This is a genomic window from Kitasatospora sp. Root107 (assembly GCF_001424875.1).
GTDB lineage: Bacteria > Actinomycetota > Actinomycetes > Streptomycetales > Streptomycetaceae > Kitasatospora.
Genome location: NZ_LMCT01000056.1, coordinates 140,969 through 190,738 on the forward strand (window position 1 = coordinate 140,969; position 49,770 = coordinate 190,738).

Here is a 49,770-nt window from a genome sequence, read left to right on the forward strand (position 1 = left end):
CCGCCGGGTTCCGCTGTCAGGAGCGGGGCTTGGTCGAGACCGCGACGTAGCTCACCCGCATCGGGTGCCCGGGCTCGGTGGCCGGGGTGACCGACCCGCCGAGGGCCTCCGGCAGCTTGCCGCCCACCGCCACGTTCAGGATCAGGAACAGGCCGTGGTGCACCGCCCGGTCCCAGGTCGCGGCGTCCATCTGAGCGGCCGTCACCTTGTGGTACTCCCGACCGTCCAGGTACCACCGCACCTGCTCCGCACCGGCGGTGAAGTCGACCTCGACCGCGTAGGTGTGGAAGGACTTCCGGCAGTCGGTGCACGGCCGGTCGCCCGAGCCGAGGCCCATCGGCTCCTTGCAGGGGCCGCCGTTCAGGGTGCCGCAGTGCATCGTCCCGAACACCGAGTCCCGGCCGTTGACGTGCTCCATCACGTCCAGTTCACCGATCGCGGGCCAGCCGGTGTACCCGTCCCGCAGCCCGGCCCCGAGGGTCCAGAAGGCGGGCCAGTACCCGGCCGCCGCCGGTCCGGTGACGTCGGGCAGCGCGATCGAGGCCTCGATCCGCATCACCCCGCCGGGCGGCGGCGTCAGGTCGGACCGGCGGGACTCGATCCGGCCCGAGCTCCACCGGCCGTCCGCCAGCGTGGGCACGATCTCCAGCGCGCCCTTGCCGTCCAGCCGGACGTTGGCGGTGGAGTCGGTCATCGTCTCGATCTCGCCCGTGCCCCACTGCGGAGCCGGGCAGCCGGGGTAGCAAGTACCCAGGTCGTACTGCCAGTTAGCGGCCGACGGTCGGCTGCCAGCCGGGCCGTCGAAGTCGTCCCGCAGCACCTGGGTCCAGCCGTCCGCGCCGGGAGTGCTCCGCGCGGGCAGCGCCCCGGATTCGGTCAGCAGCCGCTCCAGCCGGGGCGTGAGCACGATCGCCGCGACGTTGGTCAGGTGCGCGTCGTCGCGGTACAGCAGGATGCGCTCCAGGACGGCCGGGCAACTGCGGTCCGTGCCGGGGCAGATGACCGAGTTCACCTCCACCGACCGCACGCCCGGCAGCCGCCCGGCTGCGATCGCCTGGGCGAGCGGATCGGGCCACTGCGCCTGTTCGCGGCCGAAGGCGCAGGCCGACGGGTCCTCGGTGTGTCCGGAGACGCAGGCTGGGATGTCGGTACCGGGGATCGGGGTGTCCTGGAGATAGACGATCGGGACGCCGAGCGCGCGCAGCGGCGCGAGCGTCTTCTCCCAGGCGGTCAGCAGCAGTTGCTGGTCGGCGGTGTAGCGGTTGAGCGAGGAGACCACGATAAGCCGGGGCTTGGGTCCCTGCTGCAGCCGGGTCAGGGCGGCCGCCCGCCAGCTGTCGCACTCCCGGTAGGTTCGCCCCAACTGCGGGTTGATGACGGTGAGTTCCGGCAGCGGGCAGCCCTGCTTGACCAACTCCTCCAGCGCCCACTGCCGTTCGGCCGCAACGGCCAGCAGCGGGGAGAACCACTGGCCGGCGTGCGAGTCGCCGAGCAGCACGATCCGGTCCGGGCTGGTGGTGACGCCAAACAGGCAGGCCGGGCTGGTGGTGGCGGCCGGGGCCACCTCGCACTCGCCGTCCGGCGGGAAGTCCTTGCGTGCCTGGGCGGCGTCCGGGACCACCGGACCGCCCTTGAGCGGTGCGCCGGTCTGGGCCAGCAGCGACCTGCCGTCGGCCGCGCCGGGCGGCAGGCCGAGCGGGTCGACCGGGCCCGCCGGGCCGAGCAGCCGGAGCGTCCCGGTGCCGACCACCAGGGCCAGCACCACCGGGACGACCACTGCGGCCAGGCCCAACGAGAGCCCCCGCCTGGGCAGTTCGGAGAGGATCCGGCTGCGGCGCAGCGGCTGCTCGATCCAGTGCAGCGCCGCCATCGCGGGCAGCGCGGCGGCCGCCGTCAGGGCCACCTTCACCGGCCAGTCCAGTGCCCCGAACCGGGCCTCGACCAGCACCAGCACCGGCCAGTGCCAGAGGTAGAGGTTGTAGGAGAGCCGGCCCACCGCCCGGGGTGCCCGGGCCGACAGCAGCCGGTCCACCCCGTACCGGGTGTCCGGCACCGGGGTGACGCCGCTCCGGTCGGGCGTGCCCGCCAGGATCACGGCGGCGGTGGCCAGCGTCGGCACCAGCGCGGCGTACCCGGGGTAGGGGGTGGTGGCGTCGTAGCCGAGGGCGCACCAGCCGATCGTCAGGAGCCCCGCCCAGCCGCAGAGCACGCGCAGCGGACGCGGACCTGGCAGCTTGTGCCAGGGCAGCAGCGCGAGCAGCGCGCCGATCCCGAACTGCCAGACCCGGGACGGCGTTCCGAGGTACGCGAGCGAGACCGAGCCGTGCGTCCAGTACAGGGAGAGGCCGAAGGAACCGACCGTCAGCAGCCCGGCCAACACGGTCACGGTCGAGCGCACCGCCCGGCCGCGCCGGGTGGCCCGGGCGGCGAAGAAGACGATCACGGCCAGCAGCGGAGCCCAGCCGAGGTAGAACTGCTCCTCCACCGCGAGCGACCAGAAGTGCAGCAACGGGCTGTGCTCCCGGCCGGCCGCCAGGTAGTCGGTCTGCTGGGCCACGAAGCGCCAGTTGGCGACGGACAGCGCCGAGGCCAGCACGTCGTACTCGAGGTCGGTACGGCGCAGCGGGACGGTCAGCCAGGCTCCGGCCAGCGCGACCGCGCCGAGCACCAGCGCAGCCGAGGGCAGCAGTCGGCGAGCCCGGCGGGAGAAGAACTCCCCCAACCTGATCCGTCCGGTGGTGATCGCCTCGCGCACCAGCAGGCTGGTGATCAGGTAGCCGGAGATGACGAAGAAGACGTCCACGCCGACGAATCCGCCGGCCAGGCCGGGGACGGAGGCGTGGAAGGCGAGCACCGCGAGCACCGCCACGGCGCGCAGGCCCTCGATGTCGGGGCGGAACCCCTTGGGTCCTGGCGCCCGCTTCGGGGCGGCGGAACTGCGGGACGGTGGACCGGGAATGGTGAAGGTCTCCGGACGAAGGTCCGGAACCACGGTCGAGGACATCGGTGTGACGACCTTTCAGCCCAGCCAGGGCAGCATCGGGCTGACCCAGCCGGAGGCGAGCAGAGCGGTGAGCACGAGTACGGCGGTGGCGGCCAGCGCCTCGGGCCAGCGGCGCGGCAGCATGCCGCCGGCGGCCCGCGCCGCCCCCCAACCGACGGTCGGTCTGAGCTCGCCGATCAGGTCGCGGATCAGCGGGATGCCGATCTGGCACTGCACCGCAAGGTAGAGACCGAGGCCCCAGTTGGGAGCAACTCCGTTGCGGGCGACGGCCAGGGCCAGCCCGACCCCGGCCGCGCCGACCGAGGCGCAGAGCCAGACCAGCGACACCACGACCACCTCAGGCCGCGCTGCGGCCGCGCAGGGTGTGCCAGAAGGCGGCGCCCGCGGCCACGCTCATCAGCACGTTGGAGCGGATCACCTCGACCCGCCAGCGGGTCCGGCTGATCCGGGGCAGCAGGACGTGCCAGAGCCAGAGCGGGGCGAGCAGCGGCAGCACGTGCCAGGGCCGGATCTGGTCCGGGTACCAGAACATCATCACCAGCGGCGGCAGTGGCGCCGCGAAGATGTTCACCGCCGTGGCGAGGTAGCCGACGATGCCCTCGTAGAAGCACAGCCGCATCCGCCAGGGCGCGCGGATCCGCTTGAGTTCGGGCGTGCTGAGCAGGTGCAGGTTGCCCATCGCCCAGCGGTACTGCTGGTTGACGAAGGAAGCGAGGTTGTCCGGCGAGGTGCCCTTGGCTACCAGCACCGGGACGTACAGGGTGCGGAACCCCTGGGCGTACAGGGCGAGTCCGGTGAACAGGTCCTCGCTGTGCTCCAGCTTGGCGAAGCCGTCGGCCGCGTCGATCGCAGTCCGCCGGTAGACGGCGTTGCTGCCGCAGCAGATCGCGGCGTCGCTGGCGTCCCGGGAGGGCTGGATCCAGCGGAAGAACCACTCCTGGGCCGAACCGGCGGCGCGCTGGATCCAGCCCATCGTCTCGTCGGTGTCGAAGCACTGCGGGCTCTGCACGATGCCGGTCCTGGGGTCGGCGAAGTACGGCACCAGGTGGCGCAGGAAGTCCGGCCGGGGCGCGAAGTCGGCGTCCAGGATGGCGATGTACTCCGCCGAGCTCAGGGTGAGCGCGTGGTTCAGGTTGCCGGCCTTCTTGAGGTGCCCGCGGTTCGGGCGCACCACGTACTCGTAGCCGTACCGGGCCGCCAGGCCCGCCACCTCGGTGCGGTCACCGTCGTCCAGCACCCAGACCGTCAGCGCGTCCGGCCAGTCGATCGCCGCGACCGCCCGGTAGGCGTTCTCCAGCACGTCCAGCGGCTCCCCGCAGGTCGGCAAGTACAGGTCCACGGTGGGCAGTTCGGCCGGGTGCCAGGCGTTCACCAGCACCTCGTGGGACTGCCTGGTCAGCCGGCGCTGGCGCAGGCTGTTGACCGAGGAGAGCGCGAGCGCGACCAGGTTGAGGCCGAGGACGGCCAGGAAGGCCCAGAGAGCCGGGGTGCGCAGCGAGAAGGTGAGCATGGTCGCCGCGGTGAACACGAAGGCGAGCGAGGTGCAGATCAGCACCCAGCGGCGCTGTGGCCCGAAATACCAGTAGAGCTCCTGATCGGAAGGAGGTTGAGGAAGGTGATGCACAGTCATAAGGCCCCCACAGCCGCGTCTCTGACAGCAGACGGGGGTACAGTAGCGCAATTGGTATAGACCATTGGACCAGCGACCAAGGGGTGGATGACCGGCCGGCCGGAGTACCCACGGCCGGTGATCAGTGCACCCTGCGGACCGGTGCGCGGCGGGAATCAGCAGGTCATCGCCGGATTAACAGTCCGCCAACTTCGGCCCGGGGCCCGGCCGGACGGCGCTCGCGGCGCACTCGTCCGCCACCGCCGTTCGCATGCTGTGCATCTCGCGAAGGCAGACGTTCATCCAGCCGCCCACGGACGACACACCGATGTCACAGTCCGTCACCGACGGAGGTCAGTGCCCGCCACGCGGCCGATTGCAGCCACCCTCGACGTACACACCGTGCGCCTCGACCACGACCGGCGGGCCGACCTTGCCGGTGATGCACGGGCCGACCCCGGGGAGCATGAAGGTGAAGCCCAACGCGCCCGCCGACCCTTCGACGAGGTGCTCCCGCCTCGGATATCCGAGCCCCGCGAGGACGTCGTAGACGTCGTCCGCGCCGAGCGACGCCTTGGCCGCCCGGAGGGTCAGGGCGGCAGTGATCCGCTTGGCGTGGGCCCCGCCCCGGCACTCCGCCTCCGGGGTCATCCGCACGGTGGTCAGATAGGCGTGGTTCTCCGCGTGCTTGGCCTGCTCCGGGTCCGGACTGCTGCTCCCGCCCGGCTTCGTGCTCGGCGTCGTGCTCGGCGTCGTACTCGGACCTGACGCCACGTCGGCGCAGGCCGCCGCCACCTCGGGGAACGCCCGGTCGTGCTCCGCCTTCGCGAGCTTCAGCTGTTCCTCGTACGAGGACACCGGGGACGGCACGGCAGGCCTGCTCGCCGTAGGTCCGTCCGCCGCAGGAACGCTCCCACAGCCGGCCAGCACCAGCATCCCGACCAGCACCGCAGGCACAGCTCGCCTCACCGGAAGCCCCCGTCTCTCGTTCAGGCCATTGTCCCGTCGGCCCACCCACCGGTCATGAGTATCCGTACTCATGACCGGCGGGCAGGCCGTGGGGTCGGTCAGTAGGGCTTGACCAGGACGTGCGCGGCACCGGGGATGCCGACCTTCAACAGCTCGTCCTCCTCGGGCGTGGTCGGCGTGCCGGTCTCCTGCTTGAGCACCGCCCGGGAGATGTTCTGCACCCACATCGCGCGCGGGCGGCGGCGGGCCTCCCAGGCGGCCAGCGCGGCGGGGACGTCGGTCGCCGCATCCAGGGACTGGGCCAGCACCAGGGCGTCCTCGACGGCCATCGCCGCGCCCTGGGCGATGTGCGGGGTGGAGGCGTGCGCGGCGTCGCCGGCCAGCACCACCCGGCCCACGTGCCAGGGCTCCTCGACCGTCACCTGGGAGATCCGCGAGTAGACCACCGCAGCCGGGTCGGTGACCTGGGTGAGCGCCTCGGCGACCGGTCCACCGAAGGCGGCGAGCCGCTCGGCCAGCTGCTGGTGGGCCCGCTCCGGGTCAGGACGGAAGTCCTCGGACTCGGCGAATACCGCACCCAGGTACATCAGTTCCTCGGTGATCGGCGTCAGCAGCGCCTTGGCGGTCCGGTCGCCGGTGCTCATCACCACGCCCTGCACCTCGCTCTGCCGGGGCACGGTGACCCGCCAGTTGGCGAAGCCGGTGTACTCGGGCGCGTAGCGCTCGCCGTACAGCCGCTGCCGCAGCGGGGAGCCGATGCCGTCGAAGCCGACCACCAGGTCCCAGCGCCCGGTGCTGCCGTCGGAGAGGGTGACCTCCACCCCCGCGCCGTCGTCGGCCAGTTCGGTGATGGTGGTGCCGAAGCTGATCTCGGCACCCGCCACGACGGCGGCCGCGCCGAGCACCGCGGCCAGCGCGGGGCGCGGGATGCCGTTGCAGGCCGGCCCGTCGGCCATCCGGGGCTGCGGGATCTTGGCCAGGGTGTTGCCGACCGGGTCGTTGATGGTCAGGGTGTCCCACTCGAAGCCCGCCGCCAGGCAGTCGGCGAGCACGCCGATCTCGCCCATCACGTGCAGGGCGTTGGAGGGCTGGATGATGCCGACGCCGAGGGCGTCCAGCTCGCCGCGCAGCTCGGCGACGCGGACCAGGTGGCCGCGCTGGGCGAGCGCGGTGGCCAGCGTGAGGCCGCCGATGCCGCCGCCGTGGATCAGGACGCGCAGGGGTGTTGCCATGTCAGGTCTCTCCGGGGGAGGTATGGGGCGAGGTCGGGGTGTTGGTCAGCCGACGGGAGCGGGCTCGGGCAGGGCCATCAGGTGGTCGACCAGGGCGAGCAGCGCGTCCCGGCCGAACGCCCGCTCGCGGACGTCGCCGATCAGCAGCGGGATCCCCGGGTCGAGGTCGAGCGCGGCCCTGATCTCCTGCGCGGTCCGGGTGTTGTGGCCGTGGAAGCAGTTGATCGCGACCACGAACGGGATGCCCCGGCTCTCGAAGAAGTCGATCGAGGCGAAGCTGCTCTCCAGCCGGCGGGTGTCGGCGATCACCACGCCGCCGAGCGCCCCGTTGACCAGGTCGTTCCACATGAACCAGAACCGCTCCTGGCCCGGCGTGCCGAACAGGTAGACCACCAGCTCGGGGCTGACCGTGATCCGGCCGAAGTCCAGGGCCACCGTGGTGGTGTCCTTCTGGTCGATGCCCGAGAGGTCGTCCACGCTCTCGCCGGCCCGGGTCAGGTACTCCTCGGTGCGCAGCGGGGCGACCTCGCTGACCGCGCCGACCATGGTGGTCTTGCCCACGCCGAAGCCGCCCGCGATCAGGATCTTCACGGCGGCCTGGGCCACCTGGCTGTCTGTCATCTCACTCACAGGGGGTGTCGCGACCAGCCGCGCGGCGGGGGCCGGCGGCCGGTCGGTGGGGCGGGAGGTGAAAGGGGGTTCTGAACTGCTGGGGATTAAGGGCGGTTTGGTGCCCATAAGTGCCCACGAGTCGCGTTTTCGATCATGGCCTGTTGGGTCGACGGGTCGATTGTCGGTGGCATGTGTGAGGGTGGTGGCACCGGCTGGGAGGGGGAGGGCGTGACGGGGTCGAAGAGGAAGCTGCGGCGGATCGACGTGCCGTTCGTTTCTCTTGGCCCGTCGGGTGTGACGGTCCGCGACCGGCTCAAGGGCCTCGCGTCCGGGGATGAGAAGGTGTTGCGGCTGGTCGGTGCGCATGTGGGGGCGCTGGCGTCGGAGGACCTGAAGGTGCGCTGCGCGGACGGCCTGGACCACAGCAACGGGACGTGGGCCGCGCGTAAGCGTGACCTGACGGTGCGGTCGTCGTCGCGGTGGGCGGGGAGTGTCACCAAGGCCACGCATGACCAGTGGGCGCTGTCGCGTCGCGGCCTGGCCGCGCACCTGGACTCGTTGGATGCGGGTATCCGGATGCTGCGGCACCGCCTGTCGCTGCCGGTCGGGCAGAAGGGCACCAAGCGGTCCCCGGGTGGTTACCGCTCCAGGCACGAGTGGTTCGTCAAGTCCCGTCGGCTCGCGGCGCTGGAGGAACGGCTCGCGGCTGCCCGGGCCGATCGTGAGGCCGGTGTCGTGCATGTGGTGCGCGGCGGACGGAAGTTGCTGAACACCCGGCACAACCTGGTTGCCGCGAACCTGACCGAAGCCGAGTGGCGTCAGCGGTGGGAGGCGGCGCGGTGGTTCCTGTCCGCTGACGGGGAGTCGGGTAAACGCTTTGGGAACGAGACGATCCGGGTCACACCCGATGGTGAGGTGAGCATCAAGCTGCCCGGCCCGCTCGCGCAGTACACCAACGCCAAGAGCGGACGGTACGTCCTCGCGGCGAAGGTGTCGTTCCCGCACCGGGGCACCGAGTGGGCCGACCGGATCGGGAACAACCGGGCGGTCGCCTACCGCATCCACTACGACGTCGCACGCGGCCGCTGGTACCTCGACGCGGCATGGACCAGGCCCGTCGTCCAGACCGTGCCGCTGGCCACCGCCCGCGCCCAGGGCATGGTCGGCGTGGACACCAACGCGGACCACTTCGCCGCCTGGCAGTTGGACGTCCACGGCAACCCCTTCGGCGACCCGCGCCGCTTCCCCTACGACCTGAGCGGGTCGGCGGATCACCGCGATGCTCAGATCCGACACGCCATCACCCGCCTCCTCCACTGGGCCAAGAGGAGAGGTGTCGCGGCGATCGGCCTGGAGAACCTGGACTTCACCGCCGAGAAGACCCGCGAGAAGCACGGCCGCAAGAAGCGCTTCCGCCAGCTGATCTCCGGCATTCCCACCGGCAAACTCCGCGCCCGGCTCGTCTCGATGGCCGCCGAGAGCGGCCTGGCGATCGTCGCGGTCGATCCCGCCTACACCAGCGTGTGGGGTGCGCAGCACTGGCAGAGGCCACTCGCCACGCCGCGACGCACCACCACCCGGCACGACAGCGCCGCTGTCGCTATCGGACGACGCGCCCTCGGACACCCGATCCGGCGACGGACGGCACCGCCCCACCACGACCAGAGCGATCGTCGTGGGCATCGGACCGTCCAGGCCGAACCAGGTGACCGGGGGCGTGAGGGAACCCGCCGCCCCGTCACGGACCGTGCACACGATGCACGCAGCCGGACGGGGACAACGAGAACGCGGGCGACCAGCGCACCCAAAACCGTTCGGGATGCGCGCAGTGCCACGACGTGGGTTCAAGACTCACTCCTGCTCACTGATTAGGAACGGTCAGAGCCGCCGCAGGCCTTCGCGGACGGCGGTCAGCAGGCCGAGGTCCGTACGGCCGCCGACGGCGACCGCGAGCGGCGCCCGCGCGAGCAGCAGGCCCTGGGACACCAGGTCGGCGACCAGGATCTTGGCCAGCGAGACCGGCAGCCGCAGTTCGGCGGCCACCTCGGCCAGGGCCGCGGAACGCCGACATCGCTCCAGCACCACCCGGTGCTCGGGCTGCAGCCCGCGCGCCGACGGCCGGACCGGGGCCCCGAACTCGTCGCTCTGCTCCCGGACCGTGGTCAGCACCGTGATCAGGCTGAAGTCGTCCCGCTCCGGGGCCGTGCGGCCCCGGGTCACGGTGTACGGACGCACCATCGAGTCGGCGGCGTCCTCCTCGGCCTCGTCGGCCACCGGGTCCCGGTACCAGTGCGGCGGCGAGGTCACCCCCGACCACCACCACGGGCCCCGAAGGCGTCGAAGTCGCCGCGGGCCGGGGTGCTGAGCTTCTGGCCGACCTGCTGCACCAGCTTGTGCATGGCCAGCGACATCACCTCGGCGTCGACCTCCTGGGAGGCGGTCACCGCCAGGTGGGTGCCCTGGCCGGCCGTGATGATGAACAGCCACAGCTCGGCCAGTTCGACGATGACCTGGTGCACCGGACCGCCGTCGAAGAGCTGTCCGACGCCACGCGCCAGGCTCTGCTGCCCGGTGGCGACGGCGGCCAGGCGCTCCGCGTCCGCGCGGTCGATGGTCCGCGAGTGACTGACCACCAGGCCGTCGTCGGAGAGCAGCACGGCGTTTCTGGTCCCGGGCACCGAGTCCACGAGGCCGTCGAGCAGCCAGTCGAGATCCTGATGGGTGGCGGTGGTGCGCGTCATGACCGGTCTTCCGTCGTAGGGGTGGGCAGATCCTGCCCGCTGTCGTCGAGCGGCGCCGCCGGGTTCTCCCGGGCGGCCCTGGAGCGCCGCTGGAACGCTCCGATCGCTGCTCCGGCCCGTCGGGGGGCCGGTCGGAGCAGCGGGTTCTCGTCCCAACGGGGCGGCTTCGGGCGGGTGTTCGACTCCGTCGGGGCGAGCCGCAGCTCGTCCACCAGGCTGGCCTGCCGGACCCGGCGCGGCAGCGGCGGCTCCGCCTCCGGCTCGGCGGGCGTCCGGGACTGCTGCTGGTACGGCAGGCCGCTGTAGCCGTGCTCGGCCGACGGGAACGGGTCGGCGGCGGGGAACGGAAGGGCCGCCGGGAACGGGTCCGCCGTCGGGAAGGGGTCCGGCTGCGGGAACGGGCCTGCCTGCGGGAACGGGTCGCCGTACAGCTCGGGCCGGTACGGCCCGTCCTGCCGCGGTTCCGGCCCGCCGTACGGCAGTTCGGCCACCGGACGGTACGACTCCTGGCCGCTCTGCACCGCGCGGGGCAGTTCGGGAGCGGTCGCCCTGGCCAGCGCCTCACCCCGCGAGCGGGTCGGCAGCACCTCGGCGGAGGTGACGTCCGGCACCGCGTGCACGCCGGGCGGGCCGACCAGCAGGGTGTCCGGCAGCAGCAGGATCGCCCGGGTGCCGCCGAAGGCGGACTGCCGGAACTCGACCCGCAGCCCGTGCTGGGCGGCCAGCCGGGCGATCACGTGGAAGCCGAGCCGGATGTCCTCGGTCCTGGCCAGCACGTCCAGCCGCGGCGGACGGCTCATCAGGTCGTTGGCGGCGGCCAGCTGCTCCTCGTCCATGCCGAGGCCGCGGTCCTCCACCTCGATCGCCAGGCCCCGGCCGACCGTGCCGGCCCGGACCTCCACCGGGGTCGGCGGCGGCGAGAAGCTCAGTGCGTTCTCTACCAGCTCGGCGACCACGTGCGCGACCGGGCCGACCGCCCGCTCGGACAGCCAAGGGCTGCCGTCCAGGTCGAGCACCACCCGGGTGTAGTCCTGCACCTCGCCCTGGGCGGCGCGCAGCACGTCCAGCAGCGGTACCGGCTTCCGCCAGCGCCGGTGCGGGGTACCGCCGGCCAGGATGACCAGGTTCTCCTCGTAACGGCGCAGCCGGGCGGTCAGGTGGTCGAGGTCGAACAGACCCTCCAGCACCTCTGGGTCCTCGTGCCGTCGCTCCAGCTCGTCCAGCTTGCGCAGCTGCTGACCGATCAGCAGCTGGGTCCGGCGGGCGATCCGCTGCAGCAGCTTCTCGAAGCCGCGGTGCTGGTCGGCCTGCCGGACGGCCGCCGCGATCGCGCTGGCGCGGGCCAGGTTGAGCGCCTGGCCGAGCCGGGCGAGCTCGTCCCCGGTGCCCTGCGGCTCCTGCTCGATGGCGGCCGCCTCGGCCGCCAGGTCGATCTGCTCGCCCTGGGCCAGCCGCTCCACCACCTCGGGCAGGCTGCGCTCCAACTGCTCGGCCTGCTCCTGGAGTTCGGTGATCCGGCGACGCATCGAGCGGGTCAGCCGCCAGGTGGTGACGATCACCGCGATGACCGCGAACAGGCCGATCACGCTGGTCAGCACCACGGTCAGCAGCAGATGGGTGATCGAGCCGAGGCCGACCTCGACCACACCGCTGGTCCTGCTCTCCATCAGGGCGACCAGCTTGGGTGTCAGCTGGTCCATCGCCTGACGCCACTTCTGCTGGTTCGGCGCCAGCGGCACGGTGCCGGCGCCGTCGGCTGCGGTGGGCTTCAGCAGGGACTGCTCGACCTCGGTCTTGGCCTGCCAGGCCGGGCTGCTGACGATCTCCTGCCACATCGCCGCCTCGGCCGGCTTCAGGTAGGGAACCACCTCGGTGCCATAGCGGAACGGCTGCTCGTGCACCGCCTGCTGGACCTGCTGGTAGTCCTGGACCGAGAGCCGTCCGACCGGCCAGCCACGGGCCAGCAGCGCATCCGAACGGGAGATCATCTCCTTGGTCCAGAACAGCGCGACCAGCGGCTGCGAGATCGTGGTGACCTTGCCGTCGTCGACGTGGCTGAGCGCGCCGAACAGCCGCAGGTCGACCGCGATCAGGTCGGTGTAGTAGCGGTAGACGGTCGCCTGCCGGTCGGCCGAGCCGCCCTCGTCCACGGCGGCCCGCTGCGAGTCGAGCTGCCCCATCGCCTGCCGGGCCTGGACCACCGCGTCGCGTACCTCGGTGGGAGCGTCGTCGGTGGCGATGTCGGACAGCTTCTGGAAGGTGCTGATCGCCTCGTCGGTCTTGCGCCGCTGCTCGCGCAGCTTGTCGGTGACGCTGCCGGGCTTGGCGATCGACTCGGCGCTGAGCCGGCGCTCCTCCTGGAGGTTGTAGTACACGATGTTGGACGGCTGGCCGGCCTGCTGGGCCAACTGCCCCTGGGCGGCCATCCGCTGGAAGTTGACGAAGGTCTCACCCGTCGTCACCGCCCAGAGGGCGGCCAACGCGAGACCGGGGACGATGGCCAGGGTCAGCAGTGCGGACCGCAGTGACAACCGGGACCGGCGGCGGCCGGCCCGGCCACTCCGTCGGGCTGCCGTGGGGGGCGACGACTCGGCCGCCGACCCCTGGTTCGTTGGGGCGATCCGCCGAGACGCACGCGCGCGCAGGGCATTCTCCTTGGAGACGGCGGCGGTCGCGAAGGACCGACCTTGTCCGATAAGAACATTGACGGATGGATATTAGTCATAGCGAATAACAACCACGAAACCTCGCGCCAAAGTTCACGGGCCGTCACATTCTTCCCACCCTTTGTTCGTTCACCGGCCATCCCACCGCCGACTTCGCGCCCCCGGATCGCCATTCGATCCCACTGCCGCACGTCAGCGCTGGTCAGCCCACCCCTGAGGGGCCGTCACCCTCGACCCGCCCACCCCTTCCGCACCTCGCTCCACCGACCGGCCATGGGTCTGCCGGCCCCCGACCGCCGCCATCCGCCCGTAACTCGCCGTGCACATGCCTCGGCCGGGTCACCCCGGGCGGTGGGCGGTGACCAACCAGGCCGCGCTGCGCAGCCGGACGGCGCCGTCCCGCTCGTGACCACGCAGCACGGCGACCAGATCGGCCCGGGCCCGCTCCCGATCCACCGGGCCGACCTGGCCTGTCAGGTGGCGGCCCGGTCCTGAGTCGAGCAGGAAGTCCGCCACCTCCTCCGCGCCACTCCCCCAGGTCCCGTACGCCTCGACCCCCGCCACCGCGATGCCGGTGAACCCGGCAGCGGCCAGCACCTCCCGCACCCGGCCGGAGTCCGCCAGCGAGAACATGCCCGGCCCGCCCGGCGTACCGAAACCGCCGGTCGGCAGATGGGCGCCGAGTGCCGCCATCGCCTGGAGCCACTCGTTGCGCTCGGCAGCCGCGGAGCAGACGAACGCGAGCCGGCCACCTGGGCGCAGCGCACGGGCGATGTTGGCGAAGGCGGCCACCGGGTCGGCGAAGAACATCACGCCGAAGCGGCTGATCGCGGCATCGAAGGCGGCGGGGTCGAGTGGGTGGGTCTGGGCGTCCGCCTGCTCGAATTCGACGTTGGCCACCTTCTCCTGGCGGGCGGACTCCCGGGCGCGGGCCAGCATCGGCGCGGAGAGGTCCAGCCCCAGGGCGCTCCCGTGCCCGGCCCGGCGCGCGGCCAGGCGGGTGGTGCTGCCGGCTCCGCACCCGATGTCCAGTACGTGGTCCCCCGCTCCCACGGCGGCGGCGGTGAGCAGCGGCTCGTCGAAGCCCGCGTTCACGGCGTCCCAACGGTCCTGGTGCTGGGCCCAGTGAGCCCCTTCATGGCCGTTCCAGGCCTGGTGCTGTTCGACATTGGCAGTGGTTCGCACGGATCCGCCTCCTGCTGGCTGGGCGCCCGAGGTTAGTATGGGCGCTTGCCCAAACAGTATGGGCGCTTGCCCAAACTGACAATCCCTCAGGAGAGATCTCATGTCACCGCGTGGAGTGGCGATCCCCGACATCCGCGAGCGCCTGTTCACCGCAGCCGAGCAGGTACTGACCCGCGAAGGCCCCGGCGCCCTGACCAGCCGGGCCATCACCGGCGAGGCCGGCTGCGCCAAGGGCATGCTGCACGCCCACTTCGCCGGACTCGACGAGTTCGTCGCCGAGTTGGTCCTCGACCGCTTCGCCCGGGCCGCCCACCAGGCCGAAGGCCTCCAGCACCGGGTCGGCCAGGCAACCGTCCCCGAGAACCTCCGCGGCGTCGCCCTCGCCCTGCTGTCCTCCGCTGGCCCCACCCTGGCCGGCCTCGCCCTCACCCGCCCCGGCGCCTCCGAGCAGATCCGGCAGGCCCTGTCGGCCGGCGCCCCCGGCTTCGCCACCGTCCAGGACGCGATCACCGCCTACCTCGACCGCGAACAGCAGCACGGCCGCCTCCCCGCCACCGACACCGCCACCATCGCCCTGGCCCTGGTCGGCACCGTCCACCATCTGCTGATGACCGGTCAGAGCGGCACCCCGGACGCCCACGACCGGATCGAGCGCCTCACCACCCTGCTCGGCGCCACCGGCCCCGGCCGCTAGAGCCAGGCCACCAGGTGCGGCAGTCCGTTGCTGGGGTCGTCCGCAGCGGCTGCCGGCGGGCGCAGTTCGACCAGCTTGACCGGAACCGCGTCCGGCACCAGATCGATCCGGTGGATCGACTCGATGCCGTCGACGGCCGACAGATAGGCCAGCGCCTTGCCGTCCGGGGACAGCACCGCCCCCGAGACGAACTGCTTCTCGGCCGGTAGCAGCGCCGCCACGCCCTCGACCCGGCCGAAGTCGGCCGCGAACCCGACGCGGTAGAGGTTGTCCCTTGTCCCGCAGAGCAGTTGGCGGCCGTCGAGCCAGAGCCTGGGGAAGCAGCCGAGCGGCACCTGCTCCGAACCGGGCACGGCCTGGTAGCCCGGCGTGGCCGCACCGAGCACCAGCGGTTCCACGATGCCGTCGGCGTCCCCGGCCACCTGGTCGGCGCGCCACAGGACCGCGTGCTGCTGGGCGTACCCGGCCGCCACCTCGCCGCCGGGGGCGACCGAGATGCCCTCGGCCTTGGTGTCGAACGGGCGTCCCAGCCATGGGCGGTCGCCGTGCAGGGCGAAGTCCTCGCCTGGCGCCGTCCCCCGGATGACCGGGTCGGCACCGTGCACGGCGAGATCACGGCTGGTCAGCTTCCGGCCCGCAGTCTCGTACCAGAGAACGGAGGAGCCCTCCTGGAAGAGCGGTCGGCGGTCCTCGCCCGGTCCGTCCGCCGGCGCAGTGGAGCCCGCCTGCCCGCCGGGCAGGGTGAACGCGGCCGCCCGCTTCATCGCGCCCTCGCTCGGTGCCAGGGTCCCGGCGATCAGCGAGAAGTCGGCGTTGAACGCCTGCCGGTCGGCGGTCGCCGAGACGGTGGCGCTCAGGGTCGGTTCGCAGAGGGTGGCGCTGGTGGCCCGGTCCGGCAGGGTGGCGATCCGGCTGGCCTCCTCCCTGCCGTCGGTGGCGGACAGGGCGGTGACGGTCACCACGTGCACCTTGCCGTCCGCCATGGTCGGCGACGGCGCAGCCCACTGCTCGCAGGTGGCGACCACCAACCGGCCGGGCCCCGCGAGCGGCGGCCCGGCGGGCGCCGCGTCGGCGCCTCCGCCAGGACTCGTACAACCGCTCAGCACCAGGATGGTCGTGGCGAGCAACGCGGCGGCCGGGACGGCGCATCTGCGGGTAGGCGGGCGTACGGTCACTGCTCTCCTCGAGCTCGGCCTGATGTGATCATCGGACGGTATCCGAACACGCCGTCAGCTACGCGAGGATTCAGGACGGTGAGCGTGACCGGCGTACGGAGTTCTGGAGCCTCGCCCTGACCTGATCCCGCACCGCCGTACGAACCGGCACGATCATATTCGGTCTCTTGCGGTCCTTTGCTCCGGCGGCCGACCGAACTCCGTAATCATGATCCTCGGAAGCCGTCAGCCGGTCTGGGGGGATCTGTCAGTGTTTGCCACACCGCTCACCGTGCCGCCGTTCCACGTCTCGTAGCGCAGGCACGCGCTCTCACCCGCGTCAGGTGCACCGGCCGGACAGGCCGGTTCGCCTGACGCGCTTTTGCGGTGAACTCGCGCCCCGGCAGGCCCGGCGGGCGCCTTTCCTCGAGGAGTAGCCTTGCCCGACCTGGAAGCACCACCCGCGCCGCAGTTGAGCCTGTCCACGCAGGCGGCCAGGCAGCTGGCCACCACCACCAAGTCCGAACCACAGATGCAGGGCATCACCTCCCGCAACCTGCTGCGGGCGATGCCCTGGGTGGACGTCGCCGCCGGCACCTACCGGGTCAACCGGCGGCTGACCCTGCGGACCGGTGCCGGGCGGGTGCTCTTCGTTCAGCAGGGCGCCGACCAAGTCCGGGTCGTACCGGCCTCGTTGGACGCGCTCCCCGCCCTGCGCGACTACCCCGACCAGGACGTACTCGCCGAGATCGCCGCCCGGTTCGAGCCCCGGCACATCCGGCCCGGCGACCTCCTCGCCGAACAGGGACAGCCGGTCGAGGAGGTCTTCCTGATCGCCCACGGCCGGCTCGAACGGATCGTCGCCGGGAAGTACGGCGAGGCCCAACTGCTGGGCATGGTCACCGACGGCGCCCACCTGGGCGACGAGGCCCACCTGCGTCCCGGAGCCGAATGGTCGGCCACCCTCAGGGCCGCCACCGAGGCCACCGTCCTCGCACTGCCCTGGGCCGGGTACCGGGAGATCCTCGACCGCACGCCCTCCCTCCGGGCACACGCCGACGCCTTCCGGGCCCGCGCGAAGCGCGCCGTGAACCGCAAGGGCGAGGCCGAGATCGAGCTGAGCGCCGGTCACCGGGGTGAACCACAGCTGCCCACCACCTTCGTCGACTACGAACTCGCGCCCAGGGAGTACGAGCTGTCGCTCGCTCAGACCGTGCTCCAGGTCCACACCCGGGTCGCGGACCTCTACAACGACCCGATGGACCAGCTGCAGCAGCAGCTGCGGCTGACCGTGGAGGAGCTCCGCGAGCGGCAGGAACACGAGATCGTCAACAACCGCGAGTTCGGCCTGCTGCACAACGCCGCCTACGAGCAGCGGATCTCCACCCGCAGCGGCCCACCCACCCCCGACGACCTCGACCAGCTGCTCGCCATGCGCCGCTCCACCCACGCGTTCTTCGCCCATCCCAAGGTGATCGCGGCGTTCTTCGCCGAGTGCAACAAGCGCGGCCTCTACCCAGACCCCGCCGAGGTCAACGGCCGTACGGTGCCCGCCTGGCGCAACGTACCGATCTACCCCTGCTCCAAGATCCCGGTCTCCGACACCCACACCTCCACCATCATGGCGATGCGCTTCGGCGAGAAGGAGCAGGGCGTCATCGGCCTGCGACCGCAGGAGCTGCCCGAAGAGGTGGAGTCCGGGCTGAACGTCCGTTTCATGGGCATGAACCAACAGGCCGTCATGCGCTACCTGGTCACCGCCTACTTCTCCGCCGCCGTCCTGGTCCCCGACGCTCTCGGGCTGCTCGAGAACTGCCAGATCGGGGCAGCGGCGTGATCGACTCCACCGACCTGCAGCGCATCCTGCGCGGCCCCAGCGGCCTGGGCACCCAGAGCCTCTACCTGACTCAGCCGCCAGCGGCCACCGTCCCGGCCTCGGAGCCGTCCGAGCAGGGCCGCCCGGCGCCAGGCGACCCGGTCCCCGGCCTCTACCACCACCCCGTCGCCGAGCCCGACCCCGTCCGGGTCGAGGAGGTCAGCCGGCGCATCAAGGCCTGGGCCGTGGAGGAGGTCCAGCTCTTTCCCCCGGAGTGGGAGGACCAGTTCGACGGCTTCGCCCTCGGCAGTTACATGACGGTCTGTCACCCCGACGCCCCCACCGTCGACCACCTGATGATCGCCACCCGCCTGATGGCCGCCGAGAACGTCCTCGACGACACCTACTGCGAGGACCACGGCGGCTCCCCGGTCGGCCTCGGCGGACGCCTGCTGCTCGCCCACACCGCACTCGACGACCTCCACACCACCCCCGAGTACCGGCCCGCCTGGGAGGAGTCCCTACAGGCCGACGCTCCCCGGCGGGCCTACCGCTCCGCCATGCAGTACTTCACCGAGGCCGCCACCCCGTCCCAGGCCGACCGCTACCGCCACGACATGGCCCGGCTGCACATGGGCTACCTCGCCGAGGCGGCCTGGGACCAGACCGAGTACGTCCCGCAGGTGTGGGAGTACCTGGCGATGCGTCAGTTCAACAGCTTCCGGCCCTGCCCCACCCTCACCGACACCATCGGCGGCTACGAACTGGCCGCCGAACTGCACGCCCAGCCGGCCCTGCAACGCGTCATCGCCCTCGCGGCCAACGCGACCACCGTGATGAACGACCTCTACTCGTACACCAAGGAACTCGCCAGCCCGGGGCTGCACGTCAACCTGCCCGTGGTGCTGGCCCACCACGAGAACCTCACCGACCGCGAGGCGTACCTCAAGGCCGTCCGGATCCACAACGACCTGATGCACGCCTTCGAGGCCGAGGCCGCCGCACTCGCCGCCGCCTGCCCCGTCCCGACTCTGCTGCGCTACCTGCGCGGCGTCGCGGTCTGGATCGACGGCAACCACCACTGGCACCGGACCAACACCTACCGCTACACCCTTCCCGATTTCTGGTAGCCCAAGAGGAGAAACCCCATGACCACCACCGTTCCCAACGCCGCCATCCCCGCTCCCGCCACCAGCTACCAGGGCGACATCGCCCGCTACTGGGACCACGAGGCCCGCCCGGTCAATCTGCGCCTCGGCGACGTCGACGGCCTCTACCACCACCACTACGGCATCGGCGACGTCGACCACGCCGCCCTGGAGGCGGGCCCGGACGCCGAGCGCGAGGAGCGGCTCGTCACCGAGCTGCACCGCCTGGAGTCCGCCCAGACCGACGTCCTGCTGGACCACCTCGGTCCGATCCGCGCCGAGGACACCCTGGTCGACGCCGGCTGCGGCCGCGGCGGCTCCATGGTGATGGCCCATCAGCGTTTCAACTGCACCGTCGAGGGCGTCACCCTCTCCGCCAAGCAGGCCGACTTCGGCAACCAGCGCGCCCGCGACCTCGGCATCGACCACGCCGTCCGCGCCCGGGTCGCCAACATGCTCCACATGCCGTTCGAGACCGGCCAGGCCGCCGCCTCCTGGAACAACGAGTCCAGCATGTACGTGGACCTCGAGGACCTCTTCGCCGAGCACGCCCGCGTACTCGCCCAGGGCGGCCGCTACGTGACCATCACCGGCTGCTGGAACCCCGTCTACGGCCAGCCGTCCAAGTGGGTCTCCCAGATCAACGCCCACTTCGAGTGCAACATCCACTCCCGCCGCGAGTACCTCCGCGCGATGGCCGACAACCGCCTCGTACCCCAGACCATCATCGACCTGACCCCCGCGACCCTGCCCTACTGGGAGCTCCGCGCCACCTCCTCGCTGGTCACCGGCATCGAGGAGGCCTTCATCAACTCCTACAAGGACGGCTCCTTCCAGTACCTCCTGATCGCGGCCGACCGCGTCTGACCTACGGTCAGGCGCCCTCCGGGCACGGAAGCCGGTTCCTCCTCGGACGGCTTCCGTGCCCGTCCGTTCCCATTACCCGGGCAACCTTCATGCCGCTCAGCACCACGGTGCGCCCCCACAACTCCGCAGGCCAGAAAGCTCCTCCCCGCGTGCACGGGTATGGATGAGAGCGTGATCTCCAAGGAACGCGCCGCCGAGCTTGTCGAGTCCCACCCGCCTCTGCTGTTGCCCTTGGCGCGGGCTGGAATCTCCCCCTGGGGGAGCTCATAGCGTTCCTCTCGGCGCCGCAGGGTGCGGCTGCCGAGAAGGGGTGTGTGTCATGGCTACGTTCGTACTGGTGCCCGGTCTGTTCATGGGGGCGTGGGCGTGGGAGGCGGTGGCCGCCGAGCTGGAGGCCAAGGGACACCGGGCGGTGGCGGTCAGCCTGCCTGGGCTGGCGGAGCGCGCGGGGGATGACGCGTCGACGGTCGGACTGGCGTCGCACGCGGACGCGGTGGCGGAGGTGCTCGCCGCTGAGGGCCCGGGAACGGTGCTTGTGGCGCACAGCTACGGCGCGTTTCCATGCGTCGCGGCGGTGGACCGGCGGCCGGAGCTGGTGTCGCGGCTGGTGTTCGTGGACACCGGCTCCCCGGAGACGGGCGAGTCGGTGGTGCTGACGATGCCGCAACTGGACCTGCCGACGGCGGTGGCGGGGGACGCGGTTCCGGCGCCGAAGGAGATCCCGGCGGTGCACGGCGTGCCGGAGGCGGAGCACGAGCGCTGGCTCCGCCTGGCCACCCCGCAGCCGGTTCGGACGGTCACCGAGCCCGTCGAGCTGACGGGCGACTGGCTGCGGGTGCCAACCACCGGGGTGTTCTGCCTGTCGAGCGGGTTGAGCGTGGAGTTCGCCCGTTCGCTGCATGCCACCGGGATGCCCCGCTTTGCGAAGCTGGCCGAGCCCGGCGTGACCTTCTTCGAACTGCCGACCGGTCATTACCCGATGCTGTCCGCGCCGCTGGAGCTGGCCGAGGTACTGGAGCGCGCCGCCGGCGGTGGAGGCCGCAGCCTTTACGACAGCTGACCGGGGATGACGTTGAGCGGCTGTGCGACTGCGCGAGCCATCCCGTACGGGTTTGAGAGCGGCCATGCTGCCGGTCGGAATCACGGCGGGCCTGGGTGCTGCGGCAGCGTTCGGGACCGGTGCCATCCGCCTTGGCGCCGGGCAGTCGCCGCGGGGGCGTACCTTCACGGGGCTGATGGAGTTTTCGCTGTGGAGTGCGCTGGTCGGCGCGTCGTTCGCCATGTGGGTGGTCGTGGCGGCGATCAGCGGACGGCTGCTGCGTATGCGCTGGCGCGATGCGGCCCCCCTCCAATCCACCGCCGCTGGACGGAAAGTGGCGACTGCAGGCGCTCCTGATCGTCGGACTGTGGGATGTCCAGGTCCGGTTGTTTCGGCTCGACCGGAGCCTCCCGGCCGAGCCGGGCTGCCCGCTCCCGGCAGGACTGCTGGACGCACTGGACCAGGAGTGGCGGGCAGCCCAGACTTCCCGCCCTCGTACTTGCTGATGTACGGCGCGTTCTTCAGTGCGGTCTTCGCGTTCGTCTTCATGCCGGTGGCCATGCAGTGGCGCTCGGTCACGGTACAGCTGGTCAACTCGGTCGCGCCGGTACCCGAGGCGGCGAACCTCGACGACAAGTGGCTGGCCAGGCGCTCGCACCTCACCACCTTCCTGCGCCTTGACCTCTCCCTCCCCAAGCTCCTAGCCCCTGCTCTGGGCATCCTCGCCCCGCTGGCGACGAGCGCTCTGAGTCTCGTGCTCCCGAGCAGCTAGAGCCTCTGCGATGGTGTTATCACCGCCATGGTGGTCAGGCTGGCGCATTGGCGGGCCAGGCTCCGCACTGCCGGTAAGACGTGAAAGGACCAGGCCGGGGAAATGCAGCCCGTGCGCTTCGGGGCGCGCTGTGGCCGGCGCGATCACGCGGTGCCTGTGGCAACCGGTAGCCGCCCCTGGCTGGAGAACGCCCGCGTGGCTCGCGGCGCCAAGGCTGCTGACCGTGTTCTCAGAGGGCGGCGGAGGAACGGCCCATCGCCGGCGCGGCCCGTCACACGTCACGCGATCGACCACTCTTGACGATGACTTCCGCACCGGCGGGAGGAGGTGTGCTGCGTGTTCTTCCCGCCGTACGGTCCTCGGTGCGGGACGATGCGGACGAAAGGGTAGAAAAGCCAAGCGAGGAAGAAAGGTCGGACGTGCCCGGCAGCGAGAGCGAAAACCCAGCGATTCCCTCCCCCACCCCCGCATCGACCCGGCCCAGGACGAACCGGGACTGGTGGCCCGCCCAGCTGGACCTCCAGGTGTTGCACCAGCACTCGTCCCGTTCCAATCCGATGGAGGAGGACTTCGACTACGCGACGGAGTTCGCCACCCTTGACGTCGACGCGCTGAAGCGGGACGTCATCGAGCTGATGACGAAGTCTCAGGACTGGTGGCCCGCCGACTACGGCCACTACGGGCCGTTGTTCATCCGGATGAGCTGGCACGCCGCCGGCACGTACCGCATCGCGGACGGCCGAGGCGGCGGCGGCAGCGGCGCGCAGCGCTTCGCTCCGCTCAACAGCTGGCCGGACAACGCCAGTCTGGACAAGGCGCGGCGGCTGCTGTGGCCGGTCAAGCAGAAGTACGGCCGGAAGATCTCATGGGCCGACCTCCTCGTGTTCGCCGGCAACTGCGCCATGGAGTCCATGGGATTCAGGACGTTCGGCTTCGGCTTCGGACGCGAGGACATCTGGGAGCCCGAGGAGATCTTCTGGGGACCCGAGGACACCTGGCTCGGCGATGAGCGCTACAGCGGCGACCGTGACCTCGCCCGTCCGTTCGGCGCTGTGCAGATGGGGCTGATCTACGTGAATCCGGAGGGCCCGAACGGCAATCCGGACCCACTGTCCGCCGCCCGCGACATCCGGGAGACCTTCGGGCGCATGGCGATGAACGACGAGGAGACCGTCGCGCTCATCATCGGCGGCCACACGTTCGGCAAGTGCCACGGCGCCGTCGACCCGTCCTACCTCGGCCCGGAACCCGAGGCCGCCCCGCTCGAGCAGCAGGGCCTGGGCTGGCACAACACGTACGGCAGCGGCAAGGGCGCCGACGCGCTCACCAGCGGGCTCGAGGGCGCGTGGACCAGCGAGCCGACGAGGTGGGACAACGGCTATCTGGACAACCTGTTCCGGTACGACTGGGAGCTGACCACCAGCCCCGCCGGGGCCCGCCAGTGGAAGCCCACCGACCCCGCGGCGCAGGACACCGTGCCGGACGCGCACGACCCGTCGAAGCGGCACGCCCCGATGATGCTGACGACGGACCTCGCGCTGCGCAAGGATCCGGTCTACGAGCCGATCTGCCGGCGCTTCCACGAGAACCCGGACCAGCTCGCCGAGGCGTTCGCCAAGGCCTGGTACAAGCTGCTGCACCGCGACATGGGCCCGGTCCCCCGCTACCTCGGACCGTGGGTTCCCGAACCGCAGTTGTGGCAGGACCCGGTCCCCGAAGTCGATCACGAACTGGTCGCGGACCAGGACATCGCCGCCCTCAAGGACCGGATCATCGGCTCCGGCCTGAGCATTCCGCAGCTGGTCACCACGGCGTGGGCAGCGGCGGCGAGCTTCCGCGGCACCGACAAGCGCGGCGGGGCCAACGGGGCGCGGATCCGGCTGGCGCCGCAGAAGGACTGGGAGGTCAACGACCTGCCCGAGGTGGCCGAGACGGTGCGGCGACTGGGGGAGATCCAGCGGGACTTCAACGGCGCGCAGACCGGCGGCAAGAAGGTCTCGCTCGCCGACCTGCTCGTCCTCGGCGGCTGCGCAGCGCTCGAGCGGGCCGCGCGCAACGCCGGGCACGCCGTCACGGTCCCGTTCGCGCCGGGGCGCACGGACGCCTCGCAGGAACAGACCGACGTGGAGTCGTTCGCCGTGCTCGAACCGCCGGCGGACGGGTTCCGCAACTACCTGCGCCCCGGCGAGAAGCTGTCGCCGGAGACCCTGCTGCTCGACCGGGCGAACCTGCTGACGCTGACCGCGCCCGAGCTGACGGTCCTGGTCGGCGGCATGCGGGTGCTGGACGCCGGGTTCCGGGGTTCCCCGCACGGAGTCTTCACACGGCGTCCGCAGGCGCTGACCACGGACTTCTTCGTCAACGTGCTCGACATGGGCACGGAGTGGAAGGCGTCGGAGTCGGAAGCGAACGTCTTCGAGGGGCGGGACCGAGCGACGGGCGAGGTGAGGTGGACGGCCACCGCCGTCGACCTCGTCTTCGGATCGCACTCCCAGCTGCGCGCCATTGCCGAGGTCTACGGTGCCGGGGACTCCGACGAGAAGTTCGTGCGCGACTTCGTGGCGGCGTGGGACAAGGTGATGAACCTCGACCGGTTCGACCTGCGCTGAGCGGCCGAACGGCTGTGCGGCGGTGCCCGGTCGGCCCCTGTGGGCCGACCGGGCACACGATCCGGCGCTCGCGACGTGACGGGCCGTCAGCCGCGAGGAGGGCGCCTCAGCGGAGGCAGCGGCAGAGGCCGTGGCGGCGCTGCGCGAGGGTGGACGTACGCTGGGCGTCCCCATGCACATCCGAGGCGTGGACATCATGGCCGAGGAGAGCGATCGTGGCACAGGGACGCAGTGGCATCAAAGGTGCCCGGATCGGTTCGGGGCCGATGGGTGAGTCCGAGCGGGGTGAACTCGCCCCGCGCAGAAGGGTGTCGTTCTGGTGCGCCAACGGCCACCACACCCAGCCCAGCTTCGCGATCGAGGCCGTGCCCCCGGAGACGTGGGACTGCCCCAAGTGCGGTCTGCCCGCCGGCCCCGACCCCGACCAGGCGCCTGACTCCTCAGGAAAAGCGCCCTACAAGACGCACCTGGGCTACGTCCGGCAACGCCGCACCCAGGAAGACGGCGAGATCCTGCTCAACGAAGCACTGGCCAAGCTGCGCGGGACCGTCTGACCGCCGGGACGCCGCCGCGATCCGGCACGGTGACCGGTCGCCGCCCCGCCCGGCCGGCTTCGGGGGGGGGTAGCCGGCGTCCTCAGCGTGCTCACCGCTGAGGAGGTCGAGATCGGGCCGCAGGTACGGACCACGGCGCTGCTCGACCCGGATTCAGCGAGCTCTCCTGGGTCCCGGTGACGGTGTCGGAGGCCGGCGTGCGCGAGATCGGTACTGATAAACCGCGCGGGCTGTCCACGGTCTGACGTGCAGCGATGCAGATCCTCGGGCTACTGGGGTCATGGGGTTCAGGGTCGGGGCCGCTGGTTCGCCGCAGACCGCTCCACTGTGCGCCTCGGTCGTGGCGAGCATCTTGTCGAGGATGCTCGCCACGGCAAGGTCTGATCACCAGTCAGCGAGGGGTGGGCCGGCCGTCGTAGTCGGCGGTGCCCGCGTCGAGGAGCGGCGTTTCCTGAGGGTGCTTCATGTGGGCCGGGGCCAGCACGCGCAGCACGTGATAGCCCGTCAGGACGATCAGGGTGCCGAGCGCGATGCCGCTCAGCTCGAAGGTGTCGGTGAACTCGAGGGTGACGTTGCCGATGCCGATGATGACGCCTGCCGCCACCGGGACCAGGTGCAGAGGGTTGGCGAGGTCGACCCGGTTGTTGACCCAGATCTGGGCGCCGAGCAGGCCGATCATCCCGTACAGCACCACCGTGATCCCGCCCAGCACCCCGCCAGGGATGGCCGCGACCACCGCTCCGAACTTCGGGCACAGGCCGAACAGGATCGCGAAGCCAGCCGCGCACCAGTACGCCGCAGTCGAGTACACCCGCGTCGCCGCCATCACCCCGATGTTCTCGGCGTACGTCGTCGTCGCCGGGCCGCCGACCGCCGTCGACATGACGGTGGCGGCGCCGTCGGCCATGATCGCGACGCCCATCCGGTCGTCCAACTGATCGCCCGTCATCTCCCCCACCGCCTTCACGTGACCGGCGTTCTCCGCGATCAGTGCCACCACCACCGGCAGCGCGACCAGCACCGCCGAGAGCGAGAAGCTCGGCGCGTGGAGAGACGGCAGGCCGATCCAGTCCGCGTGCTCGACGCCCGACAGATCGAGCCGCCAGTGATCGGTGACCTGGCCCGCGCCGTTCGCCGAGTGGATCTGCCCGAAGACCCGGTCGAGCACCCAGGAGATCCCGTACCCGAAGACCAGCCCGAGGAAGATCGCGATCCGCGACCAGAAACCGCGCAACGCCACCAGCGCGAACCCGGTGAAGAACATGGTGAGCAGCGCCGCCCACTGGTCCTGCGGCCAGTACGTCCCGGCCGCCACCGGCGCCAGGTTGAAGCCGATCAGCATCACCACCGCACCGGTCACCACCGGCGGCAGAACAGCGTGGATCACCCGAGCACCCAGCGCCTGCACCGCCGCACCACACGCCGCCAGCACCGCACCGACCACCAGCAGCGCACCGGTCAGCGTCGCCGCGTCGCCGCCCTGGGTCTTGATCACTGCCGCGACACCGACGAAGGAGAGGCTGCTGCCCAGGTAGCTCGGAATCCGACCACCCGTCACCAACAGGAAGAAGACGGTCGCCACACCCGACACCATCACCGCGAGGTTCGGATCCAGCCCCATCAGCACCGGCGCGACGAAGGTCGCCCCGAACATCGCCACCACGTGCTGCGCCCCGAGCCCGACGGTCCGCCCCCAGGACAGCCGCTCATCAGGCCGCACCACCGCCCCCGGCCCCGGGCTCCGGCCGTCCCCGTGCAGCTTCCACCCGAAGCTCGCCATGGTCACACTCCTCCCCCACATGTGCCCGAACGCGGGCAGAACAGAGAGTCAGCTGATCATGACCGGCTCACCCACACCAAACCTGCCGCGCCGACGCCACGACTCAGGCCGGCGAGTTCGAGGTCCACTCACACCCGTGTCCTTCATCGAGACCTTCTGCACCCCCCGACTGCACAGACACTCAAGCTGGGGCTATCTGACCCCGCACGAGACCCGCCTACGACAGCACCTCGAGGACCGGTTCGGCCGCCGATCCCTGACCTGCGGAAGCCAGGAGGGGAGCCCGTCAGGACCCCGTGTGCGACAGCTGTGCGGGGTCGACGGCTGCCCGACGGTGCCGGATGTTGACGGCCGAAGCCCTGGCCACGGCCGCGGGACTCAGGAACCGCAGCGGGCCGATCAGTCGGGATGCGAAGCGGTGCATGTGCCGCGCCACCGCTGCGTCACGCGCCGCCGCCGAGTACATGAGCCGCTCCATGGGGTTGAAGGGACGGGCTTTGGCGAAGTCGGCGGCGAGGTACTGGTGGCTGCGCAGTCGGCGGTGCCGGCGCGCGTACGCCGCGAGGGCCCTGTCGAGGTCGCCATGGCCGGTTGCAGCCGGGGCAATCGCCTCTGCCAACCACTGCGCGGACTGCAGGGCCCATCCGCAGCCCACTCCCCACAGGGGGTCGGCGGTCAGGGCGGCGTCGCCGACGAGCGCGATGCCCGGAGCGGTCGGCTTGCGGGTGTGCAGCGGGTAGTTGACCGTTCCAATGATCTTCGTGATGCGCTCGGCGGAGTCGATGGGCGGCGCCTCGGGCAGCGCGCGGACGAAGGCGAGGAAGCTGCCCTCCAGGTCCTCGCGGAAGGCCGGCAGCCGTTTCTTGTCCGGCAGCACCGCGACGACCGTCACCCCGTCGTCGTTGGGAAACGCGTACGCCATATCGGGCTCGAGGAACCAGGTCTGAGCGATCCCGCCGGACAGCGGAAGGTTGCGGAAGTGCGCGAGATAGGCGAACCGGGCGTTCTCGTACGACCGGGCGGGCACCTCGGCGAACTTCGCCACGGCCGAGTCCTTGCCGTCGGCACCGACCACCAGGCGGGCCCGGATCTCCCGCTCGCCCTGTGCTGTCGACGCACGCACCCCCACGGTTCGCCCGGCCTCCCGGACCAGCCCGGTCACCTGGTGGCCGAGGAGCAGATCGACGCCGGGGGTCTGCGCCGCACGGGACCTGATCAACGGGTCGAGGGTGCTGCGCCGGACGTTGTACGCGTACGGCAGCTCGGGGCCCCCCGGCGCGGCCTTCGCCTCGATCCATCCCCAACGCGTGTGCCAACGAGCCTCGTTACGAACGGCTCCGGCCTGCTCCAGAGCGGGGACGAGGCCGAGTTCGTCCAGCACCGGGTAGGCGTTGGCCGTGAGGGAGTGGGTGCAGAGCACCTTGTACGCCTCCGGGTCCGAGCGGCGTTCCAGCAGCGCGACGCGGACACCGCGTCGAGCGAGCAGGATCGCCGCGGCGCTGCCGGCGAGACTGGCTCCGCTGATGACGACGTCGTAGCCGTGGTCCGCGCTCTCAGGGTTGGTCATGCGCTGATCGCTCCCTTCGGGTGTGGTGCCGTTCGTGGAAGTGATGCACTGCCAGTGCTGTCAGGAACATGAACACCTGTCAAGAGCCGCAGGGCCGAGGTGTGAGCGTGGTGTCACCAACGTGTCAGATCTCCATGTCCGCGTTAACACGGCGCAAAGGAGGCAGGCTACTCCTCGGTCGGCCCGAGGTCCGGCGTCTCGCGCAGCTCGACGGTGAGCGCGCCGTGGGCGGCGTGCAGCTCCAGCACGGTGATCTCGTTCGCCCCCGGACGCAGGACGGGGCCGGGCACGTAGAGCGAGCGCTGCGGGCCCCGGGACCAGTAGCGGCCGAGGTGGAAACCGTTGATCCAGACGTTGCCCTTGGTCCAGCCGGGCAGGTGGACGAAGGTGTCGGCGACCTCGTCGATCCGTACGGTGCCGCGGTGGAAGGTCGGCCCCACCGGCGCGGCGCCGGTCTCGGCGAAGGCGAGTCCGTCCAGCGCGGTCAGCGGCAGCGGCCGGCTGCTCCAGCCGGTCAGTTCGGTGCCGTCGAGCAGGGCCCGGCCCAGCAGTCCCTTGCGGTCGTGGACGCCGGAGCCGTAGTTGACCCGGCCCTGGTTCTCCACCAGCACGCTCAGGACGGCGTCCGCCCGGGGCACGGTGAAGGCGATCGCCCGCTCGTGGTTCTCGCGTTCGAGCACGCCGATCGGCTGGCCGTCCACGAAGACCTGGGCGCGGTCGCGGACCGATCCCACCTCCAGCAGCACCGGACCGGCGCTCGGCAGTGCGGTCTGGTACAGGACGTAACCGAAGTCCTGCCCCAACTGCTCCATGGTGAGCGGTCGTTCAGCGCGTACGGCGGCCCCGAGGGCCGACAGGTTCGCGAACAGCTGCGCGCTGCTGGTCAGTTGGACCGCAGCCGAGCCGATCTTGGCGGCCCGGCCGGGCACCGGCTCGGCGGGGACGGGCGCGTACTTGGCGATCACCTGACGGAACGCCTGGTACTTCTCGGTCGGGTCGCCGGCCTCGTCGAGCGGGGCGTCGTAGTCGTAGGAGCCGACCGTCGGCCGGTAGGTGTGCTTGTCGTTGGCGCCGTTGGTGAAGCCGAAGCTGGTGCCACCGTGGAACATGTAGAGGTTGACCGACGCGCCGGTGGCCAGCAGGGTGTCCAACTCCTGCGCGGCCTGGGCGGCGTCGCGGACCACGTGGTGACCGCCCCAGCGGTCGAACCAGCCGATCCAGAACTCGGTGCACATCAACGGCCCGTTCGGCTGGTGGGCGCGCAGTGCGGCGAGGCCCTGTTCGGAGCGGCTGCCGAAGTTGACGGTGGCGAGCACGCCGGGCAGCGAGCCCCGCACCAGGTCGGCGGGCTGGTCACAGGTGAACAGCGGGACGTCGACGCCACAGCGCCGCAGCAGCTGCTCCAGGTGCACCAGGTGGGCGGTGTCGCCGTCGTAGGCGCCGAACTCGTTCTCCACCTGGACGGCGATGACCGGGCCGCCGTTGGTCGACAGGTGACGCTGCAGCGGTGCCAGCAGCCGCTCGAAGTAGGCGTCCACCGCCGCGAGATAGCGCGGGTCCTGACTGCGCAGCAGGATGCCGGGGTCGGCGAGCAGCCAGGAGGGCAGACCGCCGCCCTCCCACTCCGCGCAGATGTACGGGCCGGGCCGCAGCAGCACGTGCAGCCCCTCGGCGGCGGCCAGGTCGAGGAAGGCCGGCAGGTCGAGGCCGCCGTCCAGCCGGAACTCGTCGGGGCGGGGCTGGTGAAGGTTCCAAGGCACGTACGTCTCGACCGTGTTGAGACCCATCAGGCGGGCCTTGCGCAGCCGGTCGGCCCACTGCGAGGGATGGACGCGGAAGTAGTGCAGGCCGCCGGAGATGATCCGGAACGGCTCGTCGTCGAGGCGGAATCCCTCGTCGGTGATCTGCAGGACGGGCATGAGCTGCTGCTCCTGGGAAGTCGGTGTTCGGCGCAACGCTGCCGCCTGCGCGCGGTGGTGGGGATGACCGGTCGGCGCCGACCCGGGAGCACGTCCCGGGCCGGCGCTGACCGTGCGGTCATGGCGTGGTGACCTTGAAGCCCTGCTGGGTGCCGTAGTCGACGATGCGCTTCTGCCAGGCGACCAAGCCGGCGTTGGTGTCGGTGGCCAGGCTCTGGCCGACGGTGTCCTTGAACACCGAGTTGCCGTAGACCTGGTAGGGCAGGTAGCCCCAGCCCTTGCCGACGCCGGCCGACGAGGCGGCGAAGACCTGGTTGGCCTGCTGACCGCCGAGCGAGGCGAGCGGCTTCTCCAGGAAGGCGGGGTCGCCGAGCAGCTTGGTGGTGGCGGGGAACAGGCCGTTCTCGGAGAGCGAGCGGGCGGCCTCCGGGTCGGAGTTCAGCCAGATCGCGAAGGCTGCGGCGGCGGCCTTGTTCTTGCTGGTGCTGGGCACTGCGACGGCAGAGCCGCCGTTCTCCGAGGTGACGTTCTCACCGGCGTTCCACTGCGGCATCGGCGCGGCCCGCCAGTCCTTGGCGGTGTCGGGAATGGTGGAGACGATGTTGCCGGGCGCCCAGGCGCCGGTGATCCACATGGCGTACTGGCCGCTGCCCATGGACTGCCACCACTCGTTGGTCCACCCCGGCACGGGGTCGACGAGCTTGCGGCTGATCAGGTTGGTCCACATGTCGGCGACCTTCTTGGCACCCGGGTCCTGCAGGTTCACCGAGACCGAGGTGGCGTCCTTCTGCTGGAACGGACGACTGCCGGCCTGCCAGAGCAGGCTGTCCAGGCCGCCCGCGTCGCCCGGGTCGAAGGAGGCGATGAAGCGCTTCGGGTCGGACGCCTTGATCTTGATCGCGGCGGTCTCGAACTCGGCCCAGGTCTTCGGCGGTTCGATGCCGAGCTGGTCGAGCAGCTTCTTGTTGTAGAACATCGCCATCGGGCCGGTGTCCTGGGGGATGGCGTAGATGCCGTCGCCGACGGCGACCTGCGACCAGGCCGAGGGCGTGAACTTGGGCTCCAGGCCGGCCGCGCCGTACTCCTTGAGGTTGACCAGCCGCTTGGACATCGCGAATTCGGGCAGTGCGAAGTACTCGATCTGGGCCACGTCGGGGCCGCCGCTGCCCGCCTTGATCGCGGTCTGCAGCTTGGTGTACTCGGTCGCCGACTGGCCGGCGTTGACGATGTTGACCTTGATCTTCGGGTACTTCTGCTCGAAGATCGCCACCGTCTTGTCGAGGTTGGGCGCCCAGGTCCAGAAGGTCAGCGTGGTCGGAGTGTCCAGCGCGGCGGCCGGGTCGGCGGTGCCGGGGCTGGTCGCGTCCGAGCTGCAGGCGGTGAGGCTGAGGGCCAGCGCGGCGGCCGGCACGAGGGCCAGCAGTCTGCGGCGGGAGGGGCTGGTTGCACGGGTCATGGCGGGACTTCCTTGCTGTGATCGTGGGAGAGCGAGGAGGGTGAAATGACCGGGTGTCACTCCTTGACGCTTCCGGCGGCCAGGCCGGACTGCCAGAAGCGCTGGAGGAACAGGAAGGCGACGACGAGGGGGATGATCGCCAGCACGCTGCCGGTGACCACCAGGGGGTAGAAGCCGGTGGTGGTGGCGCCGCTGCCGGCCGCGCCGGTGGCGAGCGAGTTCCACTGGTTGAGGCCCACGGTGAGCGGGAACCACTCGGGATCGCTGAGCACGATCAGCGGCAGGAAGTAGTTGTTCCAGGTCGCGACCAGCGAGAACAGCAGCACCGTGACGAAGCCCGGGGCGAGCAGCCGCAGCGAGATGGTGAAGAAGGTCCGGATCTCGCCGGACCCGTCGATCCGGGCGGCCTCCAGCATCGAGTCCGGTACCGCCCCGATGGCGTAGACCCGCATCAGGTAGACGCCGAACGGGCTGACCAGGGAGGGCAGCAGGACGGCCCAGGGGGTGTCGATGATGCCCAGCTTGCTGAACAGCAGGTAGGTCGGGACCGCCAGCGCGGTGCCGGGGATGGCGATCGCGCCGAGCACCAGGGCGGCCAGCGCGGTCCGGCCGCGAAAGCGGTACTTCGCCAGCGCGTAGCCGCCCGCGGTGGAGATGAGGGCGGCTCCACCGGCCCCAACTACCGCGTAGAGCAGGGTGTTGGCGAACCACCGGAGGTAGATGCCGTCGTCGTAGCTGAGGACGTTCCAGACGTTGTCGAAGAGGTGGAAGCCGTCGCCGAACCAGAGCCCGAAGCTGCTGGTGAGGGACCCGGTGTCCTTGGTGCTGGACATCACCAGCCAGAACAGCGGCAGCAGCGCGTAGAGCAGCATCAGGCCCATGGCCACGGTGAGCGCGGTGCTCGACCGCCGGGCGCGAGGTCGGCCGCGGAGGGGGGTGTTGGCGCTCACAGGCTCTGTTCCTTCCGCATCGACCGGACCTGCACGGCGTAGGCGACCACTGCGGTCACCCCGCCCAGGACCACGGCGACGGCTGCCGAATAGTTGAACTGCTGGCCGTTGAAGGCCAGGTTGAAGGCGTACATGTTGGGTGTGTAGCTGGTGGACACCACGTCCGGCGCGAGCGACTGCAGCACGTTTGGCTCGTTGAACAGCTGGAACGTCCCGATGATCGAGAAGACCGTGGTCAGCGCCAGGGCCGGCCGCAGCGCGGGGAGCTTGATGCTCCAGGCTTTGCGGAACTCGCCGGCCCCGTCCATCTCGGCGGCCTCGTACAGCTCTTGCGGCACGGTGCGCAGCGCGGCGTACAGGATCAGCATGTTGTAGCCGACGTACTCCCAGGTCACCACGTTGCCGATGGAGGTGAGCATCCAGGAGTCGCTGAGCAGTCGGGGTACGTCGACGTGCAGCGCGTCGCCGATCTGACGGATCAGACCGAAGCGGTCGCCGTAGAGGTAACCCCACATCAGGGACGCCACCACGGCCGGGACGGCGTACGGGACGAAGATCCCGATCCGGAACAGGGCCGGCCAGCGCAACCGTCCGCTGTCGATCGCCAGCGCCGCCAGCAGGGCGAGCCCGAGCATCACCGGGACCTGGACCAGCAGGAACAGGGTGACCCGCCAGAGGCCGGCCCGGAACAGATCGTCTCCCAACGCCCGGGTGTAGTTGTCGAATCCGACGAACACGTTGCCGCCGACCAGCCGGTCCTGAAACAGGCTCAGGTACGCGGCGTACGCCAGGGGTGCCGCGATGCCGATCACGAAGACGACCAGGAACGGGGCGAAGAAGACGTAACCGAAGGACCCGTGACCGAGCCGGTCGGAACGTGACGCTCTGCGGGACCGTCCTGTTGGTCGGTCCGTAGTGGCCTGGGCCGGGGGGTTCGACGTGCTCACGGTAGTGCCCTTCACGGCTGATGTTTACGCCAACATGAAGCTGGCGCTGAGTCTTGACCGCCGACAGCGGGCCAGTCAAGTACTCGTCACGGCGTGATGCGTCTTCGTGATGAAACTTCCCTGTCACACGGGACACCCCGGGCCGGCCCGTGCGACGCCGGAGCGAGGAGCGCCCGAACGGGGGCAGCCGACCACCCCGACCCGGGTGATCCCCTGGTGGCGGGTGGTGCCGCCCGCCGGAGCCGAACCCCTGGATGGGCCTCAAGAGCCGCTGGTTACCGCCGAGTTGACCACCGGCGGGCAAGGTTACGAGCGCGTATCGGTCGGTTTTCCGCCTTGACGCCGAGCTGCGAGGCGGGCGACATTGCTTCCATCGCGTTTGAACGTGTTGGATTCTGATCGTTCTTGCGTGGTTCCTGCCGTGGTCCTCCGCCCGTACGGGCCGCCCCGGCCTCCGGCCCTCAGCGGCCCCTCCTTCTCCTCCCCTCACCGTGCGCCCGCTGTCGGCGCACGTACCTAGGAGTTCCCCCATGATCCGTAACCACGGCAGCCGGGCTGCCCTCGCAGCCGGCCTCCTCCTGACGCTGGGTCTGACCACCGCCTGCTCCACCGGCCAGAGCGCCGGGTCCGGCGCCGACGCGTCCGTCGCACCGGTCACCGGCAAGATCTCGATGACCTACCTGCAGAAGCAGGGCGACCAGGAGTACTTCGTCGGGGAGGCGGCCGGCGCGAAGGCCAAGGCGGCCGAGCTCGGTGTCGACCTCAAGGTGGTGAACCTGGGCAGCGACGCCAACAAGACGATCAGCGAGGTCCAGTCGGCCGTCGCCCAGAAGTGACCGCGGACCTCGACCGGCTGGGCTTCGCCGGGGCGCTCGACCCGGATCTGATCGGCAGTCAGCTCACCTCCGCGCAGCGCCAGTTGGTGGAGATCATGCGGGCGGTCACCGGTGACGCCCGGGTGATCGCTTTCGACGAGCCCACCTCCTCGCTCTCCGAGTACGAGGTGGCCGCGCTGTTCAGCCTGATCCGCCGGCTGCGCGACCAGGGGATCGCGATCGTCTACGTGTCCCACCGGATGCAGGAGATCTTCCAACTCGCCGACCGCATCGCGGTGTTGCGCGACGGGGCGCTGGCCGGGGTGCAGGACGCCGCCGCCACGAGCGAGGGCGAACTGGTCCGGCTGATGGTCGGCCGGGACCTCTCCACCATGTTCGTCCGTCAGAACACCGCCACCGACCGCCTGGTGCTGGACGTCCGCGGCGTCAGCACCGACGCCGTACGCGACATCGACCTGCGGATCCACGCCGGCGAGGTGGTCGGACTGGCCGGCCTGATCGGCGCGGGGCGGTCCGAGCTCGCCCTGGCCCTGGCCGGTGACCTGCCCATCCACCGCGGCACCGTCACCCTGGACGGCACCACCCTGCGCTCCGGCCGGCCGGGCGAGGTGATCCGGGCCGGGCTCGGCCTGGCACCGGAGGAGCGCAAAGCCCAGGCCCTGCTGCTGCACCGCTCGATCCGGGACAACACCTCGCTGGTCGTCCTGGACCGGCTGCGCCGCTGGCGGTTCGTCCGCCGCTCGGCCGAACGGGCCCTCGCCCAGGAGTACACCGACCGGCTGCGGGTGCGCGCGCCCTCCATCGAGCACGAGGTGCGCAAGCTCTCCGGCGGCAACCAGCAGAAGGTCGTGCTGGCCCGCTGGCTCGCCCGGAAGCCGAAGGTGCTCATCCTGGACGAGCCGACCCGGGGGATCGACGTCGGGGCCAAGGCCGAGATCTACCGGATCATCGCCGACCTCGCGAAGGAGGGCGTCGCCATTCTGGTGATCTCCTCCGAACTCCCCGAGGTTCTCGGCCTCGCCGACCGCATCGTCGTCATGCAGAGCGGCCGCATCACCGGCGAACTCAGCCGTGACGAGGCCACCGAGGAAGCCATCCTCAACCTCGCCATGGCCGACGACCTCGTCCCTGCCCTCACTCCTGGAGCATTCGCATGAGCACCACGACCACCACACCCCCGGACACCGGCAGCAGCCCCCGCCGCCGGAACCCGAGCCCGCCCTCCTTCCTGGCGTCCGTCGGCGGCCAGAACCTCAGCCTCATCGGTGCCCTGGTCCTGGTACTCGGCCTGTTCGGCGTGCTCAACGAGAACTACCTCAGCATCTCCAACGTTCAGGTGATCGCCGAGGCCGCCACCATCACCGGCCTGCTCGCCGTGGTCCAGACCGTCGTGATCATCTGCGGCGGCCTCGACATCTCGGTCGGCTCCCAGGTCGGCGTCGCCTCCGTGGTCAGCGCGATGGCCTTCACCGGGGCCGACTCCAACGCCCTGGTCGGCATGGCCGCGGCCGTCGGCGTCGGCGTTCTGATCGGCGTCCTGAACGGTGTGGTCATCGTCTACGGGCGGGTCAACCCCACCATCGCCACCCTCGCCGGACTGGCCGCGTACAAGGGCCTCGCCCAGCTGCTGTCCGACGGCCGCGCCCAGGGCTACGTCCTCAACGACGACCTCTTCGTCTTCCTCGGCCGCGGCAAGGTCGCCGGACTGCCCGTCATGGTGTGGATCCTGATCGTCGTCGCGCTGCTCGGCGCGCTGGAGAACGGCCTCACCGTCCAGGGCATCAACTCGTTCTGGCAGAACGTCGCCCAGGGCGCCCTGCTGGTCGTCGCCATCGTCATCCAGCAGCGCCGCAGCGGCGAACGCGCCGTCGGACTGCCCGCCTGATCCCCGGTGCTCCGTCCCTCCGCCGGGTCACGTCGGGGGCCGCCCCACGGTCGTGGCGGCCCCGGCCCGGGGTGGGACGGATCGGTGGAAGGCCGCCGAGGGTCGGCCGATCCACCTGCAGGCTGCTGGTTCTCCAGGCCCCTTCCGGGGTAGGGGGAACCGGCAGCCTGCTCTGTCGTGCGGGACCCGAATGCGGGTACTCGGCGCCTTCCCCGCTAGCATGTTCACGCAGCCACGCGAGGAAGGACCGGCATGGAACCCAGCGCGACACCCGGCGCCACCACCCGTACCAAGCAGCGCCCGCCCTCGCAGGCCGACGTCGCCGCGCTGGCCGGTGTCTCCTCCCAGACCGTCTCCCGCGTGGCCAACCACCGGTCCAACGTCGAACCCGAGACCCGCGATCGGGTCCTGTCGGCGATGCGGATGCTCGGCTACCAGCGCAACAGCGCCGCGCGGGCCCTGACGCTGGGGCGCTTCCACGTGCTCGGCGTGGTCGCCTTCGACATCGCGGCCCAGGGCAACGCCCGCACGCTGGCCGCCATCTCGCACGCCGCCCAGGCCTCCGGGTACTCGGTGAACGTGGTCTGCGCGGAGGAGCAGACCGAGGACGCCGTCCAGCAGGCCGTCCGCCAGCTGACCGACCAGGCGGTCGACGGCCTGGTCGTCATCGAGGCGCAGATCCTCGACCGGCGCGGCTTCAACGTCACCTCGGGCGTCCCGGTGGTCGTCGCCGACGGCGACCCCGAGCGGCGGTTCCACTCGGTGGACACCGACCAGGCGGCCGGCGCGACGGCCGCGACCCGGCACCTGCTCGACCTCGGCCACCGCACGGTCTGGCACCTCGGCGGCCCGCAGGACTCCTACTCAAGAATGCGGGAGCCCCCGTCCCCCCGTTGGAGCTGGGCGACTGGACCGCCGCGTCCGGCTACCGGATCGGCAAGGCACTGGCCACCCGTCCCGAGGTCACCGCGGTCTTCGCCGCCAACGACCACATGGCGCTGGGCCTGATGCTGGCCCTGCGCGAGGCGGGCCGCCGGGTGCCGGAGGACGTGAGCGTGGTCGGCTTCGACGACGTGCCCGAGTCGGCCTACTTCGCGCCTCCGCTGAGCACCGTCCGGCAGGACTTCGAGGAGGTCGGCCGCCAGTGCGTGGAGCTGCTCCTCGACCAGGTCGACTCGCCCCCCGGCGAGCGTCCCGCCGCCCGGCTCATCTCGGTGACACCCGAGCTGGTCGTCCGGTCCAGTTCCGCACCCCCGTCGGCCCGCCTCCGGGCATGAGGTAAGACCCTCCGGCAGTTGGGGGGTGGGTCTAAGGTGCACCGCCCGGCCGGGCGGTGCACCGTGGCGACGGGGCGCCGTCAGCCGAGCTGGAGCTGCTGACTGCTGCCGCCGGTGCAGGGACGCTGCACGAGCTGCGCGTTGTCACCGGTCGACGCCGCCAGGACGTCCAGGCACTTCCCGCTGTGACGGGCCATCAGGGTGACGTACCCGACCCCGGTGGTGCGCACCGACCACTGCTGGTTGGCGCCGTCGTTGCAGGTGTACTGCACCACCGGGGCGTCGTCCCAGGTGGCGATCCCCGAGACGTCCAGGCACTGGCCGCCGTTGCGTCCCACCACCGAGACGTAGCCGGGGGTGTTGCCGGCCCGCAGCGACCACTGCTGGGCGGTCGTGCCGTCACAGGCGTCCTGCACGACCGGCACGCCGGCTGCGGGCGAGGCGTTCTGGGCCTCGACGCACTTGCCGCTGTGCCGCAGGCGCAGTGCCTTCCAGCTGTCGGCCGCCGTGCTGCGCAGCTGCCAGGACTGGTTGCTGCCCGTGGTCGGCTGGAAGACGCCGACCGTGGCGCCGTCGTTGGTGGCCGCACCCGAGACGTCGAGCAGGGTGCCGGTCGCGCTGTTGAGCAGGGTGCGGTGGCCGTTGCCGGTGTCGGAGAGCATCCACAGCTGCTGGGCGGAGGAACCTGAGGAGGCGAAGCCCAGCACGCCCGAGGCGACGCTGAGCGCCTTGCCGTTCTTGGCGTTGGTGATGCGGTAGGTGGCCGTGCTGTTCCAGCCGCCGGCCACCTTGCTGAAGGTCCACCGCTGGGCCGCGTCGGCCGGGTTGGAGGTGCGCTGGACCGGGCTGCTCTGGGTGGTCGGGCCCGCCGACAGCGCCATCCCGCTGTGGTCGTTCAGCAGCTGCTGCTGCTGCTGGCCGGTCGGAGCGGTCGTCGCCGTGGTGTCGACGCCGGTGGCGCCGGGGATGACAAAGGTGGTCACCGAGGCGGGGCCCACCGTCGCGGTGAGCGTCCTGGCGGCTGTGGTGGACAGGTCGGCCTCGCGCTCCGCGTTCTTGCCGGCGTCGGTGGTGTACCGCTGGACCGGGGTCGCGGTGTCGACGTTCTGGAAGGCCGCCAGGTCGAAGGTGACGGTCTGCGCGGCGCCGGTGGTGTTGGTGTAGACGGCCACGGCGCCCGCTCCGCCGGGCCGCAGCGCCGCCACGGTGTCCGCCGAGTCGGTGTTGATCACCCGGGCGCCGGGGCGGATGTGTCGGCTGTAGTTCGCCATTGCCCAGTACTTCTTGTTCCTGCGGAGCGGTTCGGCGGCCGGCGCGGTGGTGGACAGATCGACCTGGATCAGACCCCAGTTGGCGTCCTCCTGACCCGGCATCATGTTCGGGTAGTCCTCGACAGCCTGCCACATCACCCAGGCGCCGGGCTCGAGTTCCCGGATGTCGCCGTTGATGTGCCGGGCGAGGTCCAGACCCGGCGTCATGTCGGTGAAGCTCTGCGGGATGCTGTCGCCCAGGTCGACCTCGGACATCCACAGCGGCTTGCCCGAGCCCTTGGCGATGTCGCGCACGCCGACCCGGCCGCCGGTGCTGTAGGTGTGCGTGTTCAGCTTGCCCACGGCGGCGCGTACCGCGGTGCCGTAGGAGTTCCAGTCGTCCCGGAACAGGTCGGGGTTGGTCTCGTCCATCCCCGACACCGGCGTGCCGAGACCGGCGCCGTTCAGCGCGGTCCGCAGGCTGGTGATCAGGTGCGCCTGCGAGGCGGGGTCCCAGTGCGAGCCCTCCTGCGGCCCGTACGCGCCCCAGTACGAGGTGATCGGCTCGTTCATCGGGGAGATCGCGCCGAAGGTCACGCCGGTGGCGGCCTGCACCCGCTGCAGCGACCCGGTCAGGTAGGCGGCGAACCGGTCGTACTGGTCCGGGCGGAGGTTGTCCTCCCAGTTGTTGCCCGCGCCCGAGACCAGGCCGCTCCTGGTCATGAAGTACGGCGCGGAGTTGGAGAACGCCTCGAAGGTGTCCGCGCCACGGGCCTTCGCGGCCTGCAGCCACCAGCGCTGGTTCGGATCGGCGGCGGCGTTCCAGTGCGTGGGGTCGGACGGGTTCCACCAGTCGGTGGGCTCGGTCCAGCCCTGGGTGCCACCGGCCGGCGGGCCGAAGGCGGCCGGCCGGTTCCAGTAGCCGGGCACCGCGGCACCCGGCCGCAGGTACGGCTGGGTCTCCGGGCTGTCACCGCCGCCGAGGTTGTACCGCGCAACGGTGAAGCCGAGACCGTCCGCACCGTAGAGGGCGTCGGCCAGCTCGTTGCGCTTCGCGTCCGGCCAGCCGCCGGTCGCCTCGGCGAACCAGGCCAGCGAGGTGCCCCAGCCCTGGAACGGCTGCTGCTGGTAGCCGGGATCGAGCCGGACGGTGACGTGGGCGGCCGCCTCGTCGGCGACGGCGGGGGGAGCGCTCAGCATCCCGGCGACCAGGGCGGCGGTCACGGCGGCCACGGCGGTGAGACCGGTCCTGGTCCGGCCGGTGCGGGGCCTGGAGATGCGGGCGGGTGGTGACTGACGGAGCATCACGGGGTCTCCTGGGTGGTCGGATCGGGCAGCGCGACGCCCCTCCGCCGAGCAGGGTGGAGGGGCGTCGGTGGGTGGGGTCAGGCGTCGGTCCGCTGCCACTGCTGGTTGGTGCCGGTGCCGCAGGTCCACTGCTCCAACGCGGTGCCGTTGGCGGTGGACTGGTTGGTGACGTCCAGGCACTTGCCGCTGTGCCGGGCGATCAACCGGACGTAGCCGGTGGCACCGCTGACCTTCTGGACCTGCCACTGCTGGGAGGTCGTGCCGTTGCAGGTGCTCTGGACGACGAGCGCGCCGTTGGCGGTCGAGGCGTCGGCGATGTCGAGGCACCTGCCGCTGTGCCGGGCCATGATCTGCACGTAGCCGGTGCCGAGGTTCTTGAGCCAGAGGTCCTGGTTGGCGCCGTTGCCGCAGCCCCACTGGATGAGCTGGGCGGACGCAGCGAAGGAGTAGTTCGCGATGTCGGCGCACTTGCCGCTCTGGCGGCCCGTCAGGCTCTCCCAGGTGACGTTCATGCCGCTCACCGTGCCGGTGGCGGTGTCCACGGTGATCTGCGGCGAGTACCCCATGCTCATCGTGGTGGCCGTCGGGAAGGTCAGCGGCAGCCAGACGTACTGCGAGTCGTTGACCGTCCCGCCCATCGAGTTGCCCCAACGGTCGCCCATGTACAGGTAGCTGGTGCCGTTGGTGCCCTGCACGGGCAGCACGAACGCGGTCTGACTGCCGTAGGTGGTCCCGTCGCCGATGTCCTGCAGGCCGCTCCAGGAACCGGTGACACTGCCGGCGGTGCCGTACTTCTGCTGGTTGGGCGACCAGCCGGTGGCACCGGAGGTCAGCAGGAAGTACACCCCGTTGCGCTTGAACAGGGCGGGCGCCTCGCGGGACTGACCGACCCACAGGTTCTGCACCTGGGCGTCGATGGCGGTGTAGTCGGCGGTGAGCCGGTAGATGTGCAGGTCGGCGTTCTCGTTGGCGGCCGAGACCATGTAGCCGGTGCCGTCGTCGTCCACGAAGGTCGTGATGTCCCGCGACATCTCACCCAGCGGGCGGAAGCTGCCCTGCCAGGTGTAGGTGCCGTCGACGGTGTCGGAGACCGCGACCGCCGCCCGGGCCTCGCCGTAGTGCGCGCCGTACTCCTTGTGCATCCACATGACGAACTTGCCGGTCGCGGCGTTGTACATGACCTTGGGCCGCTCGATGATCGCGTAGTCCAGCTCCGGCGCGGCGGCCTGGGTCAGCACGTGGTTGCGGAACTCCCAGGTCTTCAGGTCGGTGGAGCGGTAGGCCGAGACGTAGCGGAAGCTGTTGTCGGCGTTGCGGTTCTCGCCGAACCAGTAGTAGTACTGGCCGACCTTGATGACGCCGGCGCCGTGCGCGTGGAGCGGGTCTCCGGCGGTGTCGGTGAACTGGGTGCCGTTGGTGACGGTCACCGTGGCGGCCTGCGCGGTGCCGAAGCCCGACAGCAGGGGGAGGAACAGCGCCAGCAGGGCGCCGAGTACAAGCGTTCTCAATCGCGGCATCTCTTCAGACCTTCGTTCTCCGAGGCGGGCGCTGCCATGGCTTCAGTCCTGGTCGCGCAAACACGCCCAGGCTGCGTGCGGGGCATGGCATTTGGGCAGCCCTTGGCGTCTCGCTCCGTGGGCGGGGGCGAAGAAGGGCGTGATCCGCGCGTGCTTCGTGGGGTGGGGGTGGGGTTCGCTGCTCGAACTTCGGGTGGTCGTCCAGCACTCACATCCGGGTGGATGTAGGGAAGTTGGCAGGTTCTTCCCGCCCGGCGCAGGCGATGTGCACCCGAACCGGCGGGACGGAGCCCGCTTCCCGACAGCCCCGGCCACCGGCCTGGTGGGTCAGGGCGATGGCTGCGGGTGACCGCTTGCCGCGACGGCGTGCCCGTCCAAGCATGTTGACGCAAACAAGCGGTCGATCGAGAGTCTCGGAGGGACGTCGTGCGATGTCAAGGGTTTCGGCAAGCCCGGGCAGCGGCGGCACGACGCACTTGACGTCGCGGCGGCGGCGCGGTTCCCTTGTTGTCATACGTTGGAAAATGTTTGCTTATGATCACCCGGAGGTTGGCCAGGTGACCTCGGGTGGCTACCTCACCGGAGCACGACCGTAACGCCGCGCCGTTCGAGGAGTTGCACGATCTCCTCGAAGTACAGGAGTAGGTGGTGAGGTTCAGCTCACACCCGATCAGCTCCATCGGGACGGGGGTCGGGTCCGGGTGCGACTTGAACAGGCCGTCCACGGCAGAGCACCACCCTGCACTTGCAGCAGAGCCCGTCGCTCCTGCGAAGAGCTCGAAGCGTGACGCTGACGGCAGTTCGAAGAAGCTCTCCTCGTTCCTGAGGCCGGCTCCGAGCACGATGTCGTACCGTGCCGGGTCGGCGGGATGGGGCTGATGCGCCACCATGACCGCATCGACGAGCGTCCACCACCGCACGGGCTGCTCGTCGTCCCAGACCTCGACGCGCACGTCGCCCAGGCCCTGCAGTGAGACGTCGGGCCCGGCCAGAGCATCGCTCAGGAGACCGTCGGGGCGGCATCCACGAAGGGTGAGAACCTCCCGGGGCGGCGGGACCGGGCCGGCGAACAATCCTTCGACGCCCGCGCACCTCCCCCAGAGCTGTTCCACACCATCCTCGTCCTCCCTGACCAGGAGGTACTTCACCGGGAAGTCCCGGTCCCACCCAGCATGATCTGCGATGCGCACCCAACCCCCGGGCATGCGAGCAACCTTCGCGCGGACCCTCCCGGGCCGGGAGGGGGACGGCCGCCCGAGTTCGATCTTCTATGGGCCTCTAACGGGCCGCCAGGCGGGCGGCGCTGCTCCGGCGGTGGCCGGTGTCGAGGCGGACGGCGGCGATCCCCGCCAGCGCGTACACCTTCCACAGCGTGTCGGTGATGCCGTCGGCCACGATACCCATGGCCAGCTCCGGATCCGTCGCGGCGACCACCGGAGCGAGGTCGGCCCGTGCCGCCTCCTCCACCTGGCGGTCGCCGATCATGCCGGCGATCTCCAGCGCCCGGTCCAGGTCGGTGGCCGCGTACGCGGTCGCCGTTGCCGCCAGTGCCTCGGCGCGGCGCGCGCGGTGGGTGATGGCGTCGGCGATCTGCACGGCCCGCTGGGGGTCGGTGGCCGCCACCGACCGGGAGACGGCCACGAGGGCGTGGGCGTAGGGATCCTGGCCGACGAGCGGAGCGACGAACCGCAGTGCCCGGTCCGGGTCGACCACCGCGAGGGCCTCCGCGACGGCCGGCGCCACCCATGGGGCACACTGCTCGGGCAGCAGGCGCAGGGCCCGGTCCGGATCGGTGCCCGCCACCGCGAGCGCGATCCTGGCCTGGGCCGCCGTGCGGGAGTGCTCGTTCGGGATCTCGGCGGCGAGCTCCTCCGCCCGGTCCGGCGCGAACTCGGCGACGGCCCGCACCACCGCGTCCCACGGGAATGCGCGGCCGGGCGCGCGGCCGTTCAGGAGATAGGTGTCGAGGATGTACTCCCCGCTGTCCGGGTGGAGCCGACCTTGAAGCCGCGCGATGTCCGCCAGCGCCCCGGTTCGGTGGGGCTCCCAGCCGGACCAGACGATGTCGATCCCGCGGAACACGTCCGAACCGGCCACCACCACGCCGATGTCCGCCTGGATCGACTGGCGACGGTCCACGTCCGACACGGTGGCGGCCATGCCCAACGCCTGTTCTTCGGACACGGCCGCGACCACCGGTGCGACGGCGGACAGGCAGATGCGCCGGAGCTGCTTGCTGCCGGCCTCGGCGGTGTGGCGCAGTGCCTGCTCGATGGCCGGCGCAGCCTCCTTCTGTGCGGTGGAGGTCGTCGGCTGCACAGCGGGCGAACTCCGTCCAGTGACAGCTGCGTTCACCAGCACCGGAAGTGTCTCGTGCACGAGTAACTGATGCCCCGTCACCGCCTGCCGGTTCCTCACCAGCCCGAGCATCCCGACGGTGTCGGTGCCCAGCTGCTGCGGCACCGGCAGTCCCTCGGCCGTCAGTTGGGCGCGGAGGTGCCGGAAGACGTCCGTCAGGGTGAGCATCCGTCCGGCCTTGGGGCTGCCTTCCTCCAGCAGCCGCAGCAGCCGGCCGGTGAACGCGGTGTGCCGCTCACCCTCCAGCGCCAACGCCGCCCGGTTCGCCGGGGCCGAGGTCAGGGTGAAGGCGCCGGAGACCTCCAGCGCGGCGAGCAGCGGCTGCTCCTCCCCGGCCAGTGGCCGGCCGATCGCCCGGCCACTGAAGCAGCTGTCCAGGATCAGCACGCGGTTCTCCGCCCGGCTGTCCAGGAAGGTCTCACGGATGGCGTCGAACGCCAGGGCGGAGTAGGCAGGTTGGTCGAGCCGTGTCCCAGCCAGGCCCAGGTGGAGCTTCCCGCGCCGGTCGATCAGACCGTGACCGGCGAAGTAGACCAGCAGCAGGTCCCCCGCCTCCTCGGCCGCGGTCGTCAGGGCCTCCCCGACCTGGGCCAACCCAGCGTCCGCCGGCACGGTGCGGCAGTGCTCCGCCGCGAACCCCCCGAGCCCCGGGTCGGTGAGGACCTGGGCCAGGTCGGCCACGTTGGCCGCGACGACCGGCAGATCCGTCAGGCGCTCGTCACGGTAGTACGGCGTGCCGATCAGCACGATCCGCGAGCGCGTGGGGTCGACCGCCCGGACCATCGGTCCCTTCACGCCCCACCGACTCCGGTCTGCTCCGCTCCAGACTCCCCCTCCGACTCTTCCGAAGCGGCGATCACCTGACGCAGCAACGCCTCGACGTCCTCGACCCGTTGGGCCTCCAGCTCCACGCTCCGCCCGTCCGGCGACGAGACTGAGATCCGGACGTCGGTACCGCGGGGCCGGGTCAGGAACGCGTGCAGCGAACCGGCCAGGACGCTGATCACCCCGCCACTGCCGATCGCGGTGACCAACACGTCGAACGGAGCTCCGAGTTCACCCGGCCCGGGCTGCGCGGCACGGGGCTTCAGCCGACCACGCAGCTCCGGCTCACCGTTCAACCACTCGTCGAGCTCCTGCAGTTCGCGGACCGAATCCCCGCCCCGCACCGAAAGCCACGCCTCCACTGCCCCTCCTCAGCTCTGGACTTCGAGGAGTCTACGGCGTTCCGCCGTCAGGGCTCCCGGATCCGGACGCCGGTGGGCCGCGATGAGGTCGGCTCAGCGGTGGCTGCCTCGCTGACCTGGTCCCTTCCGCTGACGGACCGTCACGGACGCCTGGAAGGATGGGCGTTCGTATGACTGCAGCGTGCCTTTGACCGCATCCTCCCACCCGTCGAGTTGATCGCGCGAAGCATCGCCGAGTTGGCCGGGCACTCCGCGCCGACCCGGCGGATCCGGGCTCCAGGTGCCAGCCGCACACCCGAGGTGACTCTGTCTCAGCGTTGCCCTGAAATAAGGGAGTTGGCTCTCCAGATCTCAACAACCTCCGCCAGTTCGCGGCGGGCGACTCAAGCATCCAAGGCCGTGGCCACGCGCTATGACAAGCGCCTACGTCGTCCACGGCCATGGTCCGGGCCCACCACGGTCATCAGGCTGCGTCGAGTGCACCCCGCACATGACGCCGCACGAAGATCCGCCGACAGGCCCTAGTAGTGCTTTGTTAGGTCGGGGCTGGTGCGGGTCTGGCTGGTGGTTGGTGGCAGGTCGGGCATGGGCCGTTCCAGGTGGCGAGGAGCTGTTGGANCCTAGTAGTGCTTTGTTAGGTCGGGGCTGGTGCGGGTCTGGCTGGTGGTTGGTGGCAGGTCGGGCATGGGCCGTTCCAGGTGGCGAGGAGCTGTTGGAGTGCTCTGACGGCCTGGTAGAGGGTCATGCCCGAGCAAGGACTTTTGGGCGGCTCCGGGTGAGGGTGACGAAGAGGTGGGCGGCGGTGACCAGGGTGACGTGGCGGTGCCATCCGGTCCAGGAACGGCCTTCGAAGTGATCGAGGCCGAGGGCGGTTTTGAGTTCGCGGTAGTCGTGCTCGATCCGCCATCGGATCTTGGCGAGGCGGACCAGCTCTTCGACGGGTGTGTCCTCGGGCAGGCTGGAGACCCAGTAGTGGGACGGTTCGGGCAGGTCGGGTGGCCATTGGGCGATCAGCCAGCAGGCGGGCAGGGTGCCGTCCGGCTCCAGCCTCGGACGGCGCCCGGCCAGGCGGACCCGCAGGGCGACGAAGGCCGAGGTCAGCTGGTCGCGTGAGCCGCGCCGCCAGGTCACCGTCCGAGCCGCCTCGCGGCCCGCGGTCCTCACGTGCTCGGCCAGCGAGAGGGGGCGCGTGCGGTAGCGGGGCTTGGGCCTCGGGCCGAGTCCGCCGTAGGGCGGCTGGTGGGTGACCGCGTTCAGTGGGTGCGCGGTCGCCAGGCCCTTGACCTGCACGATCCAAGGTAGGTGGCGTTCGTCCAGGGCCGCGCGGAAGTGCGCGTTGTCGCCGTAGCCGGCGTCGGCGACGACCACTGGCGGGGTCAGGTCCCAGGTGGCGAGCTCGTCGATCATCTCCACGGCCAGGCGCCACTTCGGCCGGTGGCCCTCACGTTCGGGGATGCGGCATCGGGCTCTGCGGCGCGCGGTGAAGGCAACCTCGGCCGGGTCGGCGGCGTGGTCCGGATCCCAGGAGGCGGGCAGGAACAGACGCCAGTTCAACGGACATGAGGTGGTGTCAGTGACCGCGTGGACACTGACCCCGACCTGGCAGTTCCCGACCTTGCCGAGCGTTCCGGAGTACTGGCGGGCGACACCGGGCGAGCCGGTGCCGTCCTTCGGGAATCCGGTGTCGTCCACGACCCACGCGTGCGGCTCAAGAGCCCGCACCGCGCGGTCGGCCAGCCTCGATCTGACCTCCTCGACGGGCCAGGTCGAGGAGGAGATGAACTGCTGCAGGCGCTGGTGGTCGATGCCCAGGCGCTCGGCCATCGGCTGCATCGACTTGCGCCGACCGTCCAACAGCAGACCGCGCAGGTAGCTCGCGCCCTTGTCCTGCTGATCCGAGCGCCGCAGCGGTGCGAAGACCTCCGCCGCGAACGCCTCCAACTCATCACGTAACGCGCCCAGTTACGTAACGCGCCCAGTTCGTCCGGAGTCATGCTCGTAGAGAACCGCCGAACACCACACCTGACCAGCCCCCGCGTACCACCTAACAAAGCACTACTAGTGGCTCGGATCGGATCGCCGGTCGGTTCACCAGCTGATGATGTCGGTCTGGGGTGAGATCGTTTTCGCATGGCTGACCTGGGTGTTGCAGGTGCGGAGGGCGGCGCCGAGCACGCTGTTATCACGCGGTATCGACTGGCGGGCGACGGTGTCGGCGGGCCGAGCGAGCGGGCAGCGATCCGCGAGGCCCAGGGACGCTTGACCGAGGCGATTGAACGAGCCGGAGTCGGCGAGTTCGACGGGAACGAGTGCGGGGGCGGCGAAGCCGTGCTCTACGCCTACGGCCCCGATGCCGAGCGGTCTACGACCGCCGGACAGTTCGGTCCGCCGAGCTGGATGTGGGCGCGGACGATCAGGTTCCTGAAGTCGCGCCAGCCGAAGCCCTTGGGCTCGTCCTTGCGGCCCCGGTAGATCAGGCGGGACCGTTCGCCCGGTTTGTAGCAGGCCATGCCCGCCATGGAGACCTGGCCGGCGCCCCGGCCGCGCACGCGGACCACGGGCTTGTGCCCGATGCGGCCCCAGGTTCTGGCTCGCGGCGGCGTCATCGACTGTCCGGCCTCGTCCTCGAAGACGATCCAGCCGTTGCACGCCGCCGCGGCGCTTTTAGCCGCGGCCAGACCTCCTTCTTCCACAACTCCACCGCCGCGTTCGATCGCTCGGCGGGCCGGCTGCTGCCACGACCAGCCGTGCCGCTTCGGCAGCCGCCAGGTGCCCTCCACCGTGTAGGAGACGTGGAACAGTCGACCGATCAACGTCTTCACCCGCGCCAGCGTCCACCGCTGATCGGCCCTGCCGTGGGCCAGCGGACCCCGCTCCAACTCCCGCTCCAGCCTGGCTATCTGAATATCATTGAGCCTTGGGCGCCCCGGCGATCCCTTCGACAGGACCCCGAGCTCGCCGCGCTCTCGCCACTGCTCCACTGACCGCTCGCTGACCCGCAACGCGACAACGATCTCCCTGTTCTGCTCCCCGCCGTCGAAGCGCTCCACGGCCTGCAGCCGCACCAGCTCCCGGACAGCACTCCCAGCGTCGGTCAACCCGCCGCCCTGCGCATATCTCAGACCGTGTTTGAGATCTGCCGTGTCCCGTGGCTGGCGGGGTCGTTGAGCCGTGCGTGAGTGGTTCCGGGGGCGGGTATCCGTCGGATCTGACGGNGCACTGGGTTCGTCCGGGAACGGGTGCCCCCAGCATTCTCAGACCGTGTTTGAGATCTGCCGTGTCCCGTGGCTGGCGGGGTCGTTGAGCCGTGCGTGAGTGGTTCCGGGGGCGGGTATCCGTCGGATCTGACGGATGAGCAGTGGGCGTTGGTGGAGCTGTTGCTGCCGCCGGCGCGGGTGGGTCCGAAGGGTGGGCGGCGGGAGAAGCATCCGCGGCGGCGGATCGTGGACGCGATCTTCTACGTGGTGCGGACCGGGTGTGCCTGGCGGCAGCTGCCGAAGGACTTCGCGCCTTGGCCGACGGTGTACTGGTACTTCACGTGGTGGCACGACGACGGCACCGTCGAGCGCATCCATGACGCCCTGCGCGGCAAGGTTCGCGAGGCCGAGGGCAGGAAGGCCGAACCGACCGCCGGGCTGATCGACTCCCAGTCCGTCCGCACCGCCGACACCGTCCCGGCCGCAACCAGGGGCTTCGACGCGGGCAAGAAGGTGAAGGGTCGCAAGCGGTTCATCGTCACCGACACCCTCGGCCTGCTCCTGGCCGTCCACGTCGTCGCCGCGAACATCCAGGACCGCGACGGCGCCAAGCACCCGCTGTTGTGGACCCGCCTCGACCATCCGCGAGTTCAGAAGATCTGGGCCGACCAAGGCTTCGCCGGTCGCCTCGTGGAGTGGGCCCGTGCAATCCTCGGCCGCGAGCTGGAGATCGTGCGCAAGGCCCCCGACCAGCGCGGATTCCAGGTCCAGCCCAAGCGTTGGGCCGTCGAGCGCACCTTCTCCTGGCTCACCGCCCACCGCCGCCTCGCCCGCGACTACGAGCAGCAACCCGCCCGATCCGAGACCATGATCCGCTGGGCAATGATCGGCATCATGGTCCGCCGACTCACCCGAGGCGGACCGGCCAAGCGACCAGGCCCGTGTCCCCTCTCACGCACCAACCCATGAAACCTCCGACGCGGTCTCAGTCGCTGGCGCGGGCAAGCCACGCCTCTGCCCACCGGGTGTCTTCGCCGTTCCGCTTCCACTCGTCGATCAGGTGCCGTGTCCAGGCCCGAAACGGCTCCGCCCGGTACGGCTGCGGGACGGCGAGAACAGAACTCTCCTCTTCGTAAGTGGTCCCCTCGATGATCACTTCACCGTCGAGGGACATGGTGAACAGTCCGTCTCGGGACGGTCCGACGACGCCCCCAACTGCGGGCCCGGCGAGGTTCCAGTCATCGCCGAGAGACACTCTCAGCCACCGCGAGTCGGGGTCTTCCCAGCGGTCCTCCTCCAGGTTGGCGAGCAGCAGGAACTGTCCGTTCTCCGCAAAGAGTCGGAAGTTGGTCGCCTGCCGCAGCCACGCGGCGTTGATCGCCCTGGTGAAGTCCGGGTCATCGCGCCGGACGGCGATGTCGACGCGGCCGTGCCACGGCCCACAAGCAGCAGCGATCGAGGCAGAGCCCGGTGGACAGGAGGTGTTCGGTTCGATCCCATGCAGAACGATGCCCGCCTGGGCGAGGTCTGCTCCGATGTCTCGCATGTCTGTAAGCCCGCCTCAGAAGCAGCCGATCTTGAACTCGTGCAACGCACTGTAGTCTGCGGGCCGTTCTTGCCCGGGCAGACCCCAGGCCCAGTCATCTCAGATCTCAAACGCGGTCT

General features: G+C 70.7%; 38 protein-coding genes and 2 pseudogenes. 15 read left to right on the forward strand and 25 right to left on the reverse strand.

The annotated features are described in order from the left end of the window. Window positions 1-16: 16 nt before the first annotated feature. The 5 genes and pseudogenes from ASC99_RS30920 to ASC99_RS30940 form a co-directional block, all read right to left on the reverse strand. A complete protein-coding gene (locus tag ASC99_RS30920; protein ID WP_082598775.1) occupies window positions 17-3,004 on the reverse strand; it encodes an acyltransferase family protein in 2,988 nt (995 codons plus the stop codon). 15 nt (window positions 3,005-3,019) lie between these two features. Beyond that, window positions 3,020-4,634, reverse strand: a pseudogene (locus ASC99_RS30925) (glycosyltransferase). Between the two features lie 333 nt (window positions 4,635-4,967). After that, window positions 4,968-5,483: a hypothetical protein gene (locus ASC99_RS30930; RefSeq protein WP_057238297.1), complete on the reverse strand. Its 516-nt coding sequence runs from the start codon at window positions 5,481-5,483 to the stop codon at window positions 4,968-4,970. Between the two features lie 197 nt (window positions 5,484-5,680). After that, on the reverse strand, window positions 5,681-6,814 hold the full coding sequence (locus ASC99_RS30935) for an FAD-dependent monooxygenase (RefSeq protein WP_057238298.1): 1,134 nt from the start codon (window positions 6,812-6,814) through the stop codon (window positions 5,681-5,683). Window positions 6,815-6,859: 45 nt separating this feature from the next. After that, window positions 6,860-7,435, reverse strand: a complete 576-nt coding sequence (locus tag ASC99_RS30940) for an ATP/GTP-binding protein (protein ID WP_057238299.1) — start codon at window positions 7,433-7,435, stop codon at window positions 6,860-6,862. Window positions 7,436-7,654: 219 nt separating this feature from the next. Between ASC99_RS30940 and ASC99_RS30945 the strand changes: the two genes are divergently transcribed. After that, window positions 7,655-9,298 (forward strand): transposase, encoded by a 1,644-nt coding sequence (locus ASC99_RS30945; RefSeq protein ID WP_157531873.1) that lies wholly within the window; start codon window positions 7,655-7,657, stop codon window positions 9,296-9,298. 6 nt (window positions 9,299-9,304) lie between these two features. Here ASC99_RS30945 and ASC99_RS30950 read toward each other — a convergent pair whose 3' ends face one another. From ASC99_RS30950 to ASC99_RS30965, 4 genes are all read right to left on the reverse strand, one after another. Then, entirely contained in the window at window positions 9,305-9,733 is a 429-nt protein-coding gene (locus ASC99_RS30950; protein WP_369824232.1) for a DUF742 domain-containing protein, read from the reverse strand. After that, window positions 9,730-10,167: a roadblock/LC7 domain-containing protein gene (locus ASC99_RS30955; protein ID WP_057238300.1), complete on the reverse strand. Its 438-nt coding sequence runs from the start codon at window positions 10,165-10,167 to the stop codon at window positions 9,730-9,732. The genes ASC99_RS30950 and ASC99_RS30955 overlap by 4 nt, the downstream gene beginning before the upstream one ends. Then, a complete protein-coding gene (locus tag ASC99_RS30960; protein ID WP_063857244.1) occupies window positions 10,164-12,698 on the reverse strand; it encodes a nitrate- and nitrite sensing domain-containing protein in 2,535 nt (844 codons plus the stop codon). The genes ASC99_RS30955 and ASC99_RS30960 overlap by 4 nt, the downstream gene beginning before the upstream one ends. A gap of 474 nt (window positions 12,699-13,172) precedes the next feature. Then, window positions 13,173-14,018 carry a class I SAM-dependent methyltransferase gene (locus tag ASC99_RS30965; RefSeq protein WP_057238301.1) on the reverse strand — a complete coding sequence of 282 codons (846 nt, stop codon included), beginning with the start codon at window positions 14,016-14,018 and terminating at the stop codon, window positions 13,173-13,175. A 100-nt stretch (window positions 14,019-14,118) separates the two neighbouring features. On the opposite strand from ASC99_RS30965, the gene ASC99_RS30970 reads away from it, so the two are divergent. Next, window positions 14,119-14,712: a TetR/AcrR family transcriptional regulator gene (locus tag ASC99_RS30970; RefSeq protein WP_057238304.1), complete on the forward strand. Its 594-nt coding sequence runs from the start codon at window positions 14,119-14,121 to the stop codon at window positions 14,710-14,712. Here the strand turns inward: ASC99_RS30970 and ASC99_RS30975 are convergent. Further along, window positions 14,709-15,887 (reverse strand): hypothetical protein, encoded by a 1,179-nt coding sequence (locus tag ASC99_RS30975; RefSeq protein WP_157531874.1) that lies wholly within the window; start codon window positions 15,885-15,887, stop codon window positions 14,709-14,711. The genes ASC99_RS30970 and ASC99_RS30975 overlap by 4 nt on opposite strands. 418 nt (window positions 15,888-16,305) lie before the next feature. Here ASC99_RS30975 and ASC99_RS30980 point away from each other — a divergent pair, with 418 nt between their 5' ends. The 7 genes from ASC99_RS30980 (at window position 16,306) to ASC99_RS31010 (ending at window position 24,671) form a co-directional block, all read left to right on the forward strand. Continuing rightward, window positions 16,306-17,703, forward strand: a complete 1,398-nt coding sequence (locus tag ASC99_RS30980) for a family 2B encapsulin nanocompartment shell protein (RefSeq protein ID WP_057238309.1) — start codon at window positions 16,306-16,308, stop codon at window positions 17,701-17,703. After that, on the forward strand, window positions 17,700-18,812 hold the full coding sequence (locus tag ASC99_RS30985) for a family 2 encapsulin nanocompartment cargo protein terpene cyclase (RefSeq protein ID WP_369824233.1): 1,113 nt from the start codon (window positions 17,700-17,702) through the stop codon (window positions 18,810-18,812). The genes ASC99_RS30980 and ASC99_RS30985 overlap by 4 nt, the downstream gene beginning before the upstream one ends. 18 nt (window positions 18,813-18,830) lie before the next feature. Beyond that, on the forward strand, window positions 18,831-19,697 hold the full coding sequence (locus ASC99_RS30990; protein WP_057238311.1) for a geranyl diphosphate 2-C-methyltransferase: 867 nt from the start codon (window positions 18,831-18,833) through the stop codon (window positions 19,695-19,697). A 319-nt stretch (window positions 19,698-20,016) separates the two neighbouring features. Then, window positions 20,017-20,757: an alpha/beta fold hydrolase gene (locus ASC99_RS30995; protein ID WP_057238313.1), complete on the forward strand. Its 741-nt coding sequence runs from the start codon at window positions 20,017-20,019 to the stop codon at window positions 20,755-20,757. A gap of 445 nt (window positions 20,758-21,202) precedes the next feature. After that, a complete protein-coding gene (locus ASC99_RS31000) occupies window positions 21,203-21,508 on the forward strand; it encodes a hypothetical protein (protein WP_057238315.1) in 306 nt (101 codons plus the stop codon). A gap of 419 nt (window positions 21,509-21,927) precedes the next feature. Continuing rightward, window positions 21,928-24,117, forward strand: a complete 2,190-nt coding sequence (gene katG / locus ASC99_RS31005) for a catalase/peroxidase HPI (protein WP_057238316.1) — start codon at window positions 21,928-21,930, stop codon at window positions 24,115-24,117. A 215-nt stretch (window positions 24,118-24,332) separates the two neighbouring features. Continuing rightward, the gene (locus ASC99_RS31010; protein WP_082598778.1) at window positions 24,333-24,671 is read left to right on the forward strand and encodes an RNA polymerase-binding protein RbpA; all 339 of its coding nucleotides are present in this window, start codon (window positions 24,333-24,335) and stop codon (window positions 24,669-24,671) included. A 391-nt stretch (window positions 24,672-25,062) separates the two neighbouring features. Here the strand turns inward: ASC99_RS31010 and ASC99_RS31015 are convergent, their stop codons facing one another. From ASC99_RS31015 to ASC99_RS31040, 6 genes are all read right to left on the reverse strand, one after another. Continuing rightward, entirely contained in the window at window positions 25,063-26,451 is a 1,389-nt protein-coding gene (locus ASC99_RS31015; RefSeq protein WP_057238319.1) for a uracil-xanthine permease family protein, read from the reverse strand. Between the two features lie 286 nt (window positions 26,452-26,737). Then, window positions 26,738-28,018 carry an NAD(P)/FAD-dependent oxidoreductase gene (locus tag ASC99_RS31020; RefSeq protein WP_057238320.1) on the reverse strand — a complete coding sequence of 427 codons (1,281 nt, stop codon included), beginning with the start codon at window positions 28,016-28,018 and terminating at the stop codon, window positions 26,738-26,740. Window positions 28,019-28,185: 167 nt separating this feature from the next. After that, complete coding sequence (locus ASC99_RS31025) at window positions 28,186-29,937, reverse strand: beta-galactosidase family protein (RefSeq protein WP_057238321.1); 1,752 nt, start codon at window positions 29,935-29,937, stop codon at window positions 28,186-28,188. A 118-nt stretch (window positions 29,938-30,055) separates the two neighbouring features. Beyond that, window positions 30,056-31,393: an ABC transporter substrate-binding protein gene (locus tag ASC99_RS31030; RefSeq protein ID WP_057238323.1), complete on the reverse strand. Its 1,338-nt coding sequence runs from the start codon at window positions 31,391-31,393 to the stop codon at window positions 30,056-30,058. A gap of 56 nt (window positions 31,394-31,449) precedes the next feature. Further along, window positions 31,450-32,343, reverse strand: a complete 894-nt coding sequence (locus ASC99_RS31035; RefSeq protein ID WP_235502644.1) for a carbohydrate ABC transporter permease — start codon at window positions 32,341-32,343, stop codon at window positions 31,450-31,452. Continuing rightward, a complete protein-coding gene (locus tag ASC99_RS31040; RefSeq protein WP_082598779.1) occupies window positions 32,340-33,290 on the reverse strand; it encodes a carbohydrate ABC transporter permease in 951 nt (316 codons plus the stop codon). The genes ASC99_RS31035 and ASC99_RS31040 overlap by 4 nt, the downstream gene beginning before the upstream one ends. 530 nt (window positions 33,291-33,820) lie before the next feature. On the opposite strand from ASC99_RS31040, the gene ASC99_RS39130 reads away from it, so the two are divergent. The 5 genes from ASC99_RS39130 to ASC99_RS42415 all read left to right on the forward strand — a co-directional run bounded on the left by ASC99_RS39130 (window position 33,821) and on the right by ASC99_RS42415 (window position 37,288). Further along, window positions 33,821-34,126, forward strand: coding sequence for a hypothetical protein (locus tag ASC99_RS39130; RefSeq protein ID WP_057238324.1), 306 nt, complete (start codon window positions 33,821-33,823; stop codon window positions 34,124-34,126). Beyond that, complete coding sequence (locus ASC99_RS31050; protein WP_235502645.1) at window positions 34,123-35,283, forward strand: sugar ABC transporter ATP-binding protein; 1,161 nt, start codon at window positions 34,123-34,125, stop codon at window positions 35,281-35,283. The genes ASC99_RS39130 and ASC99_RS31050 overlap by 4 nt, the downstream gene beginning before the upstream one ends. Continuing rightward, the gene (locus tag ASC99_RS31055) at window positions 35,280-36,011 is read left to right on the forward strand and encodes an ABC transporter permease (RefSeq protein WP_057238325.1); all 732 of its coding nucleotides are present in this window, start codon (window positions 35,280-35,282) and stop codon (window positions 36,009-36,011) included. Before ASC99_RS31050 ends, ASC99_RS31055 begins: the two co-directional genes overlap by 4 nt. Window positions 36,012-36,263: 252 nt before the next feature. Continuing rightward, entirely contained in the window at window positions 36,264-37,019 is a 756-nt protein-coding gene (locus ASC99_RS31060; protein WP_369825208.1) for a LacI family DNA-binding transcriptional regulator, read from the forward strand. Beyond that, on the forward strand, window positions 36,905-37,288 hold the full coding sequence (locus ASC99_RS42415) for a substrate-binding domain-containing protein (protein WP_369825209.1): 384 nt from the start codon (window positions 36,905-36,907) through the stop codon (window positions 37,286-37,288). Before ASC99_RS31060 ends, ASC99_RS42415 begins: the two co-directional genes overlap by 115 nt. 80 nt (window positions 37,289-37,368) lie before the next feature. Here the strand turns inward: ASC99_RS42415 and ASC99_RS31065 are convergent, their stop codons facing one another. The 8 genes and pseudogenes from ASC99_RS31065 to ASC99_RS31095 form a co-directional block, all read right to left on the reverse strand. Next, a complete protein-coding gene (locus ASC99_RS31065; protein WP_057238326.1) occupies window positions 37,369-39,843 on the reverse strand; it encodes an RICIN domain-containing protein in 2,475 nt (824 codons plus the stop codon). An 80-nt stretch (window positions 39,844-39,923) separates the two neighbouring features. Further along, window positions 39,924-41,363: an RICIN domain-containing protein gene (locus tag ASC99_RS31070; RefSeq protein ID WP_057238327.1), complete on the reverse strand. Its 1,440-nt coding sequence runs from the start codon at window positions 41,361-41,363 to the stop codon at window positions 39,924-39,926. 434 nt (window positions 41,364-41,797) lie between these two features. Then, window positions 41,798-42,511, reverse strand: a complete 714-nt coding sequence (locus tag ASC99_RS38010) for a hypothetical protein (RefSeq protein WP_235502646.1) — start codon at window positions 42,509-42,511, stop codon at window positions 41,798-41,800. 130 nt (window positions 42,512-42,641) lie between these two features. Next, window positions 42,642-44,516, reverse strand: coding sequence for a caspase family protein (locus ASC99_RS31075; RefSeq protein WP_057238328.1), 1,875 nt, complete (start codon window positions 44,514-44,516; stop codon window positions 42,642-42,644). After that, window positions 44,513-44,908 carry a hypothetical protein gene (locus ASC99_RS31080; protein ID WP_057238329.1) on the reverse strand — a complete coding sequence of 132 codons (396 nt, stop codon included), beginning with the start codon at window positions 44,906-44,908 and terminating at the stop codon, window positions 44,513-44,515. The genes ASC99_RS31075 and ASC99_RS31080 overlap by 4 nt, the downstream gene beginning before the upstream one ends. A gap of 741 nt (window positions 44,909-45,649) precedes the next feature. After that, complete coding sequence (locus ASC99_RS31085; RefSeq protein WP_057238330.1) at window positions 45,650-46,870, reverse strand: IS701 family transposase; 1,221 nt, start codon at window positions 46,868-46,870, stop codon at window positions 45,650-45,652. A 377-nt stretch (window positions 46,871-47,247) separates the two neighbouring features. Next, entirely contained in the window at window positions 47,248-47,514 is a 267-nt protein-coding gene (locus tag ASC99_RS31090; RefSeq protein ID WP_369824351.1) for a hypothetical protein, read from the reverse strand. After that, window positions 47,511-48,030, reverse strand: a pseudogene (locus ASC99_RS31095) (winged helix-turn-helix domain-containing protein). Before ASC99_RS31095 ends, ASC99_RS31090 begins: the two are co-directional and overlap by 4 nt. A gap of 189 nt (window positions 48,031-48,219) precedes the next feature. On the opposite strand from ASC99_RS31095, the gene ASC99_RS31100 reads away from it, so the two are divergent. Further along, on the forward strand, window positions 48,220-49,074 hold the full coding sequence (locus ASC99_RS31100) for an IS5 family transposase (RefSeq protein WP_057238331.1): 855 nt from the start codon (window positions 48,220-48,222) through the stop codon (window positions 49,072-49,074). Between the two features lie 16 nt (window positions 49,075-49,090). Here the strand turns inward: ASC99_RS31100 and ASC99_RS31105 are convergent, their stop codons facing one another. Beyond that, window positions 49,091-49,651, reverse strand: coding sequence for a hypothetical protein (locus tag ASC99_RS31105; RefSeq protein ID WP_057238333.1), 561 nt, complete (start codon window positions 49,649-49,651; stop codon window positions 49,091-49,093). Window positions 49,652-49,770: the final 119 nt, after the last annotated feature.

What these genes read in the sequence shown, in the direction of transcription:
- ASC99_RS30920 (WP_082598775.1), bottom strand. Translation starts at nt 3,004, where the DNA reads ATGTCCTCGACCGTGGTTCCGGACCTTCGTCCGGAGACCTTCACCATT.
- ASC99_RS30935 (WP_057238298.1), bottom strand. Translation starts at nt 6,814, where the DNA reads ATGGCAACACCCCTGCGCGTCCTGATCCACGGCGGCGGCATCGGCGGC.
- ASC99_RS30940 (WP_057238299.1), bottom strand. Translation starts at nt 7,435, where the DNA reads ATGACAGACAGCCAGGTGGCCCAGGCCGCCGTGAAGATCCTGATCGCG.
- ASC99_RS30955 (WP_057238300.1), bottom strand. Translation starts at nt 10,167, where the DNA reads ATGACGCGCACCACCGCCACCCATCAGGATCTCGACTGGCTGCTCGAC.
- ASC99_RS30970 (WP_057238304.1), top strand. Translation starts at nt 14,119, where the DNA reads ATGTCACCGCGTGGAGTGGCGATCCCCGACATCCGCGAGCGCCTGTTC.
- ASC99_RS30990 (WP_057238311.1), top strand. Translation starts at nt 18,831, where the DNA reads ATGACCACCACCGTTCCCAACGCCGCCATCCCCGCTCCCGCCACCAGC.
- ASC99_RS30995 (WP_057238313.1), top strand. Translation starts at nt 20,017, where the DNA reads ATGGCTACGTTCGTACTGGTGCCCGGTCTGTTCATGGGGGCGTGGGCG.
- ASC99_RS31015 (WP_057238319.1), bottom strand. Translation starts at nt 26,451, where the DNA reads ATGGCGAGCTTCGGGTGGAAGCTGCACGGGGACGGCCGGAGCCCGGGG.
- ASC99_RS31020 (WP_057238320.1), bottom strand. Translation starts at nt 28,018, where the DNA reads ATGACCAACCCTGAGAGCGCGGACCACGGCTACGACGTCGTCATCAGC.
- ASC99_RS31025 (WP_057238321.1), bottom strand. Translation starts at nt 29,937, where the DNA reads ATGCCCGTCCTGCAGATCACCGACGAGGGATTCCGCCTCGACGACGAG.
- ASC99_RS31030 (WP_057238323.1), bottom strand. Translation starts at nt 31,393, where the DNA reads ATGACCCGTGCAACCAGCCCCTCCCGCCGCAGACTGCTGGCCCTCGTG.
- ASC99_RS39130 (WP_057238324.1), top strand. Translation starts at nt 33,821, where the DNA reads ATGATCCGTAACCACGGCAGCCGGGCTGCCCTCGCAGCCGGCCTCCTC.
- ASC99_RS31055 (WP_057238325.1), top strand. Translation starts at nt 35,280, where the DNA reads ATGAGCACCACGACCACCACACCCCCGGACACCGGCAGCAGCCCCCGC.
- ASC99_RS31060 (WP_369825208.1), top strand. Translation starts at nt 36,264, where the DNA reads ATGGAACCCAGCGCGACACCCGGCGCCACCACCCGTACCAAGCAGCGC.
- ASC99_RS31065 (WP_057238326.1), bottom strand. Translation starts at nt 39,843, where the DNA reads ATGCTCCGTCAGTCACCACCCGCCCGCATCTCCAGGCCCCGCACCGGC.
- ASC99_RS31070 (WP_057238327.1), bottom strand. Translation starts at nt 41,363, where the DNA reads ATGCCGCGATTGAGAACGCTTGTACTCGGCGCCCTGCTGGCGCTGTTC.
- ASC99_RS31090 (WP_369824351.1), bottom strand. Translation starts at nt 47,514, where the DNA reads ATGACGCCGCCGCGAGCCAGAACCTGGGGCCGCATCGGGCACAAGCCC.
- ASC99_RS31105 (WP_057238333.1), bottom strand. Translation starts at nt 49,651, where the DNA reads ATGCGAGACATCGGAGCAGACCTCGCCCAGGCGGGCATCGTTCTGCAT.